Origin of the sequence: Falsiroseomonas oleicola (assembly GCF_019029495.1) — a bacterium.
In the GTDB taxonomy this organism is placed as follows: Bacteria; Pseudomonadota; Alphaproteobacteria; order Acetobacterales; family Acetobacteraceae; genus Falsiroseomonas; species Falsiroseomonas oleicola.
The window spans coordinates 1-55,483 of sequence record NZ_JAERQM010000007.1 but is presented as its reverse complement, the minus strand read 5'-3'; the positions used below and the strand labels follow the sequence as shown (position 1 = coordinate 55,483).

General features: G+C 70.7%; 53 protein-coding genes, 1 other RNA gene, 1 pseudogene and 1 riboswitch (1 of these 56 cut by a window edge). Of the genes and pseudogenes, 25 read left to right on the top strand and 30 right to left on the bottom strand.

The features are described 5' to 3' along the window. The 3 genes in view from JJQ90_RS20985 to JJQ90_RS20975 are tightly spaced (at most 25 nt apart) and all read right to left on the bottom strand, a layout consistent with a single transcriptional unit that may run on beyond the window. On the bottom strand, positions 1–977 hold the 5' portion of the coding sequence (locus JJQ90_RS20985; RefSeq protein WP_230410869.1) for an enoyl-CoA hydratase-related protein. It extends 16 nt beyond the left edge of the window; 977 of the gene's 993 nt are visible here — the first part of the coding sequence; it begins with the start codon at positions 975–977; its stop codon lies off the left edge, out of view. A gap of 25 nt (positions 978–1,002) precedes the next feature. Further along, positions 1,003–1,176: a DUF1127 domain-containing protein gene (locus JJQ90_RS20980; protein WP_216878229.1), complete on the bottom strand. Its 174-nt coding sequence runs from the start codon at positions 1,174–1,176 to the stop codon at positions 1,003–1,005. 5 nt (positions 1,177–1,181) lie between these two features. After that, on the bottom strand, positions 1,182–1,670 hold the full coding sequence (locus tag JJQ90_RS20975; protein WP_216878228.1) for a cupin domain-containing protein: 489 nt from the start codon (positions 1,668–1,670) through the stop codon (positions 1,182–1,184). Positions 1,671–1,750: 80 nt separating this feature from the next. Here JJQ90_RS20975 and JJQ90_RS20970 point away from each other — a divergent pair, with 80 nt between their 5' ends. Then, complete coding sequence (locus JJQ90_RS20970; RefSeq protein WP_216878227.1) at positions 1,751–2,383, top strand: 2-hydroxychromene-2-carboxylate isomerase; 633 nt, start codon at positions 1,751–1,753, stop codon at positions 2,381–2,383. A gap of 1 nt (position 2,384) precedes the next feature. Then, positions 2,385–3,299 (top strand): LysR substrate-binding domain-containing protein, encoded by a 915-nt coding sequence (locus JJQ90_RS20965; protein WP_216878226.1) that lies wholly within the window; start codon positions 2,385–2,387, stop codon positions 3,297–3,299. Positions 3,300–3,321: 22 nt separating this feature from the next. Here the strand turns inward: JJQ90_RS20965 and JJQ90_RS20960 are convergent, their stop codons facing one another. From JJQ90_RS20960 to JJQ90_RS20950, 3 genes are read right to left on the bottom strand one after another with little or no spacing between them, the layout of a single operon-like run. Further along, the gene (locus tag JJQ90_RS20960; protein WP_216878225.1) at positions 3,322–5,325 is read right to left on the bottom strand and encodes a tripartite tricarboxylate transporter permease; all 2,004 of its coding nucleotides are present in this window, start codon (positions 5,323–5,325) and stop codon (positions 3,322–3,324) included. Next, complete coding sequence (locus tag JJQ90_RS20955; protein ID WP_216878224.1) at positions 5,325–6,065, bottom strand: aspartate racemase/maleate isomerase family protein; 741 nt, start codon at positions 6,063–6,065, stop codon at positions 5,325–5,327. Before JJQ90_RS20955 ends, JJQ90_RS20960 begins: the two co-directional genes overlap by 1 nt. After that, positions 6,065–7,003 carry a tripartite tricarboxylate transporter substrate-binding protein gene (locus tag JJQ90_RS20950; RefSeq protein WP_216878223.1) on the bottom strand — a complete coding sequence of 313 codons (939 nt, stop codon included), beginning with the start codon at positions 7,001–7,003 and terminating at the stop codon, positions 6,065–6,067. The genes JJQ90_RS20955 and JJQ90_RS20950 overlap by 1 nt, the downstream gene beginning before the upstream one ends. 197 nt (positions 7,004–7,200) lie before the next feature. Between JJQ90_RS20950 and JJQ90_RS20945 the strand changes: the two genes are divergently transcribed. Continuing rightward, positions 7,201–8,181 (top strand): ABC transporter substrate-binding protein, encoded by a 981-nt coding sequence (locus tag JJQ90_RS20945; RefSeq protein ID WP_216878222.1) that lies wholly within the window; start codon positions 7,201–7,203, stop codon positions 8,179–8,181. Between the two features lie 6 nt (positions 8,182–8,187). Here the strand turns inward: JJQ90_RS20945 and JJQ90_RS20940 are convergent, their stop codons facing one another. The 3 genes from JJQ90_RS20940 to JJQ90_RS20930 form a co-directional block, all read right to left on the bottom strand. After that, positions 8,188–9,573: an amidohydrolase family protein gene (locus tag JJQ90_RS20940; protein WP_216878221.1), complete on the bottom strand. Its 1,386-nt coding sequence runs from the start codon at positions 9,571–9,573 to the stop codon at positions 8,188–8,190. 66 nt (positions 9,574–9,639) lie between these two features. Beyond that, complete coding sequence (locus JJQ90_RS20935; protein ID WP_216878220.1) at positions 9,640–9,777, bottom strand: hypothetical protein; 138 nt, start codon at positions 9,775–9,777, stop codon at positions 9,640–9,642. A 21-nt stretch (positions 9,778–9,798) separates the two neighbouring features. Next, positions 9,799–10,119, bottom strand: coding sequence for a DUF1488 family protein (locus JJQ90_RS20930; protein WP_216878219.1), 321 nt, complete (start codon positions 10,117–10,119; stop codon positions 9,799–9,801). Positions 10,120–10,343: 224 nt separating this feature from the next. Between JJQ90_RS20930 and JJQ90_RS20925 the strand changes: the two genes are divergently transcribed. Then, entirely contained in the window at positions 10,344–12,758 is a 2,415-nt protein-coding gene (locus JJQ90_RS20925) for a hybrid sensor histidine kinase/response regulator (protein ID WP_216878218.1), read from the top strand. A 110-nt stretch (positions 12,759–12,868) separates the two neighbouring features. Beyond that, a complete protein-coding gene (locus JJQ90_RS20920; protein ID WP_216878217.1) occupies positions 12,869–14,689 on the top strand; it encodes a hypothetical protein in 1,821 nt (606 codons plus the stop codon). A gap of 9 nt (positions 14,690–14,698) precedes the next feature. Here JJQ90_RS20920 and JJQ90_RS20915 read toward each other — a convergent pair whose 3' ends face one another. Next, on the bottom strand, positions 14,699–15,736 hold the full coding sequence (locus JJQ90_RS20915; RefSeq protein ID WP_216878216.1) for a class I SAM-dependent methyltransferase: 1,038 nt from the start codon (positions 15,734–15,736) through the stop codon (positions 14,699–14,701). Between the two features lie 216 nt (positions 15,737–15,952). On the opposite strand from JJQ90_RS20915, the gene JJQ90_RS20910 reads away from it, so the two are divergent. After that, positions 15,953–16,150: a hypothetical protein gene (locus tag JJQ90_RS20910; protein ID WP_216878215.1), complete on the top strand. Its 198-nt coding sequence runs from the start codon at positions 15,953–15,955 to the stop codon at positions 16,148–16,150. A gap of 10 nt (positions 16,151–16,160) precedes the next feature. On the opposite strand, the gene JJQ90_RS20905 is transcribed toward JJQ90_RS20910, so the two are convergent. Further along, complete coding sequence (locus JJQ90_RS20905) at positions 16,161–17,261, bottom strand: glycosyltransferase family 4 protein (protein WP_216878214.1); 1,101 nt, start codon at positions 17,259–17,261, stop codon at positions 16,161–16,163. A gap of 108 nt (positions 17,262–17,369) precedes the next feature. On the opposite strand from JJQ90_RS20905, the gene JJQ90_RS20900 reads away from it, so the two are divergent. Next, a complete protein-coding gene (locus JJQ90_RS20900) occupies positions 17,370–18,764 on the top strand; it encodes a leucyl aminopeptidase family protein (protein WP_216878213.1) in 1,395 nt (464 codons plus the stop codon). A 172-nt stretch (positions 18,765–18,936) separates the two neighbouring features. Beyond that, the gene (locus tag JJQ90_RS20895) at positions 18,937–19,320 is read left to right on the top strand and encodes a MarR family transcriptional regulator (RefSeq protein ID WP_216878212.1); all 384 of its coding nucleotides are present in this window, start codon (positions 18,937–18,939) and stop codon (positions 19,318–19,320) included. Positions 19,321–19,326: 6 nt separating this feature from the next. Here JJQ90_RS20895 and JJQ90_RS20890 read toward each other — a convergent pair whose 3' ends face one another. The 8 genes from JJQ90_RS20890 to JJQ90_RS20855 form a co-directional block, all read right to left on the bottom strand. Next, on the bottom strand, positions 19,327–20,259 hold the full coding sequence (locus tag JJQ90_RS20890; protein WP_216878211.1) for a 2-hydroxyacid dehydrogenase: 933 nt from the start codon (positions 20,257–20,259) through the stop codon (positions 19,327–19,329). Between the two features lies 1 nt (position 20,260). Beyond that, positions 20,261–20,728 (bottom strand): hypothetical protein, encoded by a 468-nt coding sequence (locus JJQ90_RS20885; RefSeq protein WP_216878210.1) that lies wholly within the window; start codon positions 20,726–20,728, stop codon positions 20,261–20,263. Next, positions 20,725–22,338 (bottom strand): ABC transporter ATP-binding protein, encoded by a 1,614-nt coding sequence (locus JJQ90_RS20880; protein ID WP_216878209.1) that lies wholly within the window; start codon positions 22,336–22,338, stop codon positions 20,725–20,727. The genes JJQ90_RS20885 and JJQ90_RS20880 overlap by 4 nt, the downstream gene beginning before the upstream one ends. Beyond that, positions 22,335–23,372, bottom strand: a complete 1,038-nt coding sequence (locus tag JJQ90_RS20875; protein WP_216878208.1) for an ABC transporter permease — start codon at positions 23,370–23,372, stop codon at positions 22,335–22,337. The genes JJQ90_RS20880 and JJQ90_RS20875 overlap by 4 nt, the downstream gene beginning before the upstream one ends. 214 nt (positions 23,373–23,586) lie before the next feature. After that, positions 23,587–24,753 carry a microcin C ABC transporter permease YejB gene (locus tag JJQ90_RS20870; RefSeq protein WP_457851892.1) on the bottom strand — a complete coding sequence of 389 codons (1,167 nt, stop codon included), beginning with the start codon at positions 24,751–24,753 and terminating at the stop codon, positions 23,587–23,589. A 215-nt stretch (positions 24,754–24,968) separates the two neighbouring features. Next, the gene (locus tag JJQ90_RS20865; RefSeq protein WP_230410868.1) at positions 24,969–26,840 is read right to left on the bottom strand and encodes an extracellular solute-binding protein; all 1,872 of its coding nucleotides are present in this window, start codon (positions 26,838–26,840) and stop codon (positions 24,969–24,971) included. A gap of 50 nt (positions 26,841–26,890) precedes the next feature. Continuing rightward, on the bottom strand, positions 26,891–27,673 hold the full coding sequence (gene hisN / locus JJQ90_RS20860) for a histidinol-phosphatase (protein WP_216878454.1): 783 nt from the start codon (positions 27,671–27,673) through the stop codon (positions 26,891–26,893). Further along, a complete protein-coding gene (locus JJQ90_RS20855) occupies positions 27,670–28,200 on the bottom strand; it encodes a c-type cytochrome (protein WP_216878207.1) in 531 nt (176 codons plus the stop codon). Before JJQ90_RS20855 ends, hisN begins: the two co-directional genes overlap by 4 nt. Positions 28,201–28,383: 183 nt before the next feature. Between JJQ90_RS20855 and JJQ90_RS20850 the strand changes: the two genes are divergently transcribed. Together JJQ90_RS20850 and JJQ90_RS20845 are read left to right on the top strand one after the other, a co-directional pair. Further along, entirely contained in the window at positions 28,384–29,247 is an 864-nt protein-coding gene (locus JJQ90_RS20850) for a prephenate dehydratase (protein WP_216878206.1), read from the top strand. 221 nt (positions 29,248–29,468) lie between these two features. Further along, positions 29,469–31,160 (top strand): methyl-accepting chemotaxis protein, encoded by a 1,692-nt coding sequence (locus tag JJQ90_RS20845; RefSeq protein ID WP_216878205.1) that lies wholly within the window; start codon positions 29,469–29,471, stop codon positions 31,158–31,160. 15 nt (positions 31,161–31,175) lie between these two features. Here the strand turns inward: JJQ90_RS20845 and JJQ90_RS27345 are convergent, their stop codons facing one another. The 4 genes from JJQ90_RS27345 to JJQ90_RS20825 all read right to left on the bottom strand — a co-directional run bounded on the left by JJQ90_RS27345 (position 31,176) and on the right by JJQ90_RS20825 (position 34,958). Then, positions 31,176–32,669 (bottom strand): hypothetical protein, encoded by a 1,494-nt coding sequence (locus JJQ90_RS27345; RefSeq protein WP_216878204.1) that lies wholly within the window; start codon positions 32,667–32,669, stop codon positions 31,176–31,178. A 72-nt stretch (positions 32,670–32,741) separates the two neighbouring features. Then, positions 32,742–33,053, bottom strand: coding sequence for a phosphoribosylamine--glycine ligase (locus JJQ90_RS20835; protein ID WP_216878203.1), 312 nt, complete (start codon positions 33,051–33,053; stop codon positions 32,742–32,744). After that, on the bottom strand, positions 33,050–33,979 hold the full coding sequence (gene nudC, locus JJQ90_RS20830) for an NAD(+) diphosphatase (protein WP_216878202.1): 930 nt from the start codon (positions 33,977–33,979) through the stop codon (positions 33,050–33,052). Before nudC ends, JJQ90_RS20835 begins: the two co-directional genes overlap by 4 nt. Positions 33,980–34,034: 55 nt before the next feature. Continuing rightward, entirely contained in the window at positions 34,035–34,958 is a 924-nt protein-coding gene (locus tag JJQ90_RS20825) for a DMT family transporter (protein WP_329959490.1), read from the bottom strand. A gap of 114 nt (positions 34,959–35,072) precedes the next feature. On the opposite strand from JJQ90_RS20825, the pseudogene JJQ90_RS20820 reads away from it, so the two are divergent. The 6 genes and pseudogenes from JJQ90_RS20820 to JJQ90_RS20795 all read left to right on the top strand — a co-directional run. Continuing rightward, positions 35,073–35,621 (top strand): annotated as a pseudogene (locus JJQ90_RS20820) (bifunctional transcriptional activator/DNA repair enzyme AdaA); the annotation flags it as partial. A 64-nt stretch (positions 35,622–35,685) separates the two neighbouring features. Further along, positions 35,686–35,782: signal recognition particle sRNA small type (gene ffs, locus JJQ90_RS20815), an RNA gene on the top strand. 49 nt (positions 35,783–35,831) lie between these two features. Further along, positions 35,832–37,733 (top strand): DNA polymerase III subunit gamma/tau, encoded by a 1,902-nt coding sequence (locus JJQ90_RS20810; RefSeq protein WP_216878201.1) that lies wholly within the window; start codon positions 35,832–35,834, stop codon positions 37,731–37,733. A 6-nt stretch (positions 37,734–37,739) separates the two neighbouring features. Continuing rightward, a complete protein-coding gene (locus tag JJQ90_RS20805; RefSeq protein ID WP_216878200.1) occupies positions 37,740–38,081 on the top strand; it encodes a YbaB/EbfC family nucleoid-associated protein in 342 nt (113 codons plus the stop codon). Between the two features lie 176 nt (positions 38,082–38,257). After that, on the top strand, positions 38,258–38,854 hold the full coding sequence (recR, locus tag JJQ90_RS20800) for a recombination mediator RecR (RefSeq protein WP_216878199.1): 597 nt from the start codon (positions 38,258–38,260) through the stop codon (positions 38,852–38,854). A 67-nt stretch (positions 38,855–38,921) separates the two neighbouring features. After that, positions 38,922–39,515, top strand: a complete 594-nt coding sequence (locus JJQ90_RS20795; RefSeq protein ID WP_216878198.1) for a hypothetical protein — start codon at positions 38,922–38,924, stop codon at positions 39,513–39,515. A gap of 15 nt (positions 39,516–39,530) precedes the next feature. Here the strand turns inward: JJQ90_RS20795 and JJQ90_RS20790 are convergent, their stop codons facing one another. Continuing rightward, the gene (locus JJQ90_RS20790; protein ID WP_230410867.1) at positions 39,531–40,451 is read right to left on the bottom strand and encodes a YihY/virulence factor BrkB family protein; all 921 of its coding nucleotides are present in this window, start codon (positions 40,449–40,451) and stop codon (positions 39,531–39,533) included. Positions 40,452–40,580: 129 nt separating this feature from the next. Between JJQ90_RS20790 and JJQ90_RS20785 the strand changes: the two genes are divergently transcribed. The 6 genes from JJQ90_RS20785 to JJQ90_RS20760 all read left to right on the top strand — a co-directional run bounded on the left by JJQ90_RS20785 (position 40,581) and on the right by JJQ90_RS20760 (position 44,810). After that, a complete protein-coding gene (locus JJQ90_RS20785) occupies positions 40,581–40,994 on the top strand; it encodes a DUF3830 family protein (RefSeq protein WP_216878197.1) in 414 nt (137 codons plus the stop codon). Between the two features lie 15 nt (positions 40,995–41,009). Continuing rightward, entirely contained in the window at positions 41,010–41,342 is a 333-nt protein-coding gene (locus tag JJQ90_RS20780; protein WP_230410866.1) for an FKBP-type peptidyl-prolyl cis-trans isomerase, read from the top strand. Positions 41,343–41,464: 122 nt separating this feature from the next. After that, positions 41,465–41,573, top strand: a riboswitch (SAM-I-IV-variant riboswitch). A gap of 32 nt (positions 41,574–41,605) precedes the next feature. After that, entirely contained in the window at positions 41,606–41,896 is a 291-nt protein-coding gene (locus JJQ90_RS20775) for a hypothetical protein (RefSeq protein ID WP_216878195.1), read from the top strand. A 51-nt stretch (positions 41,897–41,947) separates the two neighbouring features. After that, a complete protein-coding gene (locus JJQ90_RS20770) occupies positions 41,948–42,910 on the top strand; it encodes a Bug family tripartite tricarboxylate transporter substrate binding protein (RefSeq protein WP_216878194.1) in 963 nt (320 codons plus the stop codon). Beyond that, positions 42,907–44,091 (top strand): 3-hydroxybenzoate 6-monooxygenase, encoded by a 1,185-nt coding sequence (locus JJQ90_RS20765; protein ID WP_216878193.1) that lies wholly within the window; start codon positions 42,907–42,909, stop codon positions 44,089–44,091. Before JJQ90_RS20770 ends, JJQ90_RS20765 begins: the two co-directional genes overlap by 4 nt. Then, on the top strand, positions 44,088–44,810 hold the full coding sequence (locus tag JJQ90_RS20760; protein ID WP_216878192.1) for a class II aldolase/adducin family protein: 723 nt from the start codon (positions 44,088–44,090) through the stop codon (positions 44,808–44,810). The genes JJQ90_RS20765 and JJQ90_RS20760 overlap by 4 nt, the downstream gene beginning before the upstream one ends. A gap of 27 nt (positions 44,811–44,837) precedes the next feature. Here the strand turns inward: JJQ90_RS20760 and JJQ90_RS20755 are convergent, their stop codons facing one another. The 5 genes from JJQ90_RS20755 to ppsR are packed head-to-tail and all read right to left on the bottom strand — an operon-like array spanning position 44,838 to position 51,723. Continuing rightward, a complete protein-coding gene (locus JJQ90_RS20755) occupies positions 44,838–46,682 on the bottom strand; it encodes a putative bifunctional diguanylate cyclase/phosphodiesterase (RefSeq protein WP_216878191.1) in 1,845 nt (614 codons plus the stop codon). A gap of 20 nt (positions 46,683–46,702) precedes the next feature. Next, complete coding sequence (locus JJQ90_RS20750) at positions 46,703–47,536, bottom strand: PstS family phosphate ABC transporter substrate-binding protein (protein ID WP_216878190.1); 834 nt, start codon at positions 47,534–47,536, stop codon at positions 46,703–46,705. 38 nt (positions 47,537–47,574) lie between these two features. Then, positions 47,575–48,162: a biliverdin-producing heme oxygenase gene (locus tag JJQ90_RS20745; RefSeq protein ID WP_216878189.1), complete on the bottom strand. Its 588-nt coding sequence runs from the start codon at positions 48,160–48,162 to the stop codon at positions 47,575–47,577. A gap of 4 nt (positions 48,163–48,166) precedes the next feature. Continuing rightward, positions 48,167–50,371 (bottom strand): GAF domain-containing protein, encoded by a 2,205-nt coding sequence (locus tag JJQ90_RS20740; protein WP_216878188.1) that lies wholly within the window; start codon positions 50,369–50,371, stop codon positions 48,167–48,169. Continuing rightward, positions 50,368–51,723 carry a transcriptional regulator PpsR gene (gene ppsR / locus JJQ90_RS20735; RefSeq protein ID WP_216878187.1) on the bottom strand — a complete coding sequence of 452 codons (1,356 nt, stop codon included), beginning with the start codon at positions 51,721–51,723 and terminating at the stop codon, positions 50,368–50,370. The genes JJQ90_RS20740 and ppsR overlap by 4 nt, the downstream gene beginning before the upstream one ends. 251 nt (positions 51,724–51,974) lie before the next feature. Between ppsR and JJQ90_RS20730 the strand changes: the two genes are divergently transcribed. Beyond that, positions 51,975–53,447, top strand: coding sequence for a phytoene desaturase family protein (locus JJQ90_RS20730; protein WP_216878186.1), 1,473 nt, complete (start codon positions 51,975–51,977; stop codon positions 53,445–53,447). Continuing rightward, positions 53,444–54,382: a carotenoid 1,2-hydratase gene (locus JJQ90_RS20725; protein ID WP_216878185.1), complete on the top strand. Its 939-nt coding sequence runs from the start codon at positions 53,444–53,446 to the stop codon at positions 54,380–54,382. Before JJQ90_RS20730 ends, JJQ90_RS20725 begins: the two co-directional genes overlap by 4 nt. 113 nt (positions 54,383–54,495) lie before the next feature. Here the strand turns inward: JJQ90_RS20725 and JJQ90_RS20720 are convergent, their stop codons facing one another. Then, the gene (locus tag JJQ90_RS20720) at positions 54,496–54,762 is read right to left on the bottom strand and encodes a hypothetical protein (protein WP_230410864.1); all 267 of its coding nucleotides are present in this window, start codon (positions 54,760–54,762) and stop codon (positions 54,496–54,498) included. A gap of 193 nt (positions 54,763–54,955) precedes the next feature. Between JJQ90_RS20720 and JJQ90_RS20715 the strand changes: the two genes are divergently transcribed. Next, positions 54,956–55,333, top strand: coding sequence for a c-type cytochrome (locus tag JJQ90_RS20715; protein ID WP_230410863.1), 378 nt, complete (start codon positions 54,956–54,958; stop codon positions 55,331–55,333). Positions 55,334–55,483 lie beyond the last annotated feature (150 nt).

Sequence of the window (55,483 nt, the reverse complement as noted above, 5' to 3'; positions counted from 1 at the left end):
GCAGGGCGGCGCTTCTCCAGGAAGGCCGCCACGCCTTCCGCCGCATCGCGCGTCGGCACCAGCGGGGCAAAGGCGGCGGCCTCGATGGCAAGCCCCGCATCGATCCCCGCATCCATTCCGCGATGCACCGCCAACAGCGCCGCGGCCAGGGCCGCGGGGGGCTTGGCGGCCAGTTCGGTCGCCAGCCGCAGCGCTTGCTCCATCAGGTCGGCATCGGCCACCACCCGGTTCACCAGGCCCAGCCGCCAGGCCTCCTCCGCGCCGAAGCGGCGGCCGGTCAGGATCAGCTCCAGCCCCGCCTTGCGCCCGACATGGCGCGGCAGGCGCTGGGTGCCGCCGAAGGTCGGGATGATGCCGAGGTCGATCTCCGCCTTGGCGAAGACCGCCGAACGCCCGGCCAGTGCCAGATGCGTCGCCTCCACCAATTCGCAGCCACCACCGAAGGCGAGGCCGTTCACCGCCGCGATCACCGGCTTCGGAAAGGCCTCCACCCGGCGCAGCAGGTCCTGGCCGGGCCGCAGGAAGCGGGCGAGCGCCGTCGCCGCGCCGGCCTGGAGATGCGGCTGGAAGCCGGCGATGTCGGCCCCGGCGCTGAAGGCGCGGCCCTGGCCGGTGATGACCACGCAGCGCAGGCGCGGATCCAGCTCGATCGCATCCAGCGCCGCGCCGAGCGCCGCGATCAGCGACGCATCCATGGCGTTGAGTCGGTCTGGACGGTGCAGTGTCAGCAGGCAGACCGGCCCGCGATCCTCCCGCCGCAGAGGGTCATGGGAACGATCGGCTTCGGCGTCGGTCATGGCGGGTCCTCGTCTTGCGTCCCTGGGGTGGCGGCGGCGCAGCGCCATGGCGAGGTCGTAGCGGTCGAGGCCAATGTCGCGGAGCTGGCGGTGGTCCAGCGCCACAAGCTCCTCCGCCTCCCGCATCCGTCGCAGCACCCGCCGGAGATGGTCTGCGGCGCGGCGCAGCAGGCCGGTCATGCCGGCACGATGCCGGCCGCCCGGGCTAGCCGCGCCAGAAGGGCTTGCGGGCTTCCCGGACGGCGTCGGCACGGCTGAGACCGAGATCCTTCAGCGCCGCATCGGGCAGGCCACCGAGAAGCCGGCGCTGCGCCGCACGCCCCAGCCACAGCGCCAGCAGGTCCAGCAGCGCCCGGCCCAGCCGCGTCACGCGAGGCATGGCGGTCAGGCCGCGTCATGCGGGGTTCCGTCCTTGCGCGTGAACCGCCAGCTTCCATCCGCCGCCTGCGTGCCGGCCAGGTCGTCGCGCGGATAGGTGACGGCATCGCCCGCGCTGCGGTCGCCGATCTCGAGGTAGCGGGCCGGCACGTCGCCGCGATTGACCAGGTGATGCGCGGGCCCGCCGGCACGGAAGCCGGCGATGGCGCCGGGGCGCAGCTCCACCTCCCCGGCATCGGTGACCAGCGTCGGGCTGCCTTCTAGCACATAGACGAACTCGTCCTGCCGCGAATGGGCGTGATGCAGGGCGGAGACGGCGCCGGGCGCCAGGGTGGTGAGGTTCACGCCGAAATTCCGCAGGCCGAAGGCATCGCCCAGCGGCTGCTTCGCACGGCCCTCCGTGCGGGAGCGGAAGGGCTCTGGGTAGCTGCTGCGCCGCCGTCGTTCCGGCACATCCATCGCCATCAGCGCGGCGGGCAAGTCATCCTGGCGCATGCCGGGTCGGTCCATCTGGGTTGCTGGACGCAGCCTGCCCCATGGCGGCGAAGCGGTGGCGCGACCTATCCTCACCGGTGATGACCAGCACTCCCGCCCCGATCGCCTTCTGGTTCGATTTCGGCTCGCCCTATTCCTGGATCGCCGCGACGCAGGTGGCGGATATCGCGGCCCGTTGCGGCCGGCCGCTGCACTGGCGCGCCTTCCTGCTCGGCGTGCTGTTCCGCGAGACCGGCATGGCACCCCTGTCGGAACAGCGCCTGCGCGGCGCCTATGCGGCGCGGGACGTGGCCCGGCTGGCGCGGTGGCACGAACTGCCCTTCGCCACCGCCGTGGCGCCACCCGGCTGTTCCCTGGCGCTGGCGCGGGTGTTCCATGCCCTGGACCTGGCATCGCCCAGTCTCGCGGCCCGCTTCGCCGCGGCGGCGATGACCGCCACCTTCGGCCATGGCGCGGTGCTGGCGGATCTGCCGGCCGCGCAGGTCTTCGCCGCCCGCCTCGGTCCCGAGGCGGCGGCCGCCGCCGCCGGGGCCATGGCGCCGCCGGCCCGCGAGGCGCTGCGCGCCACGACGCAGGCGGCCGCGCAGGGCGGCATCTTCGGCGCCCCCTTCTTCGTCGCCGATGGCGAGCCCTTCTGGGGCCAGGACCGCCTGCCGATGCTGGAGGCGTGGCTGCGGGAGGGTGGGTGGTCGTCCCGCGGAAAGGTCAGCTAATATGACCGATATGAATCAGACCGCGCGCAGGCTGCCGCCGCTGGCGGCGCTCCGGGTCTTCGAGGCCGCCGGCCGGCTCGGCAGCTTCGTCGCCGCCGCCGCCGAGCTCGGCATGACGCCGAGCGCGGTCAGCAAGGGCGTCCGCACGCTGGAGGACCGGCTCGGCGTGCCGCTGTTCCACCGCGAACGCCACGCCACCAGCCTGACCCCGGCCGGGGAGAGCCTGCTGGCCGAGGCCAGTCGCGCGCTGGACGGGCTGGCGCAGGCGGTCGCCCGCATTTCCGGCGCGCGGGGCCAGGACGGGCTGCGGGTGAGCGCGGCGCCCACCTTCGCCGGCCGCTGGCTGCTGCCGCGACTGGGCGCGCTGCGCCGTGCGCATCCGGCACTGTCAGTCGCCATCAGCACGGAGCGGGACTGGGTGGAGCTGGGCGATGGCCGCTTCGACTTCGCCATCCGCATGGCGCCGGCCCCGGTCGGTGGCGGCGAATGGCTGCGCCTGTCCCGCCTGCGCCTGGTGCCGGTGGCCGCCCCGTCGCGCGCCGGCACGCCCTTGGCGCAACTGCTGCGGCGGCTGCCGGCGATCCATGTGGTGACGGTGCGGGAGGATTGGGCGAGCTGGGGCGCGCGGCATGGCATGGCGGCGCCGGACCCGGCGCGTGGCCTGCGCCTGGATACGCTGCACATGGCGGTGGATGCGGCGGCGCAGGGCCTCGGCGTGGCACTGGCCCGGTTGCCGGTCTGCGAGGCCGACCTCCGGGAGGGGCGGGTCGTCGCCCTGGCCCCGCCGATCGAGATCGACACCTGGTACTGGCTGGTCGCCCGACCCGGCATCCTGCGGCAGACCGAGGGCCGGCTGTTCGCCGCCTGGCTGGCCGGCGAACTCGCCGAACCCGCCGGTTCATCGGTGACCGCCTGACGCCAACGCCCGACGCCTGGCTTCAGGGCGAGGGCATCACCTCGCCACCCAGCAGCCCCGGCACCAGCGGCGCCACCACGCCGCGCCAGAGCTGGCTTTCGACCAGCCAGGAAAAGCCCGCCGGCAGGGCCAGGGCGAAGATCGCCACCAGCGCCAGCGCGCGCCCCAGCGGCCGGCGCTGCACGCCGATCCAGAAGGCCGCGAGGAAGGCCGCCATGCCGGCGAGGAAGCCGAGCCACAGCGCCACCGCCAGGGCCGCCAGCAGCAGCAAGGCAAGCCGCAAGGTGGCCTTGGCCTCCGGCACCGCCGTGGCCTCCCGCCCCCGCCAGCCTTGCAGCAGCACCAGCGCCAGCAGCAGGCTGGCGAGGCCCAGCACGCCCGGCGCCACGCTGCCGCCGCGCCAGCCCGGCGCCATCGCCTGCCAGAGCAGCGCCAGCGTTGCCGCCAGCATCAGCCCGGCGAAAAGGATGGCGCCGGTGGAGAAGCCCGCCGCATCCGCAGCCTCCCGCCGCCCGCGCGCCACCTTCACGCCGCAGACCAGCGCGGCGATGGCGGTGATCGCCGCCAGCACGGCCGCGACCGGCGAGCCGACAAAGACGGAATAATCGCCGAGGGAGCTTTGCAGCGCGGTGTAGAAATTCCGCTCGATCACATCGCCCAGCACGAAGCCGATGACCACGCCGATCACAGAATAGCCATACAGCCGCAGGAAGGCGCCAAACACGCCGATGGCCAGCAGCAGGCCAAGGTCGAGGAAATTGGAGCGCACGGTATAGGCCGACATCAGCGAGGCGACGAGAACGGCCGGCGCCAGGATGCCCATGTCGAAGCCCGGCAGCCGCGCCAGCCAGGGGCTGGCCGCCGCCGTGCCGATGCTGGCGACCAGGTTGGAGAACAGCAGCCCGAAGACCAGCGCCCAGGCGAGTGCGCCATGCGTGGTCATGAAGCTCGGCCCCGGCTCCAGCCCGTGGATCTGCCAGGCGGCCAGCACCAGCGCCATCTCGGCATTGCCGGGAATGCCGAAGAGCAGCGTCGGGAACAGCGCGCCGCCTTCCTTGGAATTGGTCGCGGCCTCCGTCGCCACCAGCGCGTCCTCCGCCCCCTTGCCGATCTGGCTGGCATCCTTCGTGGTGGCGACGGCGAGGTTGTAGGACAGGAATTGCGCGACGGTGCCGCCCACGCCGGGGAGTGCGCCCACGGCGGTGCCCAGGGCGGAGGAGCGCAGGAAGATGCCGGGATGACGGAAGGGCGCCTTCCAGCCATCGATCATCTGCTGCTTCCAGTCGCCGCTGATCCGGGTGACCGCATTGGTCGCGACGCCGGAAGCGCGCCCCCGCGCCCAGACGCCGGCCACCTGCAACAGGCATTCGGAGACGACGAGGAAGCCGATGATGACGACGACGATCTCCAGCCCATCGAGCAGGTAGCCGCTGCCGAAGGTGAAGCGCGGCACCGGCAGGCGTGGCCCGCCCATGCCGATGATGGCGAGGAAGACGCCGATGGCGATGGCGATCAGCCCCTTGGCCGGCGACCCGGCCACGGCCAGCACCATGGTCACCAGCCCGAACACCGCGACCCAGAAGGTCTCGGCCGGGCCGAAGGACAGCAGGAAGGGCAGGAACAGCGGCACCAGCGCGATCAGCACGACCACGCCGAAGACCGCGCCGAGCCAACTGGACGCGGCCGAGAGGTTCAGCGCGAAGACGGCGCGGCCGGCGCGCGTCATCGGATAGCCTTCCAGCGTCGTCGCCGCATTCTGCGCCGTGCCCGGCATGTTCAGCACGATCGCCGTCACCGCGCCGCCATTGCCGGCGGCGCCGATGATGCCGGCGAAGAAATACATCGCCTGGGCCGGCGTCCACCAATAGGTCAGCGGCAGGAACACCGACATCGCCGTGATGGATTGCAGTCCCGGCAGGATGCCGAAGACGTAGCCGATGACGGTGCCGAAGATCATGAACAGCAGCGCGTCGAAGGTGGTGGCCTGGGCCAGGCCCTCCAGCAGCGCGGTCGCAAGATTGTCCATCAGCCGGCGAACCGGTCGAGCAGCATGCCATGGCCCCGCGCGATGCCGGTGACGCCGAGCGCGCGGAAGGCGGCCAGGAAGTCGGCGTGGTTCTGGGCCACCACCGGCTTGCCGAGCCGCGCTTCCAGCGCGCGGACCACCTCCACCGCCGGCACCTGGCCGGAGGGCAGCCAGATGGCGTCGAAATCCGGATTTTCGGCAGCTGCATCCAGCGCGGCGCGGAACAGCAGATCCGGTGGGATGTCCTGGAGGAAATCGAAATGCGCGGGCACGCTGGCGATACGCGAAAAGCTGTAGCCCTCGGCCTCGACGAAGGCGCGCATCTGGCCGTTCAGCACCTCATGAAACGGGGTGACGGCCAGGATGCGCCGGGCGCCCAACGCGGCAAAAGCGTCCAGCGCGCAGCGGATGGTGGTGCCGCAGGGGATGCCGTTGGCCATTTCCGCCATCTCCGCCAGCAGCACGCGGTCATAGCCCGGCCCCTGCGCCACCACGATGGGGGAGGCGACATGCAGGATGAAATCCACCTTGCGCGCCGCCAGGTAGCGGACCGATTCCTTCAACTGCGCCAGCGCCTGCCCGTACTGGTTACCGGCCCAGCCGCCCATGCCCGTGGTGATGCCGCACAGCATCGCCCCTTCCGGGGCGACGCGTTGGAAATCCAGCGGGATGCGTTCCAGCACGGTCGGGCTGATGACGCCGATCCGCGCCCGCCAACCGGGCAGCAGCAGGCTGTGCATCAGAAGGCGCCGCGCAGCGTGGCGGCGTTCTGCTGCAGCAGCGCCTGGGCGCGGGCCAGGCTCTCGGGATAGCTGGCCGAGAAGGTCCAGTCGCGTTCCAGCCGCGCCTGGGTCACGAAGGCCTCCCATTCCGGCTTGGCCATGGCGGCGTTCAGCGCGGCGATCAGCCGGTCCCGGATCGCCGCCGGCAAGGCGGGCGGGGCGGCGACGCCGCGGATCACCGTGACATCGGACAGGTTCGCCAGGTTGATGTCGTTCAGCGCCGGCAGTTCCGGCAGGCGCGGGTCACGCTGGCCGGACCAGGACAGCAGCGGCCGCACCGCATTGGCGGCGATGTGGTCGCGCCAAAGCGTCGGGCCGAGCGAGGCGATGTCCACATCGCCGCGCACCGCCGCCAGCACCAGCTCCGGCGGCCCCTGGACCGAGACGAAGGCGACGGGGAAGCCGAATTGTGCGCCCAGCAGCGCGCATTGCGCGGCGCCGGTGGAGATGCCGCCGAAGGTGCCGCAGCGCACCGGCTGGCGCAGGCCGCGCAAGGCCTCCAGGCTCGCCACCCGGCCGCGGGCGGAGGCCACCATGGTCTGCACCCCAGCGGAGAAATGGCCGAGCCAGGTGAAGCGCATCACGTCGAAGGGCTGCGGCTGCACGATGGCCAGCGCCATCTGCGCCACCGGGTCGCCATAGCCGATGGTCTGGCCATCCGGCGCGGCGCGGTAGATGCGGTTGTAGCCATTGGCGCCGGGGATGTTCTGCACCGCGACGGGCACGCCAAGCTCCGCCGACAGCAGCGGCGCCACCGTGCGCATGTTGCGGTCGGCGAGCGACCCGGCGGTGAAGGGCACGACGATCTCGATGGGTCGCGTCGGTTGCCAGGGCTGTGCCATGGCCGGGCTGGCGAGTGCCGCAATCGCGGCAAGCATCACTCCGAGGAATCGCATCGCTCGCATTTGTCCTGTCCTTTCTGCCTCCCGCGCAGGATCGGGCGCGAGGCCAACCCTGTCCAGCGTTCCGGCGATGCCACTTCACGGCACGGCAATTGCTGAACATCGGCCGCGCCGCGCGCCGCGCGAGCCCTGACCGGAGGCTGCCCAAGATGCACGCATTCACACGCCGAAATGTCCTGACATCTGCCCTGTTGCTGCCCACACTGGCCGCGCCCGCCCTCGCCCAGGGCGCGCGGCGCCCGGTGAAATTCTGCCTGGACTGGGCCTGGCAATCCGCCCATTCGGCCTGGACCCTGGCGGCGGATCGCGGCTACTTCGCGGAAGCCGGCCTCGATGTGCAGATCGACCGTGGCTTCGGCTCCGGCGACACGCTGACCAAGGTCGCCGCCGGCACCTATGACATCGGCTTCGCCGACACCAACCTGGCGCTGAAGTTCAACACCGAGAATCCGGGCAGCCAGGTCACCTCGGTCTTCGTGCTGTACGACGCCTCCCCCAATGCGGCGATCTTCCTGAAATCCTCCGGCATCACCAAGCCGAAGGACCTGGAGGGGCGCAGCGTCTCCGTCTCCCCGGGCGAGGGCACGCATCTGCTGTTCCCGATCTTCGCCCGCGCCAACCAGCTTGATGTGTCGAAGATCAACCTGCTGTCGGTCACGGCGCAACTGCGCGACACCATGGTGATCCAGCGCCGCGCCGATGCGACGCTCGGCTTCCTGACCACCACGGCGCTGAACATGGTGGGCACCGGCGTGCCGCTGCGCGACATCGGCTGGCTGCAGTACAACCAGTGGGGCGTGCAGCTCTATTCCTCGGGCCTGGTGGTGCGGAAGGCCTTTGCCGAGCAGAACCCCGATGTGGTGCGCGGCTTCAACCAGGCCACCATCCGCGGCCTGCGCGCCATGCTGGCCGAGCCCGCCGCCGCCATGGAATCGCTGAAGCGGCGGGAACCGCTGATCGACACGGCGGTGGAGATCGCGCGCAACGAGCTGATCAACGAGGTCGCGCTGCTGACGCCGCATGTGCGCGCCAATGGCGTGTCCAGCGTGGTGAAGGCCCGCTTCGAGACCTCCGCCCGCCAGGTGGCGGAAGCCTTCGGCATCCCCGCCCCGCCGAGCATGGACTTCACCTACACCGACCGCTTCCTGCCGGACGATCGCAAGATCGTTTAAGGGGCGCTACGCCCGCCGCGCGGCAATGCCGGCGGGCACGCGGCCCAGCCGCCGCGCCTCGTCCCAGACGCGGCGGATCGCGGCGGCGCCGCGACGCACCACCGCCGCCTCATCCACACCCTGCACCATGCGGTCGCGGATCAGCGGCACGCCATCGACCAGCATCGTATGCAGGTCGGCCGCCACGCCATTGGTCAGCAACGCCTGCAGGGGATTCCACACCGGCTGGTAGCGGGCGCCGGACAGGTCGAACAGCAGCAGGTCCGCCGTGGCGCCGACCGCCAGCGTGCCGAGGTCGTCGCGCCCGATGGCGGCGGCGCCCGAAGCCGTGGCGGCGCGCAGCATCGCCTCCCCGCTCGCAATGCCGCCCCGCCCAGCCTGCACTTTTGCCAGCAGCGCCGCCGCGCGCAGCTCCGCGACCATGTCGAGCCCGACGCCATCCGTGCCGACGCCAAGATGGATCCCGGCATCCAGGAACCTCGCAAAAGGCACCGCGACGCCGAAGCGGGAGAAGGCGTAGGGGCAGGAGGCGACGGCGGCGCCGTGGTCGCGGATCATCGCCAGCTCGTCATCGGTCGCCATCACGCAATGCGCCAGCACCGTGCCGGGCCGCAGCAGGCCGAGGTCGCGGATGTGTTCGATGGGTGACTTGCCGTAGCGGGCGCGGACGATGTCGAGCTCCACCTGGCTCTGCGCCGCATGGATGGTCAGCGGGCAGCCCATCGCGTCCACCGCGTCGCGGATGCGGGTCAGCAATTCGGGCGTGCAGGTATCGAGGCCATGCGGCCCGAAGCCGACCCGGGTTCGCCCACGCGGGCCTTCGTCGTATTCGGCGAACAGCGCCATCACCCGGTCGAAGCCGGTATCCGCCGCCTCCGGCGCCGTCACCGGCCTGCCATCCGGCCCCATGTCCATCTTCGGCGTGGAGAACAGGTAGGGGCAGGAATAGGTCCGCAGGCCGAGCCGGCGGCCGCGCGCGATGAAGGGCGCCTGCTGCAATCGCCACACATCCATGATGGTGGTCGATCCGCCCTTCAGCGTCTCCAGCAGCGCCATCTCCGCGACATCGCCGATCGCGTCCTCGTCCAGCACCTCCGCCGCGATGTCGCCCAGCGGCATCAACAGGGAATAGACGATGTCGCCCGGCAGCTCGCCATCGCCGATGTCATCCGCCAGGCCGCGGAACAGCGGCGCGCTGAAGGCGTGGTTGTGCAGGTTGACGAAGCCCGGCAGCAGCAGGCTGTCGGGCAGGCTGATGCGCTGCGCATCCATCGTCGGGCGCTGCGTCGTCACATCGGCGATGCGGCCATCCCGCACCACCACGAAGCGCCCGCTGCGCAGCCCGTCCTGCGCGTCCCAGATCCAGCCGGGTTCGAAGATCAGCGTGTCCAAGGCGCCCTCCGCACTGTGCCGGTCGATCATGACCCAGAAGGGGGCACAGGCGGCAGTGGGGAAAAATCAGCCCTTGTCGGGCTTGGCGGGTGGCGCCTTCTTCGTCGGCTCCCGCGTGAAAGGGGATGCCGCGGCGGCCTCCGGCTTCTTCGCGGCCTTGGGCTTCTTGGTCTCGCGGTTGGATCGCATCTGGCCCTTGGCCATGGTCGTCGTCCTCGTTGGGGTTCAGGCGGTCGGCACGGCTTTGGCGGGGGGCACGGCCGCGTCCTCGACATCGTCGGACCAGATGTTCAGCAGCCCGACCGACCCTTCGGCCCGCGCGCGATGCTTGTCCAGCGCGATTGCCTCGATCCGCGGCCGTGCCGCGGCGAAGCACTTCATCAGCTCGGCCGGCTTGAAGCGGCGCATCTCGCTGAGGTCCTGCAGCGCGTTCATCGAGATGGCGCAGGGGATCAGCCGCGCATCCTCCACCACCTCGAACAGCACGCGGCGCCCATCCCAGCGCGGCGCGGGAACCGTGGGGAAGGGCGGCATGGGGGGTGACATGGGGCGATCCTCATCGGCGGGGGCGGGCACGGCGGCGGCGTCACCGGGATGTTTCAAGGATATGGCGATCCGGTGACCCCGATACCAGCCGCCCGCCGGCTCGCGCTAATCTGCGCCATATCGCGCGACGCCGCCCTTGCCGTGGCCCCGGGCCCGGGGCATGGGATGCGTCCCGGCAAGCCTGCCCCCGTCGCAGACGCGCCCGGCCAGGAGAGCCTCGCCTGTTGGACCTCGCCGCGCCCCACCTTCCCGCGCCGGACCCGCCGCCCACCGCGAAGGGGCAGCCGGTGCGGCGGCAACTCGTACTGTTCGCGGGCGCGCTGGTGCTGCCCATTCTCGTCTTCGCCGCCACCCTGTCCTGGCGCTTCACCGAGGCGCAGCGCGACCGGCTGGAGGATGAGGCGCTGAACACCGCCCGCGCCGTCGCCCTGGCGGTGGACCGGGATCTGACGGGGCTGTCCGCCACGCTGAACCTGCTGGCCCTGTCGCCGCAACTTCGTGCTGGCGACATCCCGGGATTCCAGGAACAGGCGCTGGAAGCGCGGTTGCGACTCGGCATGGCGGCGGTGCTGCGCGATTCCAGCGGCAGGCCACGGATGAACGCCTGGCTGGCGCCGGGCGATCCGGTACCGGAAACCTCGCCCCTGCCGCCGCCCCAGGCGCGGCGCGAAATCCTGACGGTCACCGGCCTGTTCCAGGGCATTGTGAACCGCGTGCCCATGTTCGCCGTGGAACTGCCGGCCGGCATCGCCGTGCCGGGGGAGGCGGAGCCGCTGTTCCTCAGCCTCAGCGCGCCGGCGGATCGCCTCCGGCGGGTGCTGGAGGACCGGCAGGCGCCGGAAGGCTGGACCATCGCCGTGGTCGATGCCGCCGGGACCATCCTGGCCCGCAACCGCCAGCATGAGGATTTCGTCGGCCGCACCGCCACCGCCGACCTGCGCGCCGCGGCCACGGGGCGGGAGGGAAGGTGGCGCGGCTTCACCGCCGATGGCACGCCGGTGCTCGGCACCTATGCCCGCTCCGCCCTGTCGGATTGGCGCGTGGCGGTGGGCGTGCCGCTGACCACGCTGAACCAGCCGCTGCACCGCAGCCTGCTGCTGCTGGGCGCCTTCGGGGCCGCGCTGGCGGCGCTGTCGCTGGCCATGGCGCTGCTGCTGGGCCACCGCATCGCCCATCCCCTGCGCCGGCTGGCGGCGGAGGCGGCGGCCCTCGGCCATGGGCAGCCGGTGACCCCGGTGCCAAGCGGGATCCGGGAGGTTTCCGAGACCGCCGCCGCCCTGGCAGAGGCCGCCCAGACCATCCGGGGGCGGGAGGAGGAGTTGCGCCGCCTGAACGACATGCTGGAAGCCCGCGTCGGCGAACGCACGCGCGACCTGGCCGAGGCCAATGCCCGCCTGATCGCCGCCGCCACCGGCCGCGAAAGGGCGGAGGCGCAGCTCCGCCAGGCGCAGAAGATGGAAGCGGTGGGCCGGCTGACCGGCGGCGTGGCGCATGACTTCAACAACCTGCTGACCGTGGTGCTCGGCAACCTGGCCCTCGCCCGGCGGCGGCTGGACGAATTGCCGGGCGAGGCCGGCGCCAGCCTCGGCGATGCGACACGGGAGCGGATTCGCCGCGGCATCGACAATGCGGTGGAAGGCGCCAATCGCGCCGCCACGCTGACCCAGCGGCTGCTCGCCTTCTCCCGCCAGCAGCCCCTGGCGCCGGAGCCGGTGGATGCCAACCGGCTGGTGGCCGGCATGTCCGACCTGCTGCGCCGGACCCTCGGCGAGGATATCGAGATCGAGACCGTGCTGGCCGGCGGGCTGTGGCGCGCCCATGCCGATCCGAACCAGCTCGAATCCTCGCTGCTGAACCTGGCTGTGAATGCGCGCGACGCGATGCCGGAGGGCGGCAAGCTGACCATCGAGACGGCCAACGCCCATCTGGACGAGGCCTATGCCGCGACGCGGGAGGAGGTGACTCCGGGCCAGTATGTGGCGATCTGCGTCACCGATACCGGCAGCGGCATGTCGGCGGAGGTGCTGACCCGCGCCTTCGAACCCTTCTTCACCACCAAGCCCACCGGCAAGGGCACCGGCCTGGGCCTCAGCCAGCTCTACGGCTTCGCCCGGCAGTCGGGCGGCCATGCGGCGATCTACAGCGAGGCCGGCCAGGGCACCACGGTGAAGCTCTATCTGCCGCGCCTGCGCGATGCCGACACGTCCGCCACGCCCATCGTGCCAAGCCAGGTGACCCTGCCGAGCCCCAGCCCCGGCGCCGTGGTGCTGGTGGTGGAGGATGAGGACATGGTGCGCGACTTCGCCGTGGCAGCGCTGGAGGAGGCCGGCTGCCGCCCGATCGCCGCCGCCGATGGCCCCGCGGCCCTGGCGCTGCTGGCCCAGCATCCGGAAGTGTCGCTGCTGTTCACCGATGTGGTGCTGGTGGGGCCGATGAATGGCCGCGAACTGGCCGCCGCCGCGCTGGCCCGCCGGCCGCGCCTGCCGGTGCTGTTCACCACCGGCTATACCCGCAACGCCATCATCCATCAGGGCCGGCTGGATGAGGGGGTGAACTTCCTGGGCAAGCCCTATACCGCCGTGGCGCTGCTCGACCGCATCTGCCGGCTGCTGCCGCAGGATACCCCGCCGCCCGGTTAACCGGGGTTTCACCGCGCTGCGGCACACTCCCGCGCGCACCGGCCCGCGACCCAGGGCCGGAGGTGGAGCCTCAAAATGATTCTTCCGGTGACCTCGAAAGCCGCGCGGCGGTGAGCGACAGCATCTTCACCTGGACCTTCCGCGCGACCAGCGGCGACAGCTGGGGCGGGCTGCTGGTGGACGACACCGCGCGCTACGTCGTCGGCAGCACCCTGGCCACCGCGCATGGCACCTACAGCATCGTTGCCGCCGAGCCGCAGGGCATGGACCTCGGCGCGCTGGGGATGGAGGAGGGCTGGATCTCCGTGGGCTGGTACCGCGACAGCCGCGGAAGCTGGATGGTGACCCGGCTGGGGGAGGCCGCGCCCGCCGGGCTGGCGGGGCTGGGGTCGGAGGTGGATGCCGCCTGGAATGGCAGCGCCTGGGACAGTTTCGGCCGCGGCGGCGCCGACCAGGCCGACCCCTCCTCCCTCGCCAACAGCCTGTTCACCTGGACCTTCACCTTCAACAGCGGCGACATCCTCTACGGCACGCTGCTGGCCGACAGCCTGGACTGGAACGCGGGCGACACCTGGCGCACCGCGCATGGCCTGTATCGCATCGTCACCGAGACCCCCTTCGGCCAGAGCCCGTCGGAGGTGGAGCTGGACGGCACGGTCTATACCACCCGCTATTACGACAGCGCCGCGCGGATCGACTTCGCCCTGGAAAGCGGCGGCAGCGCGCCCACCGGCTATGCCGGCCTGGGCAGCGAGATGGACCGCGCCTGGACCGGCACGCGCTGGGCACAGGTGGGCCAGGGCGGGGCGCTGGAGGCGGACCGGCAGCCGGACATGCTGTTCGACTGGCGATTCGAGCTGCCCAATGGCGACAGCTATTTCGGCCGCCTGGCCAGCCACAGCACGGCCTGGCAGGTGGGTGACACGCTGGCCGCCGCCAATGGCACCTACATCATCACCGCCGCCGCCTCCCTCGGCGGGCAGGTGATCGCCAATGGCACGGTCTGGACCACCGGCGGCTATTACGACGGAAGCGCGCGCCAACTGCTCACCACCTATTCGGCCTATGTGCAGGGCGGCGCGCCCACGGGCTATGGCGGCCTCGGCTCGGAATTCGACTATGCCTGGGATGGCGACGAATGGGATGATTTCGGCCTTGCCGGCACCGTGCAGGCCAGCGTCGAACAGCCGGCGCGCTTTTCCTGGTATTTCACCCATGGCACCAGCGGCGATCTCTATGCCGGCTATGTCGTGGCCGATGCCGGCCTGTATCAGGTCGGCCAGAACTTCGCCGGCGCCCGCGGCACCTATACCATCTACGAAAAGGTTGCCTGGTCCCTGAATGCCGCGCCGGAGGGCACGGTCTGGGTGACGGACTACCGCGACGCACAATCCGGCATCTGGATGCAGCCGCGCGCCTGGCAGCAGGGCCAGGCGACGACCCAGGCCGGGCTCGGCCAGGAATACGACTATGTCTGGGACGGCCGGGAATGGGATGACTTCGGCCAGGGCGGCATCTACCAGGTCGATGTCGGGCCGGATGGCTATTACGCCTGGGCCTTCTACAGCAATTCCGGCGACCTCTATGCCGGCTGGCTGTCCGAGGATTTCGCGCGCTTCAATATCGGCGACCGGCTTCAGGGCGCCAACGGCTATTACGAAATCTACAACAAGTGGGACCATCCGAACCCCACCAACATCCGCGACGGGACGCTGTGGATCACCGACTATTATGACGGCCACAGCGATCGCTGGCTGCCGACCCGTTCCTGGGGCCAGAACGGGCAGTCGGCCAGTGAATGGGGCATCGGCAACGAATACGAATATGCCTGGACCGGCACCGAATGGGTCGGCTTCGGCGTCGGCGGCATCCACGAGCTGGATGTGGAACCGCTTGCCGCCAACAACCCGCCGGAGCCGTTTGTCCTGTGACGCGTCAGGTCACCGAAGCGGCTTGCGGCAGACCATGACGTCCTGGAAGGACATCTCGTGCTGGGGTGGCAGCAGCTCCAGCACCTCCAGGTAGCGGCCCCAGTTGCGGCGCGCGACATCGGCCTTCCAGAAGGCCTGGCTGACGGCGATGTCGCCATGGTGGAACCAGTCCACATCCATCTTCGGGGCATCGGTCATGCGCGCGGCATGGGCCCGCCTCACCCAGGCCTCATCGCGGTTGCGATGGTAGAACTCCCAGGCATTCTCGGTGTGGATGGTCTGCACCAGCAGCCCGCCCGGTTTCAGCACCCGCCGCAATTCCAGCAGCCACATGTCCCACAGATACTTGATGTGGGTGAAGACGCTGAAACCGTAGATGACGTCGAGGCTGTTATCCTCGAAGGGCAGGTGCGGCTGCACCGTGCCGGTGGTCACCATGTAGTGCTGCGGGAAATGCAGGCGCAGCCATTCGATCGGCCGCGCCTGGATATCCACGCCATGCGGGCGCCAGCCCTGGGCCTGGTGCTCCGCCTCGAAATGCCGCAGCACGCGGCCGGAGGAACAGCCGAAATCCAGCAGCGCCAGGTCGCGCGGCGCGCCAAGATGGCGGGCGATGGCCGCGCGCACCACCGCCGCGTCCAGCCCGCCCATATGCAGATACAGCGCGTCATCCGCCGGATAGCCGAAGCGGTCGGCCGGCGCCGGCAGCGGCAGCGATTCGCCCGGCAGGATCACCGGCGGGTCGAAATGCGGGGGCAGGCTGTCCTGGTCGTAGTCCAGCGGCTGGTGGAAGCCGAAGCGCGGCAGCACCGTGTATTCGGCGCGCACCATGGAGAGCGTCCGTTCGATGCGCGCATCGCCATCGGTGGACATGGTCTGGATCAACACGGCCTGATTCGCGGCGGCCTGTTCCACCATTTCCACCCGCATCGCGCGCAACGACTGTTCGAGCAAGGCGCGGTCGGCCAGCGCGGCGTCCCGGCTTTCGACCAGGCGCCGCAACGCCGGCACGGCAAGCGCGATTTTGCGCAACGGGGAGGGGCTCAAGCGGGCGTGTTTCCCTCGATGGCCGGCGCAGGCGCTCGGCGGGATGTGGCCCGGCCGGAATGGCTTGGCCAGGCGCGGCATGGCTCGCGCCTGGCGCGATCTTTGGCATGGGGTTTTCCACCGATCAAGCCGAAGCGGGTCCCTTGCCGTCCCCCCGGGCTTGCGCCAGAACGGCGACTGGTTCGAAGGCGGAAGGCTGGACGGATGCTGCGGGCGATGCGGGCCGTTTGGTTCGCCGGTTTCACACTGATCGGCCTGCTGTTGCTGGGCGCGGGCTTCGGCCGCGCCCTGCTGGCCACCCTGGCGCTGCTGGCGCTGCGACTGACCCCGGTGCCGCCGCCGATCATCTATGGCCTTGGCGCCACCATCTTCGCCCTGGGCCTGCTGCAATGGGCCACCGGACTGCTGTTCTGAGGGAAGCGCCTCAACGCAGCACCGCGCCAAGGCCGCGCAGCAGCGCGTCGGTGGCGCCGCCCCAATCCGCCTGCGCCGCCCCGGCGCGGCGCGCCTCCGCCCGCAAGGCCGCCATCCGACCTGGCAGGAACAGGCTGGACAGGGCCTCGGCGAAGGCCGCCTCGGTCACCGCCGTCGCCACGACACCGCCGGCACCCTCGCGCACCTGCTCGGTCAGCCCCCCCACCGGGGTCGCGACCACCGGCACGCCCATCGCCAGCGCCTGCGGGGCGATGCCGGACTGGCTCGCCTCCCGATACGGCAGCACCACCGCATCGGCCTCGGCGATCAGGCGGGGGATCTCCGCCTCCGGCACCCATCGCCGCTCCAGCCGCACCCCGGGCAGCGTGCCGATGCCGGGGGCCAGGGCCTCCGCATCGCCCTCCCCTACCACGCGCAGGGTCACGCCCGGATGCGCCTGCCGCAGGCGGCGGAAGGCATCGCGCAGCAGGTCGAGGCCCTTGTAGCCGCGGAAGCGGCCGAAGAAGAGCAGGCGCAGCCCACCCTCCCGCGACGCCGCCACGGCCTCGCCCCCGGCCGTGGCGGGGGACAGCATCGCGAGCAGCGGCATGCGGATCAGCGGCAGCGCCGGCACCCGCTGGGCCAGGATGGAGGCCACCTGGTCGGACAGAGCCACGGCCGCCCGCGCCGCGCCCAGTTCCCGCCCCAACCGCCAATCCCAGGCCCAGCCGAAATCGCCGGGATGCGGCAGCGCATCATGCACCACCGGCACGAAGGGGATGCCGGCCCGGGCCAGGGCCGGCGCCAGCAGCGGGGTCCAGACATGGGTCATGCCGGAGATGACGACATCCGCGCCCTGGGCACTGGCCAGCAGTTGCCGCCGCAGCGCCGGAATCCGCAACAGCCCGGTGGCGAAACCCGGAAGATCGCGGTAGGTCTCCACGATGTTGGTCGATACGCTCAAATTGCGAAAGCTGTCCAATAATTCACCCTGTGCCGAAACGGACAAGGCCAGAGTCACGCCCGGCCTTGTGGCCAGGCTTTGGGCCAGTCCGAGGGTGAATTGGGCGCCGCCGCCGCGGCGGCCCCAGTACCAGAGCAGGATGCGCATGGGGGCTGGCCCTACAGCAATGCCGCTGGCAGGGGAATCATCCCCCGCAAGGCGCCCACCTGCTTTCCGCCGCCAGCCTGGCCACGCCATCTCCGTCGAGGATCCTTCATGCTGGATTGCCTGACCGATACCGCCGCCACCGCCCTGCCCCTGCATGCGGTGACACCGGCGGGGCTGCCCGCGCTGCTGGCGCGTCTTCCCACCGCCACCGCCCGGTTCCTGGAGGCCAGCGGCTTCACCGCCCGGGCGCAGGAGATCCGCCTGCTGCCCGGCCCCACCGGGCTGGAAGGCGCGATCCTGGGCCTGGGGGAGGATGCCGCCGCCGCCGCCAGCCCCTGGGCCTTCGGCGCCCTGCCCCATGCCCTGCCGGAAGGCACCGCCTGGCGGATCGAGGATGCGCCGGATATGGCAGCCGCGACACTGGGCTGGTGCCTCGGCGCCTACCGCTTCGCCGGGCTGAAATCCCGCCCGCCACGCCGCGCCGCGCAACTGGTGGCGGAGCCCGGCACCGAGGCGGCGCAGCAGCAGGCGGAGGCCATCCGGGCCGGGCGCGACCTGGTGAACCAGCCCGCCAACCTGCTTGGCCCGGCCGAACTCGCCGCCGCCGTGGCCCGCCTCGCCCAGGCCCATGGCGCGACCTATGAGGAGGTATCCGGCGCGGCGCTGGAGGCCGGCTTCCCGGCGGTGGCCGCCGTCGGCCAGGGCAGCCCGCGCGGCCCCCGCGTCGCCATCCTGCGCTGGGAAGGTGCCGCGGATGGCCCGCTGGTGGCGCTCTGCGGCAAGGGCGTGTGCTTCGACACCGGCGGGCTCGACCTGAAGCCGGCGGCCGGCATGCTGCGCATGAAGAAGGACATGGGCGGCGCCGCAACGATGATCGCGACCGCCGAGATGCTGATGCGCGCCAAGGCACCGATCCGCCTGCTGCTGCTGGTCGGCGCGGTGGAGAACAGCGTCTCCGGCAACGCTTTCCGGCCGCTGGACGTCATCCGGACCCGCAAGGGGCTGACGGTGGAGATCGGCAATACCGATGCCGAGGGCAGGTTGGTTCTGGCCGATCTTCTGGCCTATGCCTGCGAAGCATCGCCTGATTTCGTCTTCGATGCGGCCACGCTGACCGGAGCAGCACGTGTCGCGCTGGGGCCGGATCTGCCAGCTTTGTTCTCGGATGACGCGGAGTTGGCGCAGGTCCTTCTCTCGGCCGGCACCGCAACGCATGATACGGCGTGGCAACTTCCGCTCATGAAAAATTACGTTTCTTGGCTGGACAGTGCGGTCGCCGACCTCAACAACGTCAGTACAAAGCCCATGGCCGGTGCCGTGGTCGCCGCCTTGTTCTTGCAACACTTCGTCACGGAAAACGTCCGATGGGCGCATTTCGATGTGTATGCCTGGAACGACCAGACCCGGCCGGGAAGGCCGGAAGGCGGCGAAATCCAGGCAGCGCGCGCCATCGCGCACGCTGTCACCACTTTGGTTTCTCGCAAACCAGCAACAGGACGGTAACGAATTCGAGATGAAAAGGGAACTTTCGGCCTCGCGGCGCTCTCAGAAGAGCACAAGCGGGCGGCACCCTTCCGACGGCGAGACCACGGAACGGCGCGTCCGAGGCAAGACCGGTGCCGCCGCCAAGGCGGCAACGCCCGGCCGCAAACGCGCTGATGAAGGAATCGATGACATGGCCAACCAAGCAAATGCCGACCAGCTCGTCGGGATCCTCCGCGACACAGTGGTGGCGCTGGTGCGACGCGACGGACCCGACCTTTCGGCCCGCCAGCTCGGCGTCTTCCTGACGGTCTATCTGACGGACGGGCCGCATACGGTGCGCGGCCTGGCGGCGGAGCTGAACGTCTCCAAGCCCGCGATCACCCGCGCGCTCGACCGGCTGGGCGAGCTCGACCTGGCGCGCCGCAAGGTGGACCCGATGGATCGCCGCTCCGTGCTCGTGCAGCGCACCCTGAAGGGCGCTGCCTTCCTGCGCGACATGCGCGGCATCATGACCGAGGCCGAGCAGACCGCCCGCGAGACCGAAGTGCCCGAGGACGTCCGCAAGGCGGGCTGAACGAGCTCAGTAGCCCGCGCTGAAGTCCACGAGATTCAGCAAGGGCTGGCCGGCGCGGGCACGGTGGAGATTCGCCACCACCTGGGGCGCGGCACTGGCGGGGATGGTGATGCTGGCCGCATGCGGCGTCATGACCACGGCCGGATGCGCCCAGTAGGGATGCTCCGGCGGCAGGGGCTCCGGCTGGAAAACGTCCAGCGCGGCGCCGGCAAGCTGACCCGATTCCAAGGCCGCCAGCAGGTCCGCATCGACCACATGGCCGCCACGGGCGCCATTGATGAGCCACGCGCCGCGCGGCAGCGCGCCGAGCAGCCGCGCATCGACGATGCCGCGGGTTTCCGGCGTCAGCGGCAGCAGGCAGACCAGCATGCGGCTGCGCGCCGCCATGGCCATCAGCCCCTCCGCGCCATGGAAGGTTTCCACGCCTTCCACCTGCTTCGGCCGCCGCGACCAGCCGAGTACGGGAAAACCAAGGCTGCGCAGCAGCCCGGCCGCATGCAGGCCCAACTCGCCGAGTCCGAGAAAACCGACCGGCGTTTCCCCCGTGACCGGCGCCGGCAGTTCCAGCCAGATCCGGTCACGCTGCTGCGCGCGGTATTCGGCATCCTGCCGATGAAAACGCAGCACGTTCAGCAGCACCCACTCGCCCATCTGGCTGGTCAGCATCCGGTCCACCAGCCGCGCCACCGGAATGCCCGGCGGCGGCCCCGGCGGGCGCAGCAGATGGTCGACACCGGCGCCCATGGAGACGATCAGCTTGAGATTCGGGTAGCGCCGCAGTTCCGCCATGTCATGCGCGGTCCAGACCACCGCCGCCTCGATCTCCGCCGGATCGCCGGCTTCCGGGAACATGCGGATCTCGAGGGCGGGATCGACCGCCAGCAGGGCATCGCGCCACAGCGCCATGGCGGCGGGTTTGGTGGAGAGCAAAACGGCCATGTCAGGCGGCATCCCGGTCGGTCATGGTCTCCCGGTAGACCAGCCGGGCAAAGGCGCGCCAGTCGTCACGGCGCGCGGCGGCGAATTTCCGGCCATCCGGCAATTCGGCATAGAGGCTCAGCACGCCCTTGGCCCAGAGCCCGTCGAAATGTGTTTCAGATTGCAACGCCCAGAAGCTCGCGCGCTCGAACACCCCCTCCCGGATCTTCGGCTGCACCTTGGCCAGCCACCACCAGCAGCCCACTGCCAGGATGGCGCCGCCCAGGTAGTAATGCACCAGAGCGGTGCCGGCGAAGGAGGTGACGAGGATGGTCGCCGCCGGCCAGATGTTCTCGCCATAGCGATAGACCGGGCTGCCCGGCGAATTCATCTTGCGGATATGCACGCCCATCTTGACCTGCTGCGCGTCGAGCAAAGCCTTCAGCCGCTCCAGCGGCGGCCGCACCGCATCTTCCTCCGACTCGCTCATTCCCGCACCACACCCCCAGACCCGGCAGTGGCGAGGTCGAAGGCCGCCGCCATCAGGGCGCGCGTGTAGGGTTCTTTTGGTGCGCCGACAATCGTCCCGGCTTCCCCTTCCTCCACCACACGGCCGTCCTTCAGCACGATGATGCGGTGCGCCAGGGCGCGGACCACGCGCAGGTCGTGGGAGATGAACAGATAGGCCAAGCGGTGGCGCGCCTGGAGGTCGCGCAGCAGGTCCACCACCTGCGCCTGGACGGAGACATCCAGCGCACTCGTCGGCTCGTCCAGCACCACCAGCCGCGGCTTCAGCACCAAGGCGCGGGCGATGGCGATGCGCTGGCGCTGACCGCCGCTGAATTCATGCGGGTAGCGGTCGAGCATGGTGCCATCCAGCCCCACCTCCTCCAGCACCTCCGCGACCCGCTTTTCCGATTCGGCGGTGGTCAGGTTCTCGTGGACCCGCAGACCCTCGCCGACAATTTCCGCCACCGTCATGCGCGGCGAGAGGCTGCCATAGGGGTCCTGGAAGACGATCTGCATGCGCCGGCGCAGCGGCCGCAGCGCGGCGCGCGACAAGCCCTGGATGTCGCGACCCTCGAAGCTAATCGGTCCCTCGCTGGTCTCCAGCCGCAGCAGGGCCAGGCCCAGCGTGGTCTTGCCGCTGCCGGATTCGCCCACCAGCCCGACCGTCTCGCCTTCCCGGATCGCGACGCTGACGCCATCGACCGCCTTCACCAGGCCCACGACGCGCCGCAGCACCCCCCGCCGGATCGGGAAATGCACCTTCACCTCGCTGCCGCGGAGCAGTTCGGGGGCGTCCGGCGCCACTGGCTCAGGCCGGCCGCGCGGCTCGGTGGCCAGCAGCATCTTCGTGTAGTCGTGCTGCGGATTGCCAAAAACCTCGGCCACGGGGCCGGCCTCCACCGCCTCCCCATGCCGCATCACCACCACGCGGTCGGCATGGCGGCGGACGATCGCCAGGTCGTGGGTGATGAGCAGCACGGCCATCGACAGCCGCCGCTTGAGGTCCGCCAGCAGTTCCAGGATCTGCGCCTGGATGGTCACATCCAGCGCCGTGGTCGGCTCATCCGCGATCAGCAGCGCGGGATCATTCGCCAGCGCCACCGCGATCATCACCCGCTGCCGCTGGCCGCCCGAGAGCTGGTGCGGATAGGCGTTCAGCCGCGCCTCCGCCTGCGGAAAACCGGCGCGGGTCAGCAGTTCCACCACCCGCACGCGCAGCGCCTCGCCGGACAGGTTCCGGTGCAGGGTCACCGCCTCCGACACCTGGCGGCCCACCGTGTGCAGCGGGTTGAGCGAGGTCATGGGCTCCTGGAACACCATGCCGGCGATGCCGCCGCGCAGCCGGCGCAGATCCTCGCCCTGGGCGGTCAGCACATCCGTGCCGTCCAGCGTGATGCGGCCCTGCGGGTTGTGTCCGGCGCCGGCCAGCAGGCGCAGACAGGACAGCGCCGTGACCGACTTGCCGCTGCCACTCTCCCCCACCAGCGCCACCGTCTCCCCCCGCGAAACGGTGAAGGAGACGTCCTGCACCACGACCTTCGACCCGAAGGCGACGGAGAGATTCTCGACCTTCAGCAAGGGCTGCGTCATGTCCCGCCCCCCGGCAGCTTGCGCGGATCGAAGGCATCGCGCACTGCCTCCCCCACGAAGATCAGCAGCGTCAGCATGCCGCCCAATACGAAGAACCCCGTCATCGCCAGCCAGGGCGCCTGGAGGTTGTTCTTGCCCTGATTGACCAGTTCCCCCAGCGAGGGCGACCCCGGCGGCAGCCCGAAGCCGAGAAAATCCAGGCTGGCCAGCACTGTCACCGACCCCGACAGGATGAACGGCAGAAAGGTCAGCGTGGCGACCATGGCATTCGGCAGGATGTGCCGCGTCATCAGCGCCACATCGCTGACCCCCAACGCCCGCGCCGCCCGCACATAGTCCAGGTTCCGCCCGCGCAGAAACTCCGCCCGCACCACGCCCGTCAGCGACATCCAGGAGAACAGCAGCAGGAAAATCAGCAGGGTGAAGAAGGTGGGCTCCAGCACGCTGGCCAGAATAATCAGCAGATAGAGCTGCGGCATGCCCGACCAGATCTCGATGAACCTCTGGAATCCGAGATCGACCCAGCCCCCGTAATACCCCTGCACCGCCCCCGCCGCGATGCCGACCAATGAGCTGACAATGGTCAGCGAAAAGCCGAACAGCACCGACAGCCGGAAGCCGTAGATCACCCGCGCCAGCACATCCCGGCTCTGGTCATCCGTGCCCAGCCAGTTTTTCCACGAAGGCGGCGCCGGAGAAGGCTGGCCGATGTCGCGCACCACGGAATTGTGACGATAGGGAATCAACGGCCAGACCGTCCAGCCGCCCCGCTCCGCGAATTCCTTCGCCAATTCCGGATCATGCCAATCCATGGTGATCGGCAAGCCATCCGGCAGCACATCACTCTCCGCATAGCCGCCGACAATCGCCGGAAACAACCAGCGATCATCGATCCGCGCCACCAGCGGCTTGTCGTTCGCCAACAGCTCCGCGAACAGCGTCAGCACGAACAAGACGAGGAAAATCCACATCGACCAATAACCACGCCGATTGGCCCGGAAATTGGCGAGGCGCCTGCGGGTGATGGGGGTCATGGGCGAGGTGCTCCGCAGGGGGCTTTGCCCCCCGCACCCCCACCAGGAGGCAGTGGCCTCCTGGACCACGATTCATTCAGTATCCGAAGGATGGGGGGCCGAAGTGTCCCCCATCCTTCGGATACTGAAGTCCCCGCGGGGACCGGGGGGCGCCACGCCCCCCGGCGGGGGTGCGGGGGCAGCGCCCCCGCGAAACCACCCGCGCCAGCCCCCCTCACCGCCGCGCCTCGAAGTCGATGCGGGGGTCGACCACGGTGTACATGACGTCGCCGATGATCTGCAGGATCAGTCCCATCAGGGTGAAGATGTAGAGGGTGCCGAACATGATCGGATAATCGCGCCGGATCGCCGCCTCGAAGCCCAGCAGGCCCAGCCCATCCAGCGAGAAGACGATCTCCACCAGCAGCGCGCCGGTGAACAGGATGCCGATGAAGGCCGCCGGAAAACCCGCGATGATCAGCAGCATCGCGTTGCGGAAGACATGGCCATAGAGGATGCGCGTTTCCGAATTGCCCTTGGCCCGCGCGGTGACCACGTACTGCTTGCCGATCTCATCCAGAAACGCATTCTTCGTCAGCATGGTCAGGCCCGCGAAGCCGCCGATCACCAGCGCCAAGGTCGGCAGGGCCATGTGCCAGGCATAGTCCAGCGCCTGCTGCCACCAGGGCCAGAACTCGCTGCCCGAACTCGACAGGCCACGCAGCGGAAACCACTGCAGAAACGACCCGCCCGCGAACAACACCACCAGCAGGATCGCGAACAGAAACCCGGGAATCGCATAACCCACCAGCACCACGCCACTCGTCCAGATGTCGAAGCGCGACCCGTCCCGCACCGCCTTCCGAATCCCCAGCGGAATCGACACCAGATAGATGATCAGCGTCGACCACAGCCCCAGCGAAATCGAAACCGGCATCTTCTCCAACACCAGATCCACCACCGGGCGATCGCGAAACAGACTCCGCCCGAAATCGAAGGTCAGGTAACCCCGCATCATCTCCAGGAAGCGGACATGCGCCGGCTTGTCGAAGCCGAAAATGCGCTCGATCTCCGCGACAATCGCCGGATCCAGACCCCGCGCACCCCGATAGGTGCCCACCGGCCCCTCCCCGGACGTCCCGCCCCCAGCCCCCGCACCCCCCGGCGCCCGAACCTCGCCACCCCCCTCACCCGTCAAACGCCCCAGCGTCTGACCCTCCCCCCGCAACTCCGCCAACATCTGCTCCACCGGCCCACCCGGCGCGAACTGCACAACAGCGAAATTGATCAGAATGATCCCGAGCAAGGTCGGCACCACGAGCAACAAACGACGGAAAATGTAGGCGGCCATGGGAGTTCTTGCGCCTATGCGGTCGCAGGGGGGACGCTGTCCCCCCTGCACCCCCCTGCCAGGAGGCAGTGGCCTCCTGGACCTCGGGACCTTGAAGGGGAATGGAGAGGGGCCAGCGGTGCCGTTGAACAAGCGGTCGCGTCGGCCCCTCTCCATTCCCCTTCATGAATCAACGGGTTCCAAGGGGCCACTGCCCCTTGGCGGGTGGGGTGCGGGGAGGGCAGCGCCCTCCCTGCGAACCACAAGCGCAACACCCCCATTGCCACCTACAGGCTCCGCCGTGCGTCGGTCAGGGCGCGGTCCTTGGTGGGGTCGACCCACCAGGTATCGAGGCCGAGGCCGTAGCGGGGGTTGCGTTCGGGGCGGCCGAATTTGTCCCAGAAGGCGATGCGGAAGGTGCGGCTGTGCCAGTTGGGGATCATGAAGTTGTTCCACAGCAGCACGCGGTCCAGCGCCCGGGTGCGGGCGATGAGTTGTTCGCGGTCGGGGGCGTTGACCACGAGTTCGACGAGTTCGTCGATCACCGGGTCGCTGATGCCGGCCATGTTCCGGCTGCCGTTTTCGCGGGCCTTGGCGGAGGAGAAGAAGTCGCGCTGTTCGTTGCCGGGGGACAGGGACTGGCCGATGACGTCGATGGTCATGTCGAAGTCGAAGGCGTCGGTGCGGGTCTGGTACTGGGCCGGGTCCACGGTGCGGACGCGGACCACCATGCCGATGCGTTCCAGCGCCTGGACATAGGGTAAGGCGACGCGTTCGAAGGTGGCGCCTTGCAGCAGGATCTCGAATTCGAAGGGCTGGCCTTGCGGCCCGACCAGGCGGCGGTTCTGCACCCGCCAGCCGGCTTCCTGAAGCAGGCGGAGCGCGGTGCGCAGGCCCTCGCGGTTGTTGCCGGAGCCATCGGTGACCGGAAGCTTGTATTCGGCGGTGAAGACTTCCGGCGGGATGCGGCCGCGGAAGGGTTCCAGGATCGCGAGCTCGGCGCCGGTCGGCAGGCCGGAGGAAGCAAGCTCGGAATTGGAGAAGTAGGACTGGGTGCGGGCGTAGCTGCCGAAGAACAGGTTGGCGTTCATCCATTCGAAGTCGAACAGCTCGATCAGCGCGCGGCGCACGCGGGCGTCCTGGAACAGGGGCCGGCGCAGGTTCATGGCGAAGGCCTGCATGCCGGTCGGCAGTTCGTGGCGCAGCTCGTCCTTCTTGGCCAGGCCGCGGCGCATGGCGGGGAAGTCGTAGCCGGTGGCCCAGTCGCGGGCGCTGTTTTCCGTGCGGAAGTCGATCTGGCCGGCCTTGAAAGCTTCCAGCGCCACGGTGGTGTCGCGGAAATATTCGTAGCGATAGACGTCGAAGTTGTTGGTCCCCTTCTGGCTGGGGATGTCCTGCGCCCACCAGTCCGTCACACGGCGGTAGACCAGGCTGCGCCCGGCGTCGAAGCGTTCCAGGCGATAGGCGCCGGAGCCGAGGGGGATATCCAGCAAGGGCCGGGTGAAGTCGCGGCCTTCCCACCAATGGGCGGGCAGCACCGGCATCTGGCCGAGGATCAAAGCGAGTTCGCGGTTCTCGTTGCTGCGGAAGCGGAAGGTAACGCGGCGTTCGGATTCGGCGACCGCCTCCGTCACATCGCCCCAGTAGGACCGGTAGAAGGGCCGGCCATGGGTGCGCAGCGCGTTGAAGGTGAAGACCACGTCGGCGGCGGTGACAGGGCGGCCGTCATGCCAGCGGGCGGCGGGGTTCAGTTCGAAGCTGACGGCCAGGCGGTCGGCGGGCAGGTCGATCCATTGCGCGAGATAGGGGTATTCGCTGCTCGCCTCGTCGCTGCTGTTGGCCAGCAGCGTGTCGTAGATCAGGCTGACGCCCACGGCCGGCGTGCCGCGCAGGGTGTAGGGGTTGAAGCTGTCGAAGGACCCCAGCGCGGTCAGGGTGATCTCCCCGCCCTTGGGGGCGTCCGGATTCACCCAGGGGAAGTTCGGGAAATCGACGGGCAGCGCGGGCTCGCCCAGCAGCGACAGGGAATGGGTGCGGATGGCCTGGCCCGGCGCGGCGGACCCGCCGGCGGGTGTCGCGGCATGCAGGGCCCCGGGCGCGAGGCCGAGGGCGGCGGAGAGGGCAAAAAGGTCGCGCCGGCGCATGGGATAGGTCTGCATGGCGTTAGTCTGGGGGTTCCCCCGCCGCGCCGCAACGGGCGCGGCCGGCTTCAGCCGGCGAGAAGCCCTGAAACCTCCGCCAGCATCGCGGGGTCGCCGAGCGCCAGCACGGTGCCGTCGCCATCCAGCCGCAGCGGGCGGCCGGCCCAGTCGGTGCAACTGCCGCCGGCGCCCTCGATGACCGGCACCAGCGCGGCCCAGTCCCAGGGCTTCATGGTGGCGTCCACCACAGCATCCACCAGCCCGAGCGCCAGCAGGCCATAGGCGTAGCAATCGCCACCCCAGGTGGTGCGGCGGGCGGCGGCCTTCACCGCGCCGAAGCGCGGCGCCGTCTCCGCGTCGAACATGTCGGGCGAGGTGCAGGAAAGCTCGGCCTCCGCCAGGCTGGCGCAGGGCCGGCAGCGCGGCGTGCCGCCGAAGGCGGAGCGGAAGCGGGTGGGCTGGCCAGCAACGCCGATCCAGCGTTCCCCGGTGGTCGGCTGGTCGATCAGCCCGAGGACCGGCACGCCGCGATGCAGCAGCCCGATCAGCGTGCCGAACAGCGGGCGGCCGGTGACGAAGGCGCGGGTGCCGTCGATCGGGTCCAGCACCCAGACCCATTCGGCGTCGGCATTGGTCTCGCCATATTCCTCGCCGATCACCCCGTGATCGGGGTGGCGCTCCGCCAGCAGGGCGCGAATCGCACGTTCGGCGCCGCGATCAGCCTCGGTGACCGGGCTGGCATCGCCCTTGGCTTCCACCAGCAAGGCGGAGCGGAACAGCGGGCGGATGACGGCACCCGCCGCCTCCGCCGCCGCTTCCGCCGCGGGCAGGAACTCCGCCGCCTGGCTCAGGGCAGCGGCGCCGGTTCGGCGGACAGCGTGCGCAGGAAGGCGATCAGGTCGGCGCGCTGGTTGATGCTGGACATGCCGGCATAGGCCATGCGGGTGCCCGGGATGGCGGCGGAGGGCCGGGTGATGAAGGCGTTCAGCGCCTCATAATCCCAGGGCTGGTCATGCTTCGCGCGCATCGCGGCGGAGTAGTTGAAGCCTTCCACATGCGCATGCGGACCGTTCACCACGTTCCAGAGGTTCGGACCCACGCCGCTCGGCCCACCCTGTACGAAGTTGTGGCAGGAGGCGCAGGCACGCTGGGCGATCTGGCGGCCGGTATCCGGATTGGCCGCGGCCAGCAGCGGGCCGATCGGCACAGCCTCCACCGGCGCGGCGGGTGCCGCGGCGGGGGGTGGTGCGGCCACGGCCAGCGCACTGGTCTCCAGCCGCTTCGGATGCACGATGGCATTGCCGATCACACCGGACACCATGAATGCGATGCCGGCGGTCAGTACCGCCGCGAACACCTTGTTGGCTTCCAGACTCATCCTGGAGTGTACCCTTCCGAAGCGCCGCTGAGGACCGCCGGTATTCGACCGCCGCACGGCCAGCATGAAAAGCAGGCCGAGGCGACGGGCTTGCGCCGGCCCCGGCCTGCCGTAAAACCCACCGGACAATATAGGCGCCGCCGGGGAACCACAACCCGGCCGCGCGCAGGACGCCAGGACATCATGCCCCATAGCACAACCGGCATCATCGCCTTCCAGGGCCTGCCGGGCGCCTATTCCGACCTGGCCTGCCGGCAGGCCTATCCGGGCTGGACCACCCTGCCCTGCGCCTCCTTCGAGGCGGCGATTGCGGCGGTGCGGGATGGCCGGGCGGGGCTGGCCATGCTGCCCTGCGAGAATTCGCTCGCCGGCCGGGTGCCGGACATCCACCGCCTGCTGCCCGACAGTGGGCTGCATGTGGTGGGAGAGCATTTCGAACGGGTCGAGCACTGCCTGCTGGCCCCGAAGGGCGCTTCGATCGCGACCCTGAAGCGCGCCCACAGCCATCCGGTGGCGCTCGGCCAGATCCTGAACCTGCTGCGTGACCTGAAGCTTCAGCCGGTGATCGAAGCGGACACCGCCGGCGCCGCCAGCCTGATCGCGGAGCGCGGCGGGGTGGAGGATGCGGCGATTGCCAGCGAGTTGGCCGCCGAGATCTACGGCCTGGAAATCCTGCGGAAGAATGTGGAGGACGCGGCGCACAACACCACGCGCTTCTATGTCTGCGCCACCACGCCCCTGGCGCCGCCCTTCGAGGCCGGGGACTGGGTGACCAGCTTCGTCTTCCGCGTCCGCAACATCCCCGCCGCGCTCTACAAGGCGCTGGGTGGCTTCGCGACCAATGGCGTGAACATGACCAAGCTGGAAAGCTACATGGTCGGCGGCGCCTTCACCGCCACGCAATTCCTGGCCGATGTCGACGGCCGGCCGGACGAGCCCGGGCTGGCGCGGGCGCTGGAGGAGCTTTCCTACTTCTCCGCCGATCTGCGCGTGCTCGGCACCTACCGCGCCCATCCGCTGCGGCTGGCGCAGCGCGAGGGGAACTGAGGCGCCGGCCGGCTGTCTACCGGGCAAGGTCTCCCATAATTGGATGAGTTCGGGTTTTGGACGCCATGCCAATGGCTTCCCGCCCCATCACGGTCTCCCGATCCTGACGGCCGGCCCCATGCCAGGGTGACGCTTTCGACAGCTTTCCCGCCGATTCACGCCGCATTTGCACTCTTCGCGTGAATGTGCGCGCGGCCAGGTCGGCCGAGGAGCGTTGCGGGATGGCGTGGGTGAAGTCGATGGGTGTGGGGGCCAAGCTGATCGCGGCCTTCGCGGTGGTGCTGGTGATCGCGGCCGGCGCGGGTGGGGTGAATGCCTACTTTCTGAACCAGGTTCAGCAATCCGTCGGCTGGAACGCGCATACGCGCAACGTGATCGCCCGGGTCGAGGCCTCGGTCAGCGCCATGGTGGACCAGGAGACCGGCCTGCGCGGCCATCTGCTGGAAGGCGCGCCAGCCTTCCTCGAACCGCTGCACAATGGCCGCGCCGTCCTGGCCGAATCCCTGGCCGAGGCCCGGCGGCTGACCAGCGACAATCCGGCGCAGCAGGCCCGCCTCGCGGATCTCGATCGCGCCGCGCAGAACTGGATGACGCAGATCGCCGACCGGCAGATCACCCTGGCCGCCAATGCCGCGACGCTGCCGGAGGCGCGGCGCATGGAAGCATCGGGAGCCGGCAAGACCTCCATGGATGCCGTCCGTCGCATCGCCGCGGAGATCATCGGCGTCGAGCGCGACCTGCTGACCCAGCGGCTCGCGGAGCAGGAGAAGGCCTTCACCGCGGCGACCTGGTCGCTGCTGCTGGGCGGCCTCGCCGCGCTGGTCGCCTCCATCCTGGCCGCATGGGTCATGCGCCGTGGCGTCGCCCAGCCGATGGCAAGGCTCGCCGCGCAGGTCGAGACCCTGTCGAAGGGCGACTACAGCATCACCATCGAGGGCGCCGGGCGTGGCGACGAGGTGGGCAGCCTCGCCAGGGCGCTGGACATCCTGAAGACCACGGCCGCCAGGGCCCGGACGCTGGAGACCGAGGCCGAGACCGCGCGGCTGCGCGCCGAGGAAGCGCGGGTGGAAGCCCAGCGCAGGCTGGCGAATGAGGTGGAGCAATCCCTGGGCGGCATCGCGGCGGCGCTGGGCCAGGCCTCCGGCGCCCTGCGCGACACCGCGGACGATCTCGGCGGCGTGGCGGATTCGACCGCGACGGAGGCCTCGGCCGCTGCCGCCGGCGCCGCGCAGGCCAGCAGCAATGTGCAGAGCCTCGCGGTTGCCTCCGAGGAAATGGCGGCCACCGTCGGCGAGATCACCCGCCAGGTGGCGGAGGCCGCCAGCGTCGCGCGCAAGGCCGCCACCGAGGCCCAGGCGACCGATGCCACCGTGCGCAACCTGGCGGAAGGGGCGCAGCGCATCGGCGATGTGGTGAAGCTGATCGCCGACATCGCCGGCCAGACCAACCTGCTGGCGCTGAACGCCACCATCGAGGCGGCCCGTGCGGGGGAGGCCGGCAAGGGCTTCGCCGTGGTGGCCAGCGAGGTGAAGGCGCTGGCCGGCCAGACCGCCAAGGCGACGGAGGAGATCGGCCGGCAGATTTCGGAGATGCAGGGCGCCACCGGGGCAGCCGTGGAAGCGATCACCACCGTGGGCACGACCGTGTCCCGCACCAATGAGATCGCCGCCGCCATCGCCGCCGCCGTGGAACAGCAATCCGCCACCACCCAGGAAATCGCCCGGAACGTCGCCGAGACCTCCCGGGGCACGCATGAGGTGTCCGAGAGCGTCACGCGGGTGACCGACTCGGCGCAGCAGACGCGCAAGGCGGTGGAAGGGCTGCGTGGCGCCGGCATGGAACTCGCCGGCCACGGCACTTCGCTGCGGCGCGAATTGAGCGCCCTGGTGGAGCGGCTGCGCGCGGCCGCCTGACCGCGAAGGCGACCGCTACGGTTCCGGCGCCAGCGTCAGAACCAGGTCCGGCTGCGGCCCCAGCGCCGCTTCCGGGGCGGCGATGTGCAGCGCCTCGCTGAGCACGCATTCCGCCACCAGCCAGCGCAGCCACCAGCCGAGGCGCGCCGGCCCGGCGCTGCCGCCGAGCCCCGGCGCGGCCAGCACCACCACCCGCCAGGGCAATGGCGCCGATGGGGCGGACCAGGCCTCCAGCCCGGGCATCACCTCGCCGATCAGGCGGGGCGCGGGCCGGTCGGCGAAGATCGCCTCGGACAGATCCGGCTCGGTTTCCCGCATTGCGACGCCCAGGAAGCTGGGGCGGGCAGACGCACCCGGCTCGGGCGGGATGTCGCGGCGCGGCAGGGCGGCAAGGTCGGCGCGCCGGGCGAGGCTGGCGGCACGGCCCAGAGCGCCAGATGCCTCCGGCACCCGCGCCTGAAGCACCTTGAGCAGGGTCAGCAGCAGCGCGTGGCAGCCGTCGATCGACAGGCTGCGGCCATCCTCACGCCAATAGCCGCCGGCATTGGGCTGCTGGGCGAAGGCCTGGCGCAGCGGCACCCAATCCGCCGCCAGCAGCGGGCGCGCGGCCGCCGCCTGTTCCCAGGCCGGCGACGCCTCGTCCGCCAGCACCGTCGCCCGGCGCGGCACCAGCAGATGCAGGGCCGGCACGCCCGCCGCCGTGGCCACGCGTGCCAGGGCCAGGAAGGCGTCGAGGGGTGGTGGTGGTGGTGGTGGCGCCGCCTCCGGAACCGGCACTGCCGGCCTGCTCGACATCGGGGGTGACGACTTCGGGGCTGCGGGTGCCGCCGTCGCGGCAGCTGGGAGGGGGGTCGCGGAGCCGGCGGGTCCGGATGATGGCATCGCCGCCGCCGGGGCGGCCGGGGCCGGGGTCCAGCCCGGCGCGGCAGGCGCTGGGGTCCAGTGCCGCGTCGGCTCCGGCGCTGGCCGGATGGCGGGGGGAGGCGGATCAGACCGCACCGGGTCCTGCTGTGCCGGCGCCGGCGGCTGTGCCGGAGCCCGCGGCGGCGGCGCCTCGGCTTCTGGCGGCGGAGCGACCTCGGAAACCCTTGGCGCAGGCGGGGTGGCGACCTTCGGTGCGGCGGGTGGCGGTGGGGCGGGGGCCGGGTCGAGGGTGGTCGGCTCCCAGCCCGCCGCGGCCTCCAGCATCTCCCGCATCCTTCGGGTCATGGCCAGGGTGGTCGCCGCCTGCCGGCCGGGCAGCAGCGCGCGTACCCGCACCCGGCCTTCCAGGATATCCTGCGGTGTCAGCGGTGCCGGCGCGCGCAGGTGGAAGCCGGGATTGCCGTCATCCCGCGCCACATCCGCGCGGCATTCCGCCAGCACCTCCAGCCCCCGCATCAGGCGCAGGATGGGCCGCGCCGCGCGGTCCTGCGGGTCGGCGGCCCATCCCACAACGACCTGCCCCTCCCGCAGCCCGTCGAGGAAACCGATCAGGCCGCGCGGCGGCGGGGGGGATGCGCCGGACATGGGGTCGCCCTCAGCGCGTTTCGTGCCGGGGACACGCCCCGGCGGAGGGGATGGGGGATGGCAGGGCCATGGCTAGAAGCCGGGCTGGCGCAGCGGCTCGACTCCGCCGCCCCGCGCCAGGCCGCGTCGCCGCAGGCAGTCGGTGAAGGCGCGGGACTCGGCCTCGGCGCGGGCCTGGCGGAAGCGTTCCTCGCTGGTCGGCAGGCCGATCACCACGCGGCGCGACTCCTCGGCCAGCGCAGGGGATTGCCGCGCCTCCTCCCGGCACGCGGCATGGGCCGGGCTTTCGGCGGTGGCGGCGGGGGCCGGCGCGCGCGTGCCGCAGCCGCCCAGCAGCAGCAGCGTGGCGAGGCAGGGGACCAGGCAGGGGGCCAAAAGCTTCATGGAGTCTGCTCCAGCCAGTCCTCGATCAGCCGGCGGGCGATGGAATCGACCCGCGGCAGGGAAAATCCATGGGCCGCCGGGTCCCGCAACTGATCGCGGGTGAACCAGCGGGCATCCTGCAACTCCTCCGGGTCGATGCGGATATCGTCCGACAGGCCCTCGGCATGGAAGCCCAGCATGATGCTGGAAGGGAAGGGCCAGGGCTGGGAGGAATGATACAGCACATCCCCCACCTCAATGCCCGCTTCCTCCATAACCTCCCGCCGCACCGCCTCCTCCAGGCTCTCGCCCGGCTCGACGAAGCCGGCGAGGGTCGAGAACATGGCGGTGTTCGGGAAGCGGTGGGAATGGCCGAGCAGGCAGCGCCCATCGCGCACCACCAGCATGATGACGGCCGGGTCGGTGCGCGGGAAATGCTGGGCGTTGCAGTTGGTGCATTGCATCGCATTGCCGGCGCTGCGCGGCGCGCATTCATGGCCGCAGACGCCGCAGAAGCGGTGCCGCGTGCGCCAGTGCATCAGCCCGCGCGCATGGGCGAGGACGGAAGCCTCCCCCGGCGGCAGCAGGCCGGCCACCTGGCGCAGGTCGGTGAAGCCGCCCATGCCTTCCGGCAGCAGCGGCAGCGGGTCCTCGGCCGCCGAGCAATCCACGGCGAAGACCGGGCGCTGCTCCCACATCCCGAGGAAGGCCCAGGGGCCGCCGGCCATGCGCACCGCCTCGGCGGCGGCACCTGTCAGCAGCACGGCCTCGGGGTGGCCGTCCTCCACACCCTTCATCAGGCTGCGGCTGCGCCAGACGGGGGTGAACAGGGTTTCGGGATGCGCCAAAGCGGCGGCGATCCACTCGGCGTCGTTCCGGCGGGTGTCCGCGCGGTCGATCGGGCTGCCTGTATAGGCGTTGGGGCGGCTGGCGGGGACTGAGAGCATGCGCGCGGACCCTGCCACGCGGCCGTGATGGGAGCAACCGAGCGCAAGTTGCATCTCATTGGCGACCGCGGTGCAGGATGATGTGCAGAACGCGTCCATCCAGTGCCAGCAGCCCAAGCCCGATCAAGGCCATGCCGCCGAACTGCGCCGCCGAAAGCCGCTCTCCCAGAAAGACCGCCCCCAGCAGGATGGCGCTGACCGGGATGAGCAGCGTGACCAGCGAGGTGTTCGTCGCGCCCGCCGTCGCGACCAGGTGAAAGAAGACGATATAGGCAAAGGCGGTGGACAGCAGCGCCAGGGCGGCCAGGGCACCCCAGATGCCGAGGCCAGGCATCCCGGCGGTCCATGGCCGGTCGATCAGCAGCACGAGCGGCAGCGCCATGAGGGTGGTCGCAGCAATCTGCCCAAAGGCCGCGACGGCCGGCTCGATGCCCATCCGCTTGAAGCGGCGACCATAGGTATTGGCGAAGCCATAGGACAATGCGGCCCCCAGGCAGCCCAGCACGCCCCAGAAGGCGCCGTCCGATCGCAGCGAAGCCTGCCCACCCAGCAGCACGGCGACGCCAGCGAGGCCCAGCGCGATGCCCGCCAGCCTGCTGCGCGAAAGCCGCTCATCCCCGGCCAGGAAATGGGCGACCAGGATGGAGAAGATCGGGGTCGTGGCGTTCAGGATGGAGGCGAGCCCGCTGCCGATGAAGGTCTGCCCCCAGAAGATCAGCGAAAAGGGCACCAGGCTGTTCAGCAGCCCCATGCCGAGAAAGGCCCGCCAGGACTCCACCGCCATCGGCACGGCGATCCCGCGCAGCCGAAGGTAGAGCCAGAGGGCCAGGGCGGCGATGCCGACCCGCGCCAGCACCACGGTCAGGGGTGGCATCTCGGCCAAAGCGAGCTTGGAGAAGAAGAACGAACCGCCCCAGAGCAACGAGAGAAGGCCGAGCAGCCCCCATTCGGCGGCGCGCATCCTGCGGGTCTCGGACACCTGGCGGAACCTTGTGGCGGTGATGCGCCCTGCATCGCGCATCGGCCCGGCCCTGCCTCGCCGGAATCGGACCTCATCCTCTCTGGCGCCCTCCGCATGGGGTAGGATGCCGGCATGACCGGCGAAGCGATGCTATGGGAAAGGGCGTGGACCCAGCGCGACCCCGCCTTTGACGGGCGCTTCTTCGTCTGTGTCCGGACCACGGGAGTGTATTGCCGCTGCGTCTGCCCGGTGCGGCTTCCCTTCCGCCGCAACGTGACATTCCTGCGGAGCGCCGCCGCCGCCGAGGCGGCGGGCTTCCGGCCCTGCCTGCGCTGCCGCCCCGAATCCGCCCCCTTCTCCCCGGCCTGGAAGGGCACCCTGGCGACGGTGGAGCGGGCCTTCAGGTTGATCGTCGAGGAGGGCGCGCTCGACGGGGAAGATGCCCGCGTCGCGCACCTGGCCGACCGGCTGGGGATGACGGAACGGCATATGCGACGGCTTTTCCTGCGCCACCTGGGCGCCACGCCCATGGCCGTGGCGCGCACGGCGCGGGTGCAGAGGGCCAAGCGCCTGCTGAGCGGCACGGAGCTCGGCATGACCGAAATCGCCATGCAGTCCGGATTCGGCAGCCTGCGCCGCTTCAACGCGGTCTTTGCCGAGGTCTATCGCCGCCCGCCCGGTGCGATCCGGCGCAATCCGCCCGGGGGCATTGCCCCAGGCGCCCGGAAGCCCGATATTGGGGGCGGAAGGTCGGCGACGGACGTGCCCCTCGCCAACCCGGTCAGGTCCGGAAGGAAGCAGCCGTAACGAGTTCTCGCGCGGGTCGCCCGCCGATCTTCCACCTTTCCCGCGGCCCTGGCATCCGGGCCCCCGCTTCCCGGACAGCGCCCGATGACCAGCGACATCTTCGGCGACCCGATCGCCCCCGAGCTTCCCGAACCGCCGCAGGACGGCCCTGGCCTGTTCGGTGATCCGGCCCCCGCCGCCCCGCCGGCACCCACGGCCCCGGCACCGGCCGTGACGGCGCCCGCCACCACGCCCTATCGCGTCCTCGCCCGCAAATACCGCCCCGCCACCTTCGCCGACCTGATCGGCCAGGACGCGCTGGTGCGCACGTTGAAGAACGCCTTCGCCCAGGGGCGGGTGCACCACGCCTTCATGCTCACCGGCGTCCGCGGCGTGGGCAAGACGACCACCGCCCGCATCATCGCCCGCGCCCTGAACTGCATCGGCCCGGACGGCAAGGGCGGGCCGACGCCGGAGCCCTGCGGCGTCTGTTCCGAATGCCGCGCCATCCTGGCCGACCGCCATCCGGACGTGCAGGAGCTGGACGCCGCCAGCAACAACGGCATCGACGATGTGCGGGAGCTGCGGGAACGCCTGCGCTTCCGCCCCGCCCAGGGCCGCTTCAAGGTCATCATCCTGGACGAGGTCCATATGATGTCCAACGCCGCCTTCAACGCGCTGCTGAAGACGCTGGAGGAGCCGCCGCCGGATGTGAAGTTCATGCTGGCGACGACGGAGCTGCGGAAGGTGCCCACCACCATCCTCTCCCGCTGCCAGACCTTTCGGCTGGCCCGCGTGCCGCAGGACGCGTTGCGCGGCCATTTTTCCCGCATCTGCGACCTGGAAGCGGTGCCCGCCGAGGCCGAGGCGCTGGCCATGGTGGCGCGCGCCGCCGATGGTTCGGTGCGCGACGGGCTTTCGATTCTTGACCAGGCCATTGCCCTGGCCGGCGGCGGCACGGTCACCGCCGCGCTGGTGACGGAAATGCTGGGCCTCGCCGATCGCGGCCTGGCGCTGGAACTGATGCAGGCGCTGATGGCCGGGGATACCGCCGCCGCCCTGGCGCTGACCGAATCGGCCCATGCCGGCGGCACCGACCCGGCGGTGATGCTCTCCGACCTGCTGGAGCTGGTGCATCTTCTGTCGCGCATGAAGACCGTGCCGGCGCTGAAGGACGACCCGGCCTTGCCGGAGGCCGAGCGCAGCCGTGGCGCGGCGCTCGCCGAATCGCTCTCCATCCCCGTGCTGGCACGGGCCTGGCAGATCCTGCTGAAGGGGTTGCAGGAGGTGGCGCAGGACGGCGTGAACCGCCGCGCCGCCGCCGAGATGGTGCTGATCCGCCTGGCCCATGTCGCCGACCTGCCGACGCCGGGCGACCTGGTGCGGCGCCTGACCGACCCGAATGCCGCCGCCAGCCCCGCGCCCGCCGCGCCACCTCCGGGCGATGGCGGCGGGCTGCGCGCCATTGCCGGCGGCGGCGGCACCGCGCTCGCCATGGCGGCGCCGGCCCCCGCCCCGGCCGTGGCGCCGATGCCGCAGCCTTCCAGCTACCGGGAGATCGTGGCGCTCGCCTCCGGCCGGAAGCCCAGCCTGCACGCGCATCTGCGGCTCAATGTGCATCCGGTGCGGGTCAGCCCCGGCCGCATCGAAATCCGCCCCCGCCCCGAGGCGCCGCGCGACCTGGCGCAGCAGCTCACCGCCTTTCTGCAGGAGGCGACCGGCGCGCGCTGGACCGTCACCCTGGTGAACGAAGGCGGCGAGCCGACCTTGGCCGAACAGGGCCGCACGGCGGAGGCCGACCGCCTGACCCTGGCGGAAAGCCACCCGCTGGTGCAGGCCGTGCTGGCCGCCTTCCCCGGCGCGAAGATCGAGGCGGTGCGCGATGCCTCGGTCGATGCCTATGGCCTGGCCCCGGCCATGGTGGCCGATCTGGTCGAGGGCCGTGACTTCGCCCCACCCGACGCGGAAGCGGCCGGGCTGGATGATGACCTTACGCAGGAGGACTGAGACGCCATGAAGAACCTCGGCAACATGCTGAAGCAGGCGCAGCAGATGCAGACCCGCATGCAGGAGATGCAGGCGAAGCTGGAGCAGACGGAGGTCGAGGGCGGCGCCGGCGGCGGCATGGTGAAGGTGCTGCTCTCCGGCAAGGGCGACCTGCGCCGCGTCTCCATCGACCCGTCGCTGATGGTGGCGGAGGACCGGGAGGTGCTGGAGGACCTGCTGGTCGCCGCCCATGCCGACGCCAAGCAGAAGGTGGAGGCGGCGATGGCGGAGGAGATGCAGAAGGCCACCGCCGGCATGAATATCCCCGGCGGATTGGGCGGCCTGGGTGGCCTCAAGCTGCCCTTCTAGAATCCCCACCACTTGCTGATTTCCCCACCACGTTGCTTCGCAACGCGGCGGGGGCCCCGGATGAGTGCTGATCCTTTGATGTTTGCCGCCCTGCCGTGGCAAAGCCACGGCAGGTTTCGGGCGGTGGCGGAGCGGCACGGTCGTCCCGATTCTGCGGTCTAGGAATGGGTCTGAGGATGTCTGACCGCGACCCGATCGAGCACCTGATCTCGCTGTTGTCGCGCATCCCCGGCCTCGGCCGGCGCAGCGCAAGGCGGGCGGCCTTGCGCATGCTGATGCGGCCGCAGGAGACGATGCTGCCGCTGGCCGAGGCGCTGTCCGCCGCCGCCGCCGCCGTGCGCCCCTGCGAGAGCTGCGGCAATCTGGACGCGCGATCCCCTTGCGGCATCTGCCGCGACCCCCGCCGCGACCGGCAACTGGTCTGCGTGGTGGAAGGCGTGGCCGATCTCTGGGCGTTGGAGCGCGCCCATGCGCATCAGGGGCTGTATCATGTGCTCGGCGGCACGCTCTCCCCGCTGGCCGGGGTGGGGCCGGAGGATCTGTCCATCGCCCCCCTGATGGCCCGCATCGCGGCGGAGGGGATGGAGGAGGTGATCCTGGCCCTGCCCGCCACCGTCGATGGCATGGCCACCGCCCATTACGTCACCGACCGCCTGGCGCCCACCGGCGTGAAGGTCACCCGCCTCGCCCAGGGCGTGCCGATGGGCGGTGCGCTGGATGTGCTGGATGAGGGCACCCTGGCGGCGGCGCTGCGGTCGCGGAGGCCGGTTTGAGCCGGACTGTTGCGATTGCACCGCCATCAGGCCTCCGATAGCGTCAGGCCATCGGGGGGGACCTATCATGGCCGATCTGGTGCTCGGCGAACCGGCCCATATCCAGGGCGATATCACCACCAACCGCTGGGTGGGTGCCCGCTCCGCCCGGGCGCTGGAAGACAGCCTCGGCTTTGGCCGCGGGCGCCTCGCGGCCGGCTGGTGGATCCTGCTTCTGAAGCAGCAGCTCCAGCCGGACGACTTCATCTTCGCCGGCCTCACCTTGCGCTCCGGCGGCCGGGAAGGCCTGCCCGCCGCCTCCCCCGACCTCGACGAACAGCGGCCCCATGTCCAGGACGTGATGCTGCGCGAGATGGGCGCCGCGAATCTTCGCGAATGCAAGGTCCGGAGCCTCGCCAGCGTCTCGCTCAGCGGGCCGGATCGCCTTGTGAAGGTCGTCCCGGTGACCCGTATCGCGCGGGCCGATACGCGACCCGATGTGGATTACCCGATGGGCGGCGGCGGGCTGCAATGGACGCTGATCCGCCCATGCCGCTTCCTGGTGGCCGCCAGGGTGGATGAGAACGGCATCGCCTGTACGCCCCGCTTTTCCGTCTTCCTCGGCGAATCGGCCAGCTACGACGATCGGGCGAGGCTGGCGCGCTACCTGGAAGCTGCGTGACGCGGCCAGCGACGTTCAGCGCTCCGCCACCGGAACCTCGTCCCGCCCATCGCCGATCGAGGGTGGCGGTTCCACCACGCCGCCCACGGGCGCCTTGCGCCGGCTGCCGATGCGGCCGGTCCAGGCCCGGGTGAATTCAGCGCCCAGCAGGAAGACCTGCGCCGAATAATACACCCAGAGCAGCACCACGATCAGCGCCCCGGCCGCACCGTATCGGGCCGCCACGCCGCTGCCGCCCAGATACCAGCCAATCAGCACTCGCCCGATGGTGAACAGGAAGGCCGTGACCAGCGCGCCCACCGCCACGTCGCGCCAGCGCAGGCGCCGGTCCGGCAGCACCTTGTAGATCGCGGCGAACAGCAGCGCGGTCAGCAGGAAGGACACGCCCATGTTGATCGCCCGCAGCACCGGGGCGAATTCGGGGAACATCATGTCGGTCCAGGCGCCCAGCGCCGCCAGCAGCGCACTGGCGATCAGCGAGACCAGCAGCAGGAAGCCGGTGGCGCCCACCAGCCCCATGCTGAGCAGCCGGGCGCGCAGCAGATAGGACACCGACATCGACGGCTCGGTGGTTTTCCAGATGGCGTTCAGCGCGCCCTGCAATTCGGCGAAGACCCCGCTCGCGGTGATCATCAGCACCGCCAGGCCGACAATGGCCGGCACGCCGGTGCCCTCCAGCCCCCCGGCATCGCGCACCATGGACTGCACCGCGGTGGCGCCCTGGCGGCCGACCAGCGCGACCAGTTGCTCATCCACCGCGCCCTGCACGATGGCCTCGCCGAAGAAGACGCTGGCGATGCCGACCGCCACCACCAGCAGCGGCACCAGGGAGAACATGGTGTAGCAGGCGATCGCCGCGCCGCGGGTCATCGCCTCGTCGGCGATATAGCCCCGGATCGTATCGGCAAGCAGGGCGCGGGTCCGGGCCAGCAGCATGGGCGTCTCCTGTCACTCAGGCATCAGAACGGTTGGCACCCGCGACGGTTGCGCGCCCTTCGCACCGCCCGGCTTGGCAAGAGCCGGCCGCTCGCGTAGGCGGGGCGGGCAGCACGGAGGCAGCGGAACGTGACGGACATCGAGATCGAGATCGCGGGGGACGTCTTCCCGGCCCGCTTCGAGGCGCAGGACGCGCCGAAGACCGTCGCCCGGTTCCGGGAACTGCTGCCCTTCAGCGACCGCATCATCCATGTGCGCTGGTCCGGCGAGGCCTGCTGGATCCCGATGGGAGAGCGCGACCTGGGCATCGGGCATGAGAATGCCACCAGCCACCCGGCGCCGGGCCATGTCATCGTCTATCCGGGCGGGGTCAGCGAGACCGAGATTCTGCTGGCCTACGGCCCCTGCTGCTTCTCCTCCAAGGCCGGGCAGTTGGCGGGCAACCACTTCCTCACCATCACCGACGGGCTCGACCGTCTGGCGAAGATCGGGCGGTCCGTCCTCTGGGACGGCGCCAAGAACATCACCTTCAGGAAAGGCTGAACCATGGGCGTGGCCATGATTGATTCGACCGTTGGCGAAGGGGCGCTCGCCGTCTCCGGCAAGCCGGTCGCGGTGCACTACACGGGCTGGCTGTTCGACGCCTCGGCGGCGGACAAGAAGGGCCGGAAGTTCGACAGCTCCCGCGACCGGGGCGAGGCCTTCCGCTTCAAGCTGGGTGCCGGCCAGGTGATCGCGGGCTGGGACCGCGGCGTGCAGGGCATGAAGGTGGGCGGCCACCGCACCCTGACCATCCCGCCGGAATTCGGCTATGGGGCGCGCGGCGCCGGGGGCGTGATTCCGCCGAATGCCACGCTGGTTTTTGACGTGGAGCTGCTGGAAGTCGGCTGACCGAGGCAAGGCCGGGGAGAAGGTATTCTCCCCGGACCCCTCATCTATTTTTGGGAATTGGCGCTGGGCATGTGGCCGGTCCTGAGCGCCTTGCCTGCATCCACATCGGTTTGCTATCTTCGCATCTGCATCAAGAGTTGGGCCGACGCCCAACGCCAACCTGCCTTCCCGGGCAAGGTGGCGCCTCCATTCCGGAGGGATGCGGCCGTTCCGGCAATTATTCGGGCAGCGCCGCCGTCGGTCCGTGGTTTGTGGAGGACGGCATGCTGGACAGCACGGGCGACCGCCCGGATTTTTCCCTGTTTCTCGGGCCTGACGACCAGGCGGAATTCGTCGGCACCGCGCAGTGGCGCGACCGCGCCGGGCGGTGTCGGCCCTGCCTTCTGTATGTCGTGCTGCACCGGCGGGGCGGGGAGGTCTGGACCCATGCCTGCCGCGTACCGCCCGACCGCCGCCCCGGCCATGTGACGCTGCATCTGGAACGCGCCCTGCCCGGCGACCGGCGGGCGGAGCTGGCGGCCTGGCTGCGGGAGGCTGCCGTCAGGGACGATTGACAGCGCCAGCCAGCGCGCGATCCTGCCGCCACAGGGCAGGAAACAAACACCATGAATCGCAGGACGATACTGGCTGCCGCCGCCATGGCAGGGCTGGCGCGACCTTCGCGCGCCCAGGGCCGCCCCGTGCGGCTGGTGGTGCCGGCGCCACCGGGGGGTGCCATCGACGTCATCGGCCGGCTCTACGCCCAGCGCCTGACGGCGCGCGGCGGGGCGGGCTGGGTGGTGGAGAACCGCGCCGGCGGCAACAACACCATCGGCGCGGCGGAGGTCGCCCGCAGCACGCCGGATGGCGCCACCTTCCTGGTCAATGCCGATATCCACCTGATGGGCCGCCGCGTCGTCCCCGGCCTGACCTACGACCCGATCGCCGATTTCACGCCCATCGCCCGGCTGGCCACCGCGCCCCTGGTCATCGTCGGCCATCCGGAGGCCAGCCGCGCCACCACCCTGGCCCAGCTTGCCGAACGGATGAAGGCGGCGCCGCGCGACTACACCATCTCCACCTCCGGCGCCGGGTCCATGGCGCATCTGGCGGCGGAGGGGTTGAAGCGCCGCGTCGGGGCCGATGAAGCCGTGGTGGCGCATTACCGGGGCACCGCGCCGGCCATCAACGATGTGGTCGCCGGCAATGTGGCCTTGATGGTGGCGCCCCTGCTCTCCGCCCAGCCGCTGGTCCAGGCCGGCCGGCTGCGCGCCTTCGCCGTCGTCTCCCCCACCCGCAGCGCCGCCATGCCCGATGTGCCGAGCGTCGACGAAGCCGGGCTGCCGGGCCTGCATTTTCTTCTCTGGTACGCTGTCTGGGGGCCGCGCGGCTTCTCGCCCGATGCGGCGGCAACCCTGGCACAACACCTCAACGCCATCGGGCGGGAGACGGAGATCGCGCAGCGGCTGACGGCGATGGGCGCCGAGGCCTTCACCACCGACACCCCCCAGAACTTCGCCGCCTTCATCGCGACGGAGGATGCGAAGAACGCGCGCATCGCCGAGGCCGCCGGAATCAAGCCTGAATGAGCGAGCCGATCCTGGTCGCCGGCGGCGGCATCGGCGGGCTGGCCACCGCGCTTGCTTTGGCCCGGCAGGGTTTTGGCGTGACGGTGCTGGAGAAGGCGGTGGCGATGGGGGAGGTCGGCGCCGGCATCCAGCTCGGCCCCAATGCCTTCCACGCCTTCGACTGGCTCGGCATCGGCGAGACCGCGCGGGCCATGGCGATCCATGTGGACAAGCTGCGGCTGATGGATGCGCTGACGGCGGAGGAGATCTGCCATATCGACCTCGGCGAGGCCTTTCGCAGTCGCTTCGGCGCCCCCTATGCCGTCATCCACCGCGGCGACCTGCACGCCGTTTTTTTGGCAGGCTGCCGCGGCAGCGATTCCATCACGCTGCGCACCTCGGCGGAGGTTGTCGGGTATGAGCAGGATGGCGGCGGCGTCACCGCGCATCTTGCCAATGGCGAAAGGCTGCGCGGGCGGGCGCTGATCGGCGCGGATGGGCTATGGTCCAAGGTGCGCCGGCAATTGGTGGGGGATGGCGCGCCGCGCGTTTCCGGCCACACCACCTATCGCAGCGTGATCCCGACCGAGCAGATGCCGGAATCGCTGCGCTGGAACGCGGCGACGCTCTGGGCCGGCCCAAAGTGCCATATCGTGCATTACCCCTTGCAGGGCTGGGCTTCCTTCAACCTGGTCGTCACCTGCCACAACGACGCGCCCGAGCCCGTCGCGGGCAAGCCGGTCTCCGCCGGGGAGGTTTTTGCGGGCTTCGAGCATGTGCACCCCCTCGCCCGGTCGATCATCCATCAGGGCCGCGACTGGAAGCTCTGGGTGCTCTGCGACCGCGACCCGGTCTCGAACTGGGTGCAGGATCGCGTGGCTTTACTCGGCGATGCCGCGCATCCCACGCTGCAATACCTGGCGCAGGGCGCCTGCATGGCGATGGAGGATGCGGTGTGCCTCGCCCAGATGATGCATGCGCATGACGGCGATGTGGCGCCGGCGCTGGCCGCCTATCGCGATGCGCGGCTGCTGCGCACGGCGCGGGTGCAATTGCAGTCCCGCGCCGTGGGCGACCACATCTACCACCCGGCCGGGCCGCATGCGGCGCTGCGCAACAGCATCATGGCCGCGAAGACGCAGACCGATTGGCAGGACATGCTCGCCTGGCTCTATGGCGGGTCACAGGAGGAAACGAGATGAGCGACGCCGTGGCGCATGCGATCCGCGAGCTGGTGCTCGCCAACCGGATTCTGGCGCGGGAGGATGTGATCGACGATTTCGGCCATGTCTCGCTGCGCCATCCGGAACGCGCCGACCGCTACTTCCTGTCGCGCAGCCGCAGCCCGGTGGCGGTGACGGCGGATGACATCATGGAATTCGAGCTGGACGGCACGCCGGTCGCGCAGAACGGGCGGCGCATGTATTCCGAACGCGCGCTGCATTCCGCCATCTTCATGGCGCGGCCGGATGTGATGTCCGTGGTCCACCACCATGCGCGCAGCGTCATCCCCTTCACCGTGGTCCGCACGCTGACCCTGAAGCCGATCTTCCACATGGGTAGCGTCATGGGCTCCGACGTGCCGCTCTGGGACAGCCAGCCGGAATTCGGCGACACCAACATGCTGATCGACGACCTGCCACGCGGCCATTCCCTGGCCCGCGCGCTGGGCGCCAACCGCAGCGTCATGCTGCGCGGCCATGGCGCCTGCAATGTCGGGGTGAACCTGCGCGCCGCCGTCTTCACCGCCGTCTACATGAAGCACAATGCGGAGATGGTTCTGGCCAGCATCCCGCATGGCGCGCCGGACTATCTGACCCCGGGCGAGGTGGAGAAGACCGCAGCCATGCTGCTCTCCGACATGCCGCTGGCCCGCGCCTGGGACTACTGGATCACGCGGGCAAACTACGGCGGAATCTGAGGCCCGCCCGCCGCCTGGGCACAGCGCTCAGGCGGCGCGGTCCTGGGTGGCGCCGATCAGCACATGCAGCTCATATTCCGGCACCGCCCGGCCATAGAGCCAGCCCTGCGCTTCCGTGCAGCCTTCCGCCCGCAGCATCGCGGCCTGTGCGGCGCTTTCCACACCCTCCGCATTGCAGCGCAGGCCGAGCGCCTGGGTGATGGCGATGACGGCGCGGATGATGGCCATGGATTGCGGGTCGTTCGACAGGCTGTGCACGAAGCTGCGGTCGATCTTGATCTTGTCGAAGCGGAACTTGTGCAGATAGCCGAGCGAGGAATAGCCGGTGCCGAAATCATCCATGGCGACGGAGACACCCATCTCCCGCAGCGCGCCGAGCGTCGCCAGGGTGCGGTCGGTGTCGGTCAGCAGCACGCCCTCGGTGATCTCGATCTCCAGCCGCTCCGGATCCAGCCCCGTCGTCTCCAGCGCATGGCGCACCGCGCGCAGGAAGTCGTTGCTCTGGAAGTGGTTGGCGGAGATGTTCACCGCCATGCGCTGCCCCGGCCAGCGCTTGGCCGTGGCACAGGCTTCCAGCAGCACCCATTCGCCGATGCGGTTCAGCAGGCCGACTTCATCCGCCAAGGCGATGAAGCGGTCGGGCATCACCAGGCCGCGCCGGGGATGCGCCCAGCGCAGCAGCGCCTCCAGCCCCACCACGCGCTGCGTCGCCAGATCCACCTGCGGCTGGTAGTGCAGACGCAACTGGCCGCCGGCCACGGCCTCCCGCAGGTCGCGCTCCATCTCCCGCCGTTCCTGAAGCGCCTGGTTCATCTCGGCGGAGAAGAAGCGGTAGGTGCTGCGGCCCTCGGCCTTGGCGCGATACAGCGCCGTGTCGGCGTCGTGCAGCACCTGTTCCCCGGCGACCGTCTCCGCACCCTCCGCCACCGGGCCGCTCAGCGCGATGCCGATGCTGGTGCCGATATGCGCCAGGTTGCCATGCAGTTCGAAAGGCAGCGACAGCCGTTCCACCAGCCGCGCCGCCAGCGCCTCCGCCGAGCGCGGCTGTTCGGCATTGCTTTGGATGATGGCGAATTCGTCGCCGCCGAGGCGCGCCAGCGTGTCGCTGTCGCGCAGCGTGGCGCCCAGCGCATTCGCCACCTGGCGCAGCAGCTCGTCGCCCGCCGCATGGCCCAGCGTGTCGTTCACCTCCTTGAACCGATCGAGGTCGAGCGCCAGCACGGCGAAGCCGGTGCCGTAGCGGCTGGCGCGCAGCGCGGCCTGGGCCAGCCGGTCATGGAACAGCCGGCGGTTGGGCAGGCCGGTGAGCTGGTCATGCGTCGCCAGATAGGTGGCGCGGCCGATCGCCCGTTGCAGCATGCGCAGGGGCAGCATCCGCAGCGCGGCATAGGCGCCGGCCGCCGCCAGCAGCGCCAGCACCGCCACCACGGCGGTGCGCCACAGCATTGGCCGGAGGGAGCGCTCGATCACCGCGGCGCCCACCACCGTGCCGCTGTCATAGACCGGCTCCCGCAGCTGTTGCCGCGGCCAGGCCAGGTCCATCACCACCTGCGCCCGGACCTTCCCGTCCAGGTCCTGCACCCAGAGGCTGGAATCGGTGCCATCGCCCGCATGCAGCAGGCCGCGCAGCCGGGCGTCCTGATAGATCCACAGATCGGGCATGCGGGTGGCCATCTGGGTGATGCCATGCGCGATGACGCGGACTTCCGCCCGCATCGCCGCGTTTTCCTCCCGCCAGGCGGACCAGGCATGCATCGCGGGCACCGCGAGCGCCAACAGCAGGGCAATGGTGGCGGCGAAGCCGCTGACAACCCGCGCCAGCGCCGCTTCGGCATCCGCCGCGCTGGCCTCGCCCGGCCGAGCGTCCGGCATCGCCCTCTCCCCCAGCCTGCTCATGCCGCATGCTCCGTCACGGGCAGGAAGCCGGAATCGCGCAGCCTGCGCTGGGCCTGCGGCGTGCCGAGGAAGCGCAGCACGGCCTGCACGAGGGGTGGTGCATCGCTGCGGGTCACGGCGAAGATGCCACGCGCGAAGCGATAGCTGCCTGCGGCCATGGCCTCCAACCCCGGGGGGACGCCATCCAGCGCCAGCAGACGCAGCTGGCGGTGCTCGGCGCGTGTCTGGCCCAGCGTGGTCAGGCCGAAAGAACCGGGAAGCTGTTCCAGCAGCTCGGCATTCTCCTGGTCCGACACGGCCAAGGCGAGGCCAGGTCGGTTCAGCGCCCGCTGCATCACCTCGGCCATGGCCGGGCTGGCGGTGGCCATCACGGCCCAATCCGTCTCGCTGCGGTCGCGCAGCACCAGCCGGACCTGTCCACCGCGCGGCCAGTCGGCTGTATCGCCCGACAGAATGGCGACCGCCTCCGCCTGGCTCAGCCCCTCGACCGGCGTGTCATGACGCGTGGCAAAGGCGACAGGGGTGCGTGCGAGCGGCTGGGCCACCAGCCCCATGGCCTGCTCCTCCGGCCGCGGCATGCGGGAGGACAGCGCGATATCGACCAGCCCGCTGCGCAGCGCCGCCAGCCCGCCGGAGGTGCCGAGACTGTCGAGCACGACGACACCCGGCCCATTCTCCGCTCCACGATACAGGTCGAGCAGGCGCCGGGTGATGACCAGCGCCATGCCGGTGCCGCCGATCCGCAGCGGGGCCTCCGCCCCGGCCAGCACAGGCGACAGCGGCAGCAGCGCGAGCAGGCCGCGACGGCCCAGGGCGAAGGGGTACTCCATCGCCCCATCCTGCGCCGTGAGGACTTAAGGCGCGGTGACTAAATGCATCGCGCTCCAGGCGGCGCGAACCAGCTCTCGAATCGGGCGAAGGTGGCCTCGGCCCCGGCGATCATCCCGGCGAGCCGGCCGGATTCCGCGCCGCAGGCCTCGATCGCCGTGCAGCATTCGCGCCACATCGCACCATGCCGGGCGCCATAGCCGCGCAGGAAGCTGCGCCCATCCTCGCCCGGCAGAACCCCGTCCAGCGCCCGCGCCAGATGCTGGCCGCCCAGGGTCGAACCCTCCATCACATAGAGGCAGCCCATGGCGAAGCCGGCGCAGGATGGGGCGGGCAGGTCGGCGACGGCGGCGAGCGGCGGCGCCCGCAGCGCGACCAGATCGGCCACCAGCATCGGCGACCGCCGCCGCTGTTCGAGCGTGATGCCATAGGGCAGCAGGGAGGGTCCGCCACCCAGCGCCGCCTCCACCCCCAGGTGGAAGCCCAGCAGCCGCCGCAGCAGCAGCACATATTCGCCGGTGTCGATGCGGCCCGAGGCCAGCCGCGCGAAGACTGGCACGCCATGCAGCCGTTCATGCACGGCCCCGGTGGCCTGCCGCAGCGCCTGCCTGGCGGCATCCCCCGGCATGGTCTCAGCCATCCCCGGCGGGCGGCGGTGTGCTGGCGTGGCGGATCAGCGTCTCCAGCACCGTGGCGGTGCGGGCGACGGAGGCGCGGACCGATTCGAGCAGGTCCGGCATCTGCGCCACATCCACGCCATCGGCGATCTCCAGCGCCGCGAGCTGCGCATTCTCCACCACCGAGGCCAGGATCGCCTGGTAGGCGAGGTCCGCCTGGCGGTCGAAGCGGCCGGCGGGGCGGCGGCTGCCGGCCTCGATCCCGGCCTGGAAGCGGCGGCGCGCCGCCTCCGCCGCCTTGCGCTCGGCCAGGTCGTTGAACAGGAAGACGAAGCCGAGCACGCGATCGGGGGCGGAGAACACCGGATCGGCGCGCACCAGCACCGGGCGGCCCCCGGTCTGGCCGGCGCCCTGGCCATCGGCCAGCCGGATCTCCCCGCGCCAGGACCGGCGATTCTCCAGCACGTCGCGCAGCCGCCGGCCCACCTCGGCGGAATCGGCGAAATAGGGCAGCAGATGGTCGATGCGGCGCGGCGCGGCGCCGCGCAGGCCGGGCAGCAGCCGGTCGAAGGCCTCGTTGCGCAGGTTGATATTGCCGGCCGGGTCGCAGATCACCACCGGCTGGGCGGAAAGCCCGACCTGCCGGCGCACCTGGGCCAGCTGGTCCTCCGCGATCAGCATGCGGACGGAGCGGAACTGCAGCACCACATCGGTGACGGTGTCGCCGATCAGCCGCGCGGTGGCGAGGTCCTTGGGCGACCAGGGCTCCGCCCGCCCCTCCACCACCTGGTTCCATTTGGCGAAGGACCGGCGCGGCGACAGGTCGCGCGGATCGTCGCCCACCATCACCGGCTTGGTCGGATCGCCGCCCCAGGTCACGGTGGAGACCTGCTCCGGCCGGAACCAGATCAGATACTCGCCGAGCGCCGTGGAGATCGGCGCGGCCAGCACACCGCTGGCCACCCGCGTCAGCCCGGCCAGATGCAGCGCCTCCCCCGACAGGGCACAGGTCGCGATGACCGGGGCGCGCGGCCGGCTGTCCAGCCAGGTGCCGAGGTCGCGCAGCCCGGCGGTGCCGGGCACCTCGCCGGCGGTCTGGATCTGGCCCTCGAACAGCAGGGCGGCGCCGCTGGCGCCCATCGGCAGCAGCAGGGTCTGGGCATTGTCGAACAGCGCGGTGCGCCAGTCGCCATCGCGGGTGATCGCCTCGATCATCCGCTGTTCCAGGCGGCGCACGGCGAGTTCCGCCTGGGACTGGACGAAGGATTCCAGCGCGGCGATGCGGGTGCCGACGGCCTCCGCCAGCAATTCGGTGACGGCGCGCATCGCGAAGGGGGTGCGGCGCGGGGTCTGGTGATGGCAGGAAATCAGCCCCCAGAGCCGCCCGCCCACCAGGATGGAGGCGACCAGCGTCGCGCCCACGCCCATGTTCTTCACATACTGCACATGCATGGGCGAGGTGCTGCGCAGGATGCACAGCGACATGTCCAGGTCCTGCCCGGTCAGCGGCGACAGGCGGGGCTCCAGCGGCACCGGCGCATAGTGGATATCGGTCACCACCCGGACGCGGCTGCGGATATAGAGCCGCCGCGCGATGGCCGGGATGTCGGAGGCCGGGTAGCGGTTGCCGAGATAGGGCTCCATCCCCGCCGCATGTTCCTCGGCCAGGACCTCGCCATGGCCGTCCTCGTCGAAGCGATAGACCATGACGCGGTCATAGCCGGTCAGGCGGCGGAAGATGCGACACACCTCCTCGCAAAGCGGGCGCAGGGCATAGCTGCCGAGGATCGCCTGCAAAGCGGGTTCCAGGCGCTGCGTCGCGTCGTCATCCGGCGCGGCACGTTCGAGTTCCAGCACCAGCCCGCCGCCGGCCGGGCGGTGGATCTGCGCATCCAGCGGCACGCCCACCTGGCCCGGCGGAATGCGCGCGGCGGCCGGCACCACATCCAGCGCATCGGCCAGCAGCGGCGCGATGGCCGCGGCGATGTCGGGCGCGATGGCGCCGAGGCGCTGGCCCTGGGCCGGGGTGGACAGGCCGAGGAAGGCGGCGGCATTGGCGCTGGCCTGGAGCACCGTGAGGTCAGGCTCCCGCAGCAGCAGCAGTGCGCCATGCGGCTGGATCGAGGCGGCGAGATGAATCTGCTCCCGCTCGCAATTCGACAGGTCGGCGGTGCCGAAGGCCGGGGATCCGGCGGATCCGCCGGGCAGGTCGATGGTCACCGCGCGCCGTCCTCGCTGGCCTCGCGCGATTCGCCAATCTCGTAGCGCTCCAGCTTGGCATAGAGGCTCTGGCGGCTCAGCCCGAGCGCATCGGCGGCCGCGGTGCGGTTGCCATTGGCCAGCCGCAGCGCCTGCTCGATGCAGGCGCGTTCCACCAGCGCCGCGGTGTTGCGCACCATCATCGGCAGCGGCACCCGGCCGACATCATTGGCCAGCGTGCCGAGCGCGGCGCGGAGCGCGGCCGCCTCCCCCGAAGGCAGCACGCGGCGGCCGACATCGCGGATGATGAGGCCGGTCATGCGCAGCCCGTCGCGGCTGACGGCGCAGCCGGAGATCTCCACCTCGACCTCCGAGCCGAGATTGCCGGTGAGCTGGGTGGTGAACAGCCGGGCTTCCCCATGCTGGGCGATGGTGGTCAGCAGCACGCCGGCATCCATGCCCGGCTGGGCCAGCCAGCGGTCCAGGCGTTCGCCGATGATGGAGGCCTCGGTGCCGGCCTGGGCCAGGTCGAGGAAGGTGCGGTTGGCGCGACGGATCGTGCCATCCTCGTCCAGGGCCACGAAGCCGTCCGGCAGATCCTCCAGCAACTCATCCCCGCGCAGCTTCTGGGCGCGGGGCAGCGTGGTGGCCGCGGCGGTCGCGGCGGGGCTGAGCTGGATCAGGAAGACCGGTCCCGGCGTGCGCGCCATCAGCGAGGCGCGCAGCAGCCAGGGCGTCGCCTCCGCGCCCAGATGCACCATGATGCCGGGCGCGCGCCCCTGTTCGCGGGCGCGCAGCAGCACATCGCGCAGCGCGGCGCGGTCGCGCGGCGCGACCTCGTCGGAGAAATTCCAGCCCGGCGCCATGCCGAGTTCGCGGATCGCCGCCGGATTGGCCTCGACGATGCGGAGCGTGGAGGCGGCGATGACCAGCACGGCCTCGGAGGAGGCATCGAACAGCAGGCGGGACCGGGTCTCGATCTCGCGCAGCTTCCAGTAGTCCTGTTCGCGCGCCTGCTGCGCCGCGACCAGGCGCGATTGCAGCTCCGCCACCGCCTGCAGGTTCTTGCCGACGGCGATCAGCCCGGCCTGACCGCCAAGCCGGACGGTGGTGTATTCGATCGGCAGTTCGAGGCCGGAGGGAAAGCGCTGGGTGATCTGGAGATAGGCGGAGACGCCGCTGGCGCGCGCATCCTCCACCATCCGCCGCACCTGGAGGCCCGCGATCTCCCCCACCGTTTCCATCCAGGGCCGCCCGAGCCAGTCCTGCACCCGCTCCGATGGAATGGCGTCGGAGAGGCTGGCGTCGCGAATGACCCCCTCCCAATCCAGGTTCAGGGTGATATCGGGCTGGATGACGGCGACACGGGTCATGCGGGAATCCGATTGATCGGCCGGCCCCATGACGGCCACCGGTACGGCTGGCGCATCGGTGAGGCGACGGGACACGGCACGACGAGATGTGTACCCATATGACGACACAGTCCATATGGATAAACCACCTTGTCTCCTAACTGGGGAAACGCGACCTGAACGTCAAGTTATATTGACGACAATTCGACCGATTTTGGCTGATTCCGTCCACTCAACTTGACATAGGGCGAGGCCTGCCGCCCAATCCGCCCATGCTATCGCGCGGAGATTCACCCGTCCTGGTGGTCGGGGCCGGGGTTGGCGGGTTGGCGGCGGCCATCCATCTGGCCGCCGCCGGCCGCCCCGTTCTGGTGCTGGAACGCGCCGCGGCGCCGGGCGGGCGGATCCGACGGCTGCATCCGGGCGGCCTGGCGGTGGATGCCGGGCCGGCGGTGCTGACCCTGCTGCCGGTGTTCCAGGCGCTGTTCGCCGCCGGCGGGGCGCGGCTGGAGGATCATCTGATGCTCCGCCCGCTTGCCGTGCTTGGCCGCCATATCTGGCCCGATGGCCAGCAACTCGACCTGCTGGCGGACCGGCGGGCGGCGGAGGACGCGATCGGCGATTTCGCCGGCCCGGCGGCCGCGCGCGGCTTTCGCGACTTCATGGCCCGCGCCACCCGCTGCCACGACGCGCTGGAAGCGCCCTTCCTGACCGCGCAGCGGCCCGGGATGCTGGCGCTGGGTGCGCTGGCGGGGAAGCTCGGCACCTCCCCCTTCGGCACGCTGTGGGATGCGCTGGGGCGGGATTTCGACAATCCCCGGCTGCGCCAGGTGTTCGGCCGGATGGCGGCCTATGTCGGCTCCTCCCCGCTGCTCGCCCCGGCCACGCTGATGCTGGTGGCGCATGTCGAGATGTCCGGCCTGCACGGCATCGAAGGCGGCATGGGACGGCTGGCGGAGGCGTTGGCGGCGGTGGCGGTGGCGCAGGGGGTGGAAATCCGTCACGGCGCGACGGTGGCGGAGCTGCTGGTGCAGGGCGGCCGCATCGCCGGGCTGCGCCTGGCCGACGACACGCGCATCGCGGCGCGGCGGGTGGTGCTGGCCGCCGATGCGGCGAGCCTGGCCGCCGGGCATTTCGGCGCGGCGGCGGCCAAGGCGGTGCCGCGCCTGCCGGCCGCGCGCCGGTCCTTTTCCGCCTTCGGCTGGGCCATGGCGGGGCGGGCCGAGGGGCCGGACCTGCCGCGCCAGACGGTGTTCCACCCGGCGGACCCGGTCGCCGAATATGCTGCCCTGGCCCGGGGCCAGATGCCGGAGGTGCCGACCGTGACGCTCTGGGCCCAGGCGCGGCACGACCCCGCCCCCGCCCCAGACGGCGCCCCCGGTGGCGCGGAACCGCTGATGACCCTGGTCGCCGCCCCGGCCCGCGCCGATGCGCGACCGGCCGACCCGGCCCCAGTGGAGGCGGCCAGCCTGGCCGCCATGGCGCGCGCGGGGGTCACACTGCGCCGGGACGCCGTGCTGGCGGTGACGCCGCGGGACTATGAGGCGGAGGCGCCAGGCAGCGGTGGCGCGCTCTACGGCCAGGCGGTGCATGGCTGGCAATCGATTTTCAGCCGGCCGGCGGCGCGCACCGCCTTGCCAGGCCTTTATCTGGCCGGCGGCACCACCCATCCGGGGGCGGGGCTGGCCATGGCGGCGCTGTCGGGGCGGCTGGCGGCACAAGCGGTGATGGGGGATCGCGGATGACGGCAGCGGGCTGGGCCTTCGACCGCAAGGCGGGGCCACGCGGCTATGGCTGGTGGTATCTGGACGCGCTGAGCGCCGATGGCCGGCATGGGCTGACCATCATCGCCTTCATCGGCACCGTCTTCTCCCCCTGGTACAGCCTGGCCAAGCGCGGCGGCGCCGCGGCGGACCCGGAGAACCACTGCTGCCTGCATGTCGCGCTGTATGGCGCGCCCGGCGGCTGGGCGATGACCGACCGCCGGCGCGGCGCGCTGCGCCAAAGCGCCGATGTTCTGCAGATCGGCCCGAGCGCCCTGCACTGGGACGGCGAGGCCCTGACCGTCCGAATCGAAGAAATCACCGCCCCCCTGCCCCGCCCCCTGCGCGGCAGCGTGGTGCTGCGGCCGGAGGCGCTGTCCACCCGCGCCTTCCAGCTCGACTCCGAGGGGCGCCACCATTGGCACCCGATCGCGGCGCGGGCCTCGGTGGAGGTGACGCTGGAGAGCCCGGCGCTGCGCTGGTCCGGCGCCGCCTATTTCGACACGAACTGGGGCAGCGCCCCGCTGGAACAGGATTTTGTTGGTTGGGACTGGTGCCGGGCGCCAATGCCCGACGCCACCGCCATCCTCTACAACGCGCAGCGGCGCGACGGCACGGACCAATCCCTGGCCCTGCGGGTGGGGCGGGACGGCGCGGTGACGGATTTCGAGCTGCCGCCCCCGGTGGAACTGCCCAGAACCCTGTGGCGCATCGCGAGGCCGACGCGGGCGGAGGCGGGGCAGGCGCGGCTGGTGCGGACGCTGGTGGATGCGCCCTTCTATTCCCGCTCCGAAATCCGCACCCGGCTGCTGGGGCAGGAGGCGACGGCGATCCATGAAAGCCTGTCGCTGGACCGCTTCGCCTCCCCCGCCATGTACGCCATGCTGCCCTTCCGGGTGCCGCGGCCGCTGCGGTGAGTTGGCGACACCATCCGCGGCCGGCATCTTCCGCCGGCCGAGCGGCCGAAGGCCGCCGCCACATGTGTGGCGAAGCCCAGCGGCCGGAGGCCGCGCCCGGCGTTTGAGGGTTCTCAGCGCCGCAGGCGCTGCGCCAGGTCGAACAGATGGGCGGCGAAAGCCGCGACCAGTGCCATGGCGACGAAGGGCCAGCCGGCCCCGGTCAGCGCCGCGCGCAGCGCCAGCACCAGGGCCACGCCGGGCAACACGAGCCCGGCCAATGCCAGCCGGGACAGGCCGCGCCCCGTGCGGCGGCGCCAGGCCAGCAGCAGCAGCGCCTCCGCCGCCAGCACCAGCAGGATGAGGTCGGCGACGCGGCCGGAGGCGAAGAAATCCGCCATCATGCAGCCCCTGACACAACTGAAACTGACCGAGGTTTCATCAACCGCCACCTTGCGCTACCACACTCGCCTGCCACTTTGGCGGTGTGGGGCGGGCCACAACAAGCCGCTAGCCGGCACATGTCCAGGAACCAAAGGCCAGTCTCGTTCTTATCGGATTGGCTCGGGCGGACTTCCAAGGAGGATGCTTCGAATGCGATTTCTGACTTTCACCCTGACCACGGCCCTCGCTCTCGCCCCTTTCGCCGCCAAGGCGCAGGAGGGTGACGCCGCCGCCGGCCAGCGCGTGTTCAACCAGTGCCGCGCGTGCCACACGATCAATGAGGGTGGCCGCAACGGCGTCGGCCCGAACCTGCATGGCGTCGTCGGCCGCGCCGCCGGCTCGATCGAGGGCTTCCGCTATTCGGCGAACATGCAGGAATGGCGCACGGGCCAGAGCTGGACCGAGGAAAACCTGCGCACCTATCTCGCCAATCCGAAGGCGCTCCTGCCGCGCGGCAGCATGTCCTTCGCCGGCCTGCGCAACCCGACCCAGATCAATGACGTGATCGCCTATCTCAAGGCCAACTGAGGTCTCGGCGGTCGGTCGGCGCTGGGGAGCGCCAACCGGCCGTCACGACCTAACAGGCTGCGGAAATTCGGCTGTTCAGAACGGCTCCAACCTGATTCGCTGCGGTTGTAGGAAGCGGCGGCGGGTTGAGGCGATGCGCGGGACGGATCG

Coding starts and splice junctions, on each gene's coding strand:
- JJQ90_RS20960 (WP_216878225.1), bottom strand. CDS start 5,325: ATGGACAATCTTGCGACCGCGCTGCTGGAGGGCCTGGCCCAGGCCACC.
- JJQ90_RS20745 (WP_216878189.1), bottom strand. CDS start 48,162: ATGCCGGGGGATGCCGCCAGGCAGGCGCTGCGGCAGGCCACCGGGGCC.
- JJQ90_RS20810 (WP_216878201.1), top strand. CDS start 35,832: ATGACCAGCGACATCTTCGGCGACCCGATCGCCCCCGAGCTTCCCGAA.
- JJQ90_RS20975 (WP_216878228.1), bottom strand. CDS start 1,670: ATGCGCCAGGATGACTTGCCCGCCGCGCTGATGGCGATGGATGTGCCG.
- JJQ90_RS20980 (WP_216878229.1), bottom strand. CDS start 1,176: ATGCCTCGCGTGACGCGGCTGGGCCGGGCGCTGCTGGACCTGCTGGCG.
- JJQ90_RS20850 (WP_216878206.1), top strand. CDS start 28,384: ATGCCCCATAGCACAACCGGCATCATCGCCTTCCAGGGCCTGCCGGGC.
- JJQ90_RS20935 (WP_216878220.1), bottom strand. CDS start 9,777: ATGGCCAAGGGCCAGATGCGATCCAACCGCGAGACCAAGAAGCCCAAG.
- JJQ90_RS20750 (WP_216878190.1), bottom strand. CDS start 47,536: ATGGAGTACCCCTTCGCCCTGGGCCGTCGCGGCCTGCTCGCGCTGCTG.
- nudC (WP_216878202.1), bottom strand. CDS start 33,979: ATGCTCTCAGTCCCCGCCAGCCGCCCCAACGCCTATACAGGCAGCCCG.
- JJQ90_RS20770 (WP_216878194.1), top strand. CDS start 41,948: ATGAATCGCAGGACGATACTGGCTGCCGCCGCCATGGCAGGGCTGGCG.
- JJQ90_RS20880 (WP_216878209.1), bottom strand. CDS start 22,338: ATGACGCAGCCCTTGCTGAAGGTCGAGAATCTCTCCGTCGCCTTCGGG.
- JJQ90_RS20910 (WP_216878215.1), top strand. CDS start 15,953: ATGCGGGCCGTTTGGTTCGCCGGTTTCACACTGATCGGCCTGCTGTTG.
- JJQ90_RS20720 (WP_230410864.1), bottom strand. CDS start 54,762: ATGGCGGATTTCTTCGCCTCCGGCCGCGTCGCCGACCTCATCCTGCTG.
- JJQ90_RS20835 (WP_216878203.1), bottom strand. CDS start 33,053: ATGAAGCTTTTGGCCCCCTGCCTGGTCCCCTGCCTCGCCACGCTGCTG.
- JJQ90_RS20970 (WP_216878227.1), top strand. CDS start 1,751: ATGACCAGCACTCCCGCCCCGATCGCCTTCTGGTTCGATTTCGGCTCG.
- JJQ90_RS20775 (WP_216878195.1), top strand. CDS start 41,606: ATGCTGGACAGCACGGGCGACCGCCCGGATTTTTCCCTGTTTCTCGGG.
- JJQ90_RS20855 (WP_216878207.1), bottom strand. CDS start 28,200: ATGAGTCTGGAAGCCAACAAGGTGTTCGCGGCGGTACTGACCGCCGGC.
- JJQ90_RS27345 (WP_216878204.1), bottom strand. CDS start 32,669: ATGTCCGGCGCATCCCCCCCGCCGCCGCGCGGCCTGATCGGTTTCCTC.
- JJQ90_RS20885 (WP_216878210.1), bottom strand. CDS start 20,728: ATGAGCGAGTCGGAGGAAGATGCGGTGCGGCCGCCGCTGGAGCGGCTG.
- JJQ90_RS20795 (WP_216878198.1), top strand. CDS start 38,922: ATGGCCGATCTGGTGCTCGGCGAACCGGCCCATATCCAGGGCGATATC.
- JJQ90_RS20865 (WP_230410868.1), bottom strand. CDS start 26,840: ATGCAGACCTATCCCATGCGCCGGCGCGACCTTTTTGCCCTCTCCGCC.
- JJQ90_RS20805 (WP_216878200.1), top strand. CDS start 37,740: ATGAAGAACCTCGGCAACATGCTGAAGCAGGCGCAGCAGATGCAGACC.
- JJQ90_RS20875 (WP_216878208.1), bottom strand. CDS start 23,372: ATGACCCCCATCACCCGCAGGCGCCTCGCCAATTTCCGGGCCAATCGG.
- JJQ90_RS20895 (WP_216878212.1), top strand. CDS start 18,937: ATGGCCAACCAAGCAAATGCCGACCAGCTCGTCGGGATCCTCCGCGAC.
- JJQ90_RS20730 (WP_216878186.1), top strand. CDS start 51,975: ATGCTATCGCGCGGAGATTCACCCGTCCTGGTGGTCGGGGCCGGGGTT.
- ppsR (WP_216878187.1), bottom strand. CDS start 51,723: ATGACCCGTGTCGCCGTCATCCAGCCCGATATCACCCTGAACCTGGAT.
- JJQ90_RS20755 (WP_216878191.1), bottom strand. CDS start 46,682: ATGCCGGACGCTCGGCCGGGCGAGGCCAGCGCGGCGGATGCCGAAGCG.
- JJQ90_RS20965 (WP_216878226.1), top strand. CDS start 2,385: ATGACCGATATGAATCAGACCGCGCGCAGGCTGCCGCCGCTGGCGGCG.
- JJQ90_RS20930 (WP_216878219.1), bottom strand. CDS start 10,119: ATGTCACCCCCCATGCCGCCCTTCCCCACGGTTCCCGCGCCGCGCTGG.
- JJQ90_RS20905 (WP_216878214.1), bottom strand. CDS start 17,261: ATGCGCATCCTGCTCTGGTACTGGGGCCGCCGCGGCGGCGGCGCCCAA.
- recR (WP_216878199.1), top strand. CDS start 38,258: ATGTCTGACCGCGACCCGATCGAGCACCTGATCTCGCTGTTGTCGCGC.
- JJQ90_RS20780 (WP_230410866.1), top strand. CDS start 41,010: ATGATTGATTCGACCGTTGGCGAAGGGGCGCTCGCCGTCTCCGGCAAG.
- JJQ90_RS20760 (WP_216878192.1), top strand. CDS start 44,088: ATGAGCGACGCCGTGGCGCATGCGATCCGCGAGCTGGTGCTCGCCAAC.
- JJQ90_RS20715 (WP_230410863.1), top strand. CDS start 54,956: ATGCGATTTCTGACTTTCACCCTGACCACGGCCCTCGCTCTCGCCCCT.
- JJQ90_RS20765 (WP_216878193.1), top strand. CDS start 42,907: ATGAGCGAGCCGATCCTGGTCGCCGGCGGCGGCATCGGCGGGCTGGCC.
- JJQ90_RS20900 (WP_216878213.1), top strand. CDS start 17,370: ATGCTGGATTGCCTGACCGATACCGCCGCCACCGCCCTGCCCCTGCAT.
- JJQ90_RS20955 (WP_216878224.1), bottom strand. CDS start 6,065: ATGCACAGCCTGCTGCTGCCCGGTTGGCGGGCGCGGATCGGCGTCATC.
- JJQ90_RS20725 (WP_216878185.1), top strand. CDS start 53,444: ATGACGGCAGCGGGCTGGGCCTTCGACCGCAAGGCGGGGCCACGCGGC.
- JJQ90_RS20890 (WP_216878211.1), bottom strand. CDS start 20,259: ATGGCCGTTTTGCTCTCCACCAAACCCGCCGCCATGGCGCTGTGGCGC.
- JJQ90_RS20845 (WP_216878205.1), top strand. CDS start 29,469: ATGGCGTGGGTGAAGTCGATGGGTGTGGGGGCCAAGCTGATCGCGGCC.
- JJQ90_RS20950 (WP_216878223.1), bottom strand. CDS start 7,003: ATGCGATTCCTCGGAGTGATGCTTGCCGCGATTGCGGCACTCGCCAGC.
- JJQ90_RS20790 (WP_230410867.1), bottom strand. CDS start 40,451: ATGCTGCTGGCCCGGACCCGCGCCCTGCTTGCCGATACGATCCGGGGC.